Source organism: Streptomyces sp. NPDC059788 (assembly GCF_042732265.1).
Classification (GTDB): domain Bacteria; phylum Actinomycetota; class Actinomycetes; order Streptomycetales; family Streptomycetaceae; genus Streptomyces.
The window spans coordinates 55,515-112,142 of the sequence record NZ_JBHWHY010000030.1; the positions used below are offsets into that span (position 1 = coordinate 55,515).

48 protein-coding genes (2 of these 48 running past the window's edge) are annotated in these 56,628 nt (G+C 73.1%); 24 read left to right on the top strand and 24 right to left on the bottom strand.

Features of this window, described 5'->3' with window-relative positions; all coding sequences use genetic code 11:
• The 4 genes from ACFV57_RS25410 to ACFV57_RS25425 all read left to right on the top strand — a co-directional run.
• Positions 1 to 1,033, top strand: the 3' portion of a protein-coding gene (locus ACFV57_RS25410; RefSeq protein ID WP_385236641.1) for an MFS transporter. Its footprint begins 590 nt before the window's first position; only the last 1,033 of its 1,623 coding nucleotides appear in the window; its start codon lies beyond the left edge, outside the window; it ends in the stop codon at positions 1,031 to 1,033.
• A complete protein-coding gene (locus tag ACFV57_RS25415) occupies positions 1,030 to 1,752 on the top strand; it encodes a TetR/AcrR family transcriptional regulator (protein ID WP_385236644.1) in 723 nt (240 codons plus the stop codon). The genes ACFV57_RS25410 and ACFV57_RS25415 overlap by 4 nt, the downstream gene beginning before the upstream one ends.
• A gap of 259 nt (positions 1,753 to 2,011) precedes the next feature.
• Positions 2,012 to 3,019: an endonuclease/exonuclease/phosphatase family protein gene (locus ACFV57_RS25420; RefSeq protein ID WP_385236816.1), complete on the top strand. Its 1,008-nt coding sequence runs from the start codon at positions 2,012 to 2,014 to the stop codon at positions 3,017 to 3,019.
• A gap of 250 nt (positions 3,020 to 3,269) precedes the next feature.
• On the top strand, positions 3,270 to 4,490 hold the full coding sequence (locus ACFV57_RS25425) for an MFS transporter (protein WP_385236647.1): 1,221 nt from the start codon (positions 3,270 to 3,272) through the stop codon (positions 4,488 to 4,490).
• Between the two features lie 72 nt (positions 4,491 to 4,562).
• On the opposite strand, the gene ACFV57_RS25430 is transcribed toward ACFV57_RS25425, so the two are convergent.
• The 3 genes from ACFV57_RS25430 to ACFV57_RS25440 form a co-directional block, all read right to left on the bottom strand.
• The gene (locus ACFV57_RS25430; RefSeq protein ID WP_385236650.1) at positions 4,563 to 6,344 is read right to left on the bottom strand and encodes an NAD+ synthase; all 1,782 of its coding nucleotides are present in this window, start codon (positions 6,342 to 6,344) and stop codon (positions 4,563 to 4,565) included.
• A gap of 102 nt (positions 6,345 to 6,446) precedes the next feature.
• Positions 6,447 to 8,078, bottom strand: a complete 1,632-nt coding sequence (locus ACFV57_RS25435) for a multicopper oxidase family protein (RefSeq protein ID WP_385236653.1) — start codon at positions 8,076 to 8,078, stop codon at positions 6,447 to 6,449.
• A gap of 97 nt (positions 8,079 to 8,175) precedes the next feature.
• Positions 8,176 to 8,628, bottom strand: coding sequence for a hypothetical protein (locus tag ACFV57_RS25440; RefSeq protein WP_385236656.1), 453 nt, complete (start codon positions 8,626 to 8,628; stop codon positions 8,176 to 8,178).
• Between the two features lie 135 nt (positions 8,629 to 8,763).
• Here ACFV57_RS25440 and ACFV57_RS25445 point away from each other — a divergent pair, with 135 nt between their 5' ends.
• Positions 8,764 to 9,471 carry a DUF998 domain-containing protein gene (locus tag ACFV57_RS25445; protein ID WP_385236659.1) on the top strand — a complete coding sequence of 236 codons (708 nt, stop codon included), beginning with the start codon at positions 8,764 to 8,766 and terminating at the stop codon, positions 9,469 to 9,471.
• Positions 9,472 to 9,539: 68 nt separating this feature from the next.
• Complete coding sequence (locus ACFV57_RS25450; RefSeq protein WP_385236819.1) at positions 9,540 to 10,400, top strand: alpha/beta fold hydrolase; 861 nt, start codon at positions 9,540 to 9,542, stop codon at positions 10,398 to 10,400.
• Positions 10,401 to 10,436: 36 nt separating this feature from the next.
• Here ACFV57_RS25450 and ACFV57_RS25455 read toward each other — a convergent pair whose 3' ends face one another.
• On the bottom strand, positions 10,437 to 11,054 hold the full coding sequence (locus ACFV57_RS25455; protein WP_385236662.1) for a DsbA family protein: 618 nt from the start codon (positions 11,052 to 11,054) through the stop codon (positions 10,437 to 10,439).
• Between the two features lie 286 nt (positions 11,055 to 11,340).
• On the opposite strand from ACFV57_RS25455, the gene ACFV57_RS25460 reads away from it, so the two are divergent.
• Both ACFV57_RS25460 and ACFV57_RS25465 read left to right on the top strand, forming a co-directional pair.
• The gene (locus ACFV57_RS25460) at positions 11,341 to 12,702 is read left to right on the top strand and encodes a glutamine synthetase family protein (protein ID WP_030670291.1); all 1,362 of its coding nucleotides are present in this window, start codon (positions 11,341 to 11,343) and stop codon (positions 12,700 to 12,702) included.
• Positions 12,703 to 12,775: 73 nt separating this feature from the next.
• Entirely contained in the window at positions 12,776 to 15,811 is a 3,036-nt protein-coding gene (locus ACFV57_RS25465; RefSeq protein ID WP_385236665.1) for a bifunctional [glutamine synthetase] adenylyltransferase/[glutamine synthetase]-adenylyl-L-tyrosine phosphorylase, read from the top strand.
• A gap of 43 nt (positions 15,812 to 15,854) precedes the next feature.
• Here the strand turns inward: ACFV57_RS25465 and ACFV57_RS25470 are convergent, their stop codons facing one another.
• The 3 genes from ACFV57_RS25470 to ACFV57_RS25480 all read right to left on the bottom strand — a co-directional run bounded on the left by ACFV57_RS25470 (position 15,855) and on the right by ACFV57_RS25480 (position 19,650).
• Positions 15,855 to 16,691: a phosphatase PAP2 family protein gene (locus tag ACFV57_RS25470; RefSeq protein ID WP_385236668.1), complete on the bottom strand. Its 837-nt coding sequence runs from the start codon at positions 16,689 to 16,691 to the stop codon at positions 15,855 to 15,857.
• A gap of 166 nt (positions 16,692 to 16,857) precedes the next feature.
• On the bottom strand, positions 16,858 to 17,949 hold the full coding sequence (locus tag ACFV57_RS25475) for a LacI family DNA-binding transcriptional regulator (protein WP_385236671.1): 1,092 nt from the start codon (positions 17,947 to 17,949) through the stop codon (positions 16,858 to 16,860).
• Positions 17,950 to 18,042: 93 nt separating this feature from the next.
• Complete coding sequence (locus tag ACFV57_RS25480) at positions 18,043 to 19,650, bottom strand: glycoside hydrolase family 13 protein (RefSeq protein ID WP_385236674.1); 1,608 nt, start codon at positions 19,648 to 19,650, stop codon at positions 18,043 to 18,045.
• A 353-nt stretch (positions 19,651 to 20,003) separates the two neighbouring features.
• Between ACFV57_RS25480 and ACFV57_RS25485 the strand changes: the two genes are divergently transcribed.
• The 5 genes from ACFV57_RS25485 to ACFV57_RS25505 are packed head-to-tail and all read left to right on the top strand — an operon-like array spanning position 20,004 to position 25,887.
• Entirely contained in the window at positions 20,004 to 21,269 is a 1,266-nt protein-coding gene (locus tag ACFV57_RS25485; protein WP_385236677.1) for an extracellular solute-binding protein, read from the top strand.
• A 14-nt stretch (positions 21,270 to 21,283) separates the two neighbouring features.
• Positions 21,284 to 22,270 (top strand): carbohydrate ABC transporter permease, encoded by a 987-nt coding sequence (locus ACFV57_RS25490; protein ID WP_385236821.1) that lies wholly within the window; start codon positions 21,284 to 21,286, stop codon positions 22,268 to 22,270.
• An 8-nt stretch (positions 22,271 to 22,278) separates the two neighbouring features.
• Entirely contained in the window at positions 22,279 to 23,154 is an 876-nt protein-coding gene (locus ACFV57_RS25495; RefSeq protein WP_385236824.1) for a sugar ABC transporter permease, read from the top strand.
• A 1-nt stretch (position 23,155) separates the two neighbouring features.
• Positions 23,156 to 24,784: a glycoside hydrolase family 13 protein gene (locus ACFV57_RS25500; protein WP_385236680.1), complete on the top strand. Its 1,629-nt coding sequence runs from the start codon at positions 23,156 to 23,158 to the stop codon at positions 24,782 to 24,784.
• Positions 24,781 to 25,887, top strand: coding sequence for a LacI family DNA-binding transcriptional regulator (locus tag ACFV57_RS25505; protein ID WP_385236683.1), 1,107 nt, complete (start codon positions 24,781 to 24,783; stop codon positions 25,885 to 25,887). Before ACFV57_RS25500 ends, ACFV57_RS25505 begins: the two co-directional genes overlap by 4 nt.
• On the opposite strand, the gene ACFV57_RS25510 is transcribed toward ACFV57_RS25505, so the two are convergent.
• The 3 genes from ACFV57_RS25510 to ACFV57_RS25520 form a co-directional block, all read right to left on the bottom strand.
• On the bottom strand, positions 25,865 to 26,593 hold the full coding sequence (locus ACFV57_RS25510) for a class I SAM-dependent methyltransferase (RefSeq protein ID WP_385236686.1): 729 nt from the start codon (positions 26,591 to 26,593) through the stop codon (positions 25,865 to 25,867). The two genes, ACFV57_RS25505 and ACFV57_RS25510, sit on opposite strands and share 23 nt — an antisense overlap.
• A gap of 18 nt (positions 26,594 to 26,611) precedes the next feature.
• Complete coding sequence (locus tag ACFV57_RS25515; protein ID WP_385236689.1) at positions 26,612 to 27,169, bottom strand: EF-hand domain-containing protein; 558 nt, start codon at positions 27,167 to 27,169, stop codon at positions 26,612 to 26,614.
• Positions 27,170 to 27,305: 136 nt separating this feature from the next.
• Complete coding sequence (locus ACFV57_RS25520) at positions 27,306 to 27,776, bottom strand: hypothetical protein (protein ID WP_385236692.1); 471 nt, start codon at positions 27,774 to 27,776, stop codon at positions 27,306 to 27,308.
• A 182-nt stretch (positions 27,777 to 27,958) separates the two neighbouring features.
• Here ACFV57_RS25520 and ACFV57_RS25525 point away from each other — a divergent pair, with 182 nt between their 5' ends.
• Positions 27,959 to 29,368: an alpha-amylase family protein gene (locus tag ACFV57_RS25525; protein ID WP_385236695.1), complete on the top strand. Its 1,410-nt coding sequence runs from the start codon at positions 27,959 to 27,961 to the stop codon at positions 29,366 to 29,368.
• Between the two features lie 31 nt (positions 29,369 to 29,399).
• Positions 29,400 to 32,030, top strand: coding sequence for a pullulanase-type alpha-1,6-glucosidase (gene pulA / locus ACFV57_RS25530; RefSeq protein ID WP_385236698.1), 2,631 nt, complete (start codon positions 29,400 to 29,402; stop codon positions 32,028 to 32,030).
• Positions 32,031 to 32,378: 348 nt separating this feature from the next.
• On the opposite strand, the gene ACFV57_RS25535 is transcribed toward pulA, so the two are convergent.
• The 8 genes from ACFV57_RS25535 to ACFV57_RS25570 form a co-directional block, all read right to left on the bottom strand.
• On the bottom strand, positions 32,379 to 32,927 hold the full coding sequence (locus ACFV57_RS25535) for a GNAT family N-acetyltransferase (protein WP_385236700.1): 549 nt from the start codon (positions 32,925 to 32,927) through the stop codon (positions 32,379 to 32,381).
• Between the two features lie 43 nt (positions 32,928 to 32,970).
• Positions 32,971 to 33,687, bottom strand: a complete 717-nt coding sequence (locus ACFV57_RS25540; protein ID WP_385236702.1) for a TetR/AcrR family transcriptional regulator — start codon at positions 33,685 to 33,687, stop codon at positions 32,971 to 32,973.
• 67 nt (positions 33,688 to 33,754) lie between these two features.
• Positions 33,755 to 34,849 (bottom strand): PDR/VanB family oxidoreductase, encoded by a 1,095-nt coding sequence (locus ACFV57_RS25545; RefSeq protein WP_385236704.1) that lies wholly within the window; start codon positions 34,847 to 34,849, stop codon positions 33,755 to 33,757.
• Between the two features lies 1 nt (position 34,850).
• The gene (locus ACFV57_RS25550) at positions 34,851 to 35,795 is read right to left on the bottom strand and encodes a metal-dependent hydrolase (RefSeq protein ID WP_385236706.1); all 945 of its coding nucleotides are present in this window, start codon (positions 35,793 to 35,795) and stop codon (positions 34,851 to 34,853) included.
• 143 nt (positions 35,796 to 35,938) lie between these two features.
• On the bottom strand, positions 35,939 to 37,948 hold the full coding sequence (locus tag ACFV57_RS25555; RefSeq protein ID WP_385236709.1) for a hypothetical protein: 2,010 nt from the start codon (positions 37,946 to 37,948) through the stop codon (positions 35,939 to 35,941).
• A gap of 173 nt (positions 37,949 to 38,121) precedes the next feature.
• Positions 38,122 to 38,367, bottom strand: coding sequence for a DUF397 domain-containing protein (locus ACFV57_RS25560; protein ID WP_385236712.1), 246 nt, complete (start codon positions 38,365 to 38,367; stop codon positions 38,122 to 38,124).
• A 123-nt stretch (positions 38,368 to 38,490) separates the two neighbouring features.
• Positions 38,491 to 39,138 (bottom strand): LuxR C-terminal-related transcriptional regulator, encoded by a 648-nt coding sequence (locus ACFV57_RS25565; protein WP_385236715.1) that lies wholly within the window; start codon positions 39,136 to 39,138, stop codon positions 38,491 to 38,493.
• Positions 39,102 to 40,400 carry a sensor histidine kinase gene (locus ACFV57_RS25570; protein WP_385236718.1) on the bottom strand — a complete coding sequence of 433 codons (1,299 nt, stop codon included), beginning with the start codon at positions 40,398 to 40,400 and terminating at the stop codon, positions 39,102 to 39,104. Before ACFV57_RS25570 ends, ACFV57_RS25565 begins: the two co-directional genes overlap by 37 nt.
• A gap of 242 nt (positions 40,401 to 40,642) precedes the next feature.
• Between ACFV57_RS25570 and ACFV57_RS25575 the strand changes: the two genes are divergently transcribed.
• The gene (locus ACFV57_RS25575; protein ID WP_385236721.1) at positions 40,643 to 41,524 is read left to right on the top strand and encodes a GNAT family N-acetyltransferase; all 882 of its coding nucleotides are present in this window, start codon (positions 40,643 to 40,645) and stop codon (positions 41,522 to 41,524) included.
• Positions 41,521 to 42,471: a 1-acyl-sn-glycerol-3-phosphate acyltransferase gene (locus tag ACFV57_RS25580; protein WP_385236724.1), complete on the top strand. Its 951-nt coding sequence runs from the start codon at positions 41,521 to 41,523 to the stop codon at positions 42,469 to 42,471. Before ACFV57_RS25575 ends, ACFV57_RS25580 begins: the two co-directional genes overlap by 4 nt.
• A 54-nt stretch (positions 42,472 to 42,525) precedes the next feature.
• On the opposite strand, the gene ACFV57_RS25585 is transcribed toward ACFV57_RS25580, so the two are convergent.
• The 4 genes from ACFV57_RS25585 to ACFV57_RS25600 form a co-directional block, all read right to left on the bottom strand.
• Positions 42,526 to 43,128: a winged helix-turn-helix domain-containing protein gene (locus tag ACFV57_RS25585; protein ID WP_385236727.1), complete on the bottom strand. Its 603-nt coding sequence runs from the start codon at positions 43,126 to 43,128 to the stop codon at positions 42,526 to 42,528.
• Positions 43,129 to 43,371: 243 nt separating this feature from the next.
• Positions 43,372 to 44,016, bottom strand: a complete 645-nt coding sequence (locus ACFV57_RS25590; protein ID WP_385236730.1) for a rhomboid-like protein — start codon at positions 44,014 to 44,016, stop codon at positions 43,372 to 43,374.
• A gap of 57 nt (positions 44,017 to 44,073) precedes the next feature.
• The gene (locus ACFV57_RS25595) at positions 44,074 to 44,337 is read right to left on the bottom strand and encodes a carboxypeptidase-like regulatory domain-containing protein (protein ID WP_385236733.1); all 264 of its coding nucleotides are present in this window, start codon (positions 44,335 to 44,337) and stop codon (positions 44,074 to 44,076) included.
• A gap of 61 nt (positions 44,338 to 44,398) precedes the next feature.
• A complete protein-coding gene (locus ACFV57_RS25600) occupies positions 44,399 to 45,328 on the bottom strand; it encodes a trypsin-like serine peptidase (RefSeq protein WP_385236736.1) in 930 nt (309 codons plus the stop codon).
• A 469-nt stretch (positions 45,329 to 45,797) separates the two neighbouring features.
• On the opposite strand from ACFV57_RS25600, the gene ACFV57_RS25605 reads away from it, so the two are divergent.
• On the top strand, positions 45,798 to 46,718 hold the full coding sequence (locus ACFV57_RS25605) for a Gfo/Idh/MocA family protein (RefSeq protein WP_385236740.1): 921 nt from the start codon (positions 45,798 to 45,800) through the stop codon (positions 46,716 to 46,718).
• A gap of 24 nt (positions 46,719 to 46,742) precedes the next feature.
• Here the strand turns inward: ACFV57_RS25605 and ACFV57_RS25610 are convergent, their stop codons facing one another.
• Positions 46,743 to 47,216 (bottom strand): hypothetical protein, encoded by a 474-nt coding sequence (locus ACFV57_RS25610; RefSeq protein WP_385236743.1) that lies wholly within the window; start codon positions 47,214 to 47,216, stop codon positions 46,743 to 46,745.
• 438 nt (positions 47,217 to 47,654) lie between these two features.
• Here ACFV57_RS25610 and ACFV57_RS25615 point away from each other — a divergent pair, with 438 nt between their 5' ends.
• From ACFV57_RS25615 to ACFV57_RS25635, 5 genes are all read left to right on the top strand, one after another.
• Complete coding sequence (locus ACFV57_RS25615) at positions 47,655 to 49,196, top strand: AMP-binding protein (RefSeq protein WP_385236746.1); 1,542 nt, start codon at positions 47,655 to 47,657, stop codon at positions 49,194 to 49,196.
• A gap of 220 nt (positions 49,197 to 49,416) precedes the next feature.
• Positions 49,417 to 50,163, top strand: a complete 747-nt coding sequence (locus ACFV57_RS25620; RefSeq protein ID WP_385236749.1) for a response regulator — start codon at positions 49,417 to 49,419, stop codon at positions 50,161 to 50,163.
• A 38-nt stretch (positions 50,164 to 50,201) separates the two neighbouring features.
• Positions 50,202 to 52,115, top strand: a complete 1,914-nt coding sequence (locus ACFV57_RS25625; RefSeq protein ID WP_385236752.1) for a sensor histidine kinase — start codon at positions 50,202 to 50,204, stop codon at positions 52,113 to 52,115.
• Positions 52,112 to 52,729 (top strand): hypothetical protein, encoded by a 618-nt coding sequence (locus tag ACFV57_RS25630; RefSeq protein WP_385236755.1) that lies wholly within the window; start codon positions 52,112 to 52,114, stop codon positions 52,727 to 52,729. The genes ACFV57_RS25625 and ACFV57_RS25630 overlap by 4 nt, the downstream gene beginning before the upstream one ends.
• A 246-nt stretch (positions 52,730 to 52,975) precedes the next feature.
• Positions 52,976 to 53,299: a hypothetical protein gene (locus ACFV57_RS25635; RefSeq protein ID WP_385236758.1), complete on the top strand. Its 324-nt coding sequence runs from the start codon at positions 52,976 to 52,978 to the stop codon at positions 53,297 to 53,299.
• 218 nt (positions 53,300 to 53,517) lie between these two features.
• Here ACFV57_RS25635 and ACFV57_RS25640 read toward each other — a convergent pair whose 3' ends face one another.
• The gene (locus tag ACFV57_RS25640; RefSeq protein WP_385236761.1) at positions 53,518 to 55,791 is read right to left on the bottom strand and encodes a germacradienol/geosmin synthase; all 2,274 of its coding nucleotides are present in this window, start codon (positions 55,789 to 55,791) and stop codon (positions 53,518 to 53,520) included.
• Positions 55,792 to 56,041: 250 nt separating this feature from the next.
• Here ACFV57_RS25640 and ACFV57_RS25645 point away from each other — a divergent pair, with 250 nt between their 5' ends.
• Positions 56,042 to 56,628, top strand: the beginning of a protein-coding gene (locus ACFV57_RS25645) for a Shedu anti-phage system protein SduA domain-containing protein (protein WP_385236764.1). 625 nt of this gene lie beyond the right edge of the window; the window shows 587 of its 1,212 coding nt (coding positions 1-587); the start codon lies at positions 56,042 to 56,044; its stop codon lies beyond the right edge, outside the window.

Sequence of the window (56,628 nt, forward strand, 5' to 3'; positions counted from 1 at the left end):
CGCGCTGATCGCGATGATCGTGCTGGTGCCCGACTCGAAGGACCCCCGGCCGGGGAAGCTGGACCCGGTGGGCGTGCTGCTCTCCGTCGTCGGCCTGGTGCTGCTGGTGTACGGGATCATCAAGGGCGGCCAGCTCGCCGACTTCACCGACCCGCAGGTGCTCGGCACGGTCCTGGGCGGCCTGTTCGTCCTGGTCGTTTTCGTGCTGTACGAGAAGCGCACCGATCATCCGTCGATCGACATCAATCTTTTCCGCAAGCCCGCTTTCTCCGCCGCCGTGGGCGCCATCGCGCTGGTCTTCTTCGCGCTGATGGGCGTCACGTTCTTCATGGTCTTCTACATCCAGAGCGTGCGCGGCTACACGCCGCTCCAGGCGGGCCTGCTGATCCTGCCGCTGGCCGGCGCGCAGATGATCTTCGCGCCGCGGGCCCGGCTCGTCGTCGAGCGCTTCGGCTCGCGCGCCGTCTGCACGGTCGGCATGGTGCTGGTCGCCGCCACCCTGGCCGGCTTCCTGCTACTGGACACCGGCACCCCGATCTGGGTGCTGGAGGTGCTCTTCTTCGTCCAGGGCACCGGTATGGCGCACATCATGCCGCCGGTCACCGTCTCGGTCATGCAGTCGCTGCCGCGCGAGAAGGCGGGCTCCGGATCGGCCCTCAACAACACGTTCCGGCAGGTCGGCGGCACGCTCGGGGTCGCCGTACTGGGGTCGCTGCTGTCCACCGTCTACCGCGACGGCATCGACGGGACGCTGAACGCCGTACCCGGCCTCCCGGAGGGCGCCCGGCACGCGGCGGGCGAGTCCATCGAGGCGACGCTCGGCCTCGCCCGGCACCTGGGCCCGGCGGGGCAGGCGCTGGCCGACGAGGCGCACGCCGCGTTCATCCACGCGATGCACGTCACCGCGCTGGGCTCGGCCGCCGTCGCGGCGCTCGGCGCCGTGGTGGTCGCGGTCTTCCTGCCGGGCAGGACGGGGTCCGCTCCGCGCGGTACGGACCGTGCGGAGCGGAAACAGGCGGGAGCACGGTCATGAGCCGCACGGCGGATACGGGCGCGGCGGACACGGGCCTGGTGGATACGGACCGGGCGGATACGGCGGCGCCGGCCCCGGGCGCCGCCGTGCCGGTCACGGAAGTGGCCGGTGGTGCGCCGGGCGTCCGCGCCCCCGACCCGCGCCGCGGCCGCCCGCGCAGCGCCGCCGCCGACACCGCGATCGTCGAGGCCGTCCTGAGCATGATCGAGGACGGCGTCTCCATCGGCGAGATGTCGATGGAGCGCATCGCCCGCGAGGCCGGCGTCGGCAAGGCCACCGTCTACCGGCGCTGGCCGGGCAAGAGCGCCCTGATGCTGGACGTGATGCGCTCGCTGGACACCGACATCCCGCCGCCGGCCGGCGCCTCGGTGCGCGACGACCTCGTGGGCATCATCGAGTTCCTGCGCATCCGCGGCCTGGCCAAGCGCAACTCGGCGCTGCTGCGCACCGTGGTCACGCACGTCAAGGCGCAGCCCGCGCTCTGGCGGGAGTACCACGAGACGGTCCTCCAGGCCCGCCGCGAGGTACTGCTGTCCGTGCTGCGCCGCGGCATGGCGCGCGGCGAGATCCGTACGGACCGGGACATCGACCTGCTCGCCGACCTGTTCGTCGGCCCGGTGCTGTCCCGGGCCGTGCTGCACGAGTGGGCGGACCTGCCGGAGGGGCTGGCCGAGGAGATCGTGGACACGGTGCTGGACGGCGTACGACCGCGGGCCTGACCGCCGGACGCCGCCCGGCACCGGAAAGACATCGAACGACAAGCAGCCGCAAAAGATGACATCACCTGACCGCTCCATGACGGGACTATGCCCGTTCTGTCACAGCCCCCAGGGCGGCCCCCGGGCCAGGAACCCGGAGCCGTCAGCGTGCCGTCCTCACTTCTAAGAAAGCACATTACGGACCATCGCCTAGGGTCGGAGATCACAGGTGGGGCGTACGGAGCAAGGCAGTGAGGGCAGCGGCATGGCGCAGGCATACATGACGGAGTCGGGGCAGGGCCAGGACCCTGGGCGGACCGCCTCCCGAGCGCGGCGCCTGCGCGACTGGTGGCGCCCGGAGGGCATGTGGCGCCGGGGCATCGTGCTGGCGGTGCTGGCGCTCCTCATCGGCCTGTTGATGATCCTGCACGCGCATGTCCCCAACACCGTGGGCAACCTCGGCAGCCTGCTGGAGACGTTCCTGCCGTGGCTCGGCATGATCGGCGTCCCGGTGCTGCTGATCGCCGCCGTGCTGCGGCGTTCCACGACCGCGCTCGTCGCGCTGCTGCTGCCCGCCATCGTCTGGGTCAGCCTCTTCGGCGGGCAGGTCACGGACAAGAAGGGCACCGGCGGCAATCTGACCGTCGCCACCCACAACGTCGACGCCGACAACCCCGACCCGGCGGGCACGGCCAGGGACATCGTGAAGTCGGGCGCGGACGTGGTGGCCCTGGAGGAGCTGACCGGCGACGCGCTGCCCAAGTACAAGGAAGGGCTCGCCAAGGCGTACCCGTACCGCACGGTGCAGGGCACGGTCGGCCTGTGGAGCAAGTACCCGCTCTCCGACGCCGCGCCGGTCAACATCAAGATGGGCTGGACCCGCGCGCTGCGCGCCACCGTCAAGGCGCCCGACGGCCGGCAGGTCGCCTTCTACGTCGCGCACCTGCCGTCGGTCCGGGTCAAGCTCAACGCGGGCTTCACCGCCAACCAGCGCGACGACAGCGCGGCCGCCCTCGGCGAGGCGATCTCCCGCGAGCGGGTCCCGCAGGTCATCCTGCTCGGCGACCTCAACGGCACCATGAACGACCGCTCGCTGGCCCCGGTCACCTCCCAGATGCGCTCGGCCCAGGGCGCGGCGGGCGACGGCTTCGGCTTCAGCTGGCCGGCCGGCTTCCCGATGGCGCGGATCGACCAGATCATGATGAAGGGGATCGACCCGGTGTCCTCCTGGTCGCTGCCCCGGACCGGCAGTGACCACCTTCCGCTGGCCGCCTCGGTCAAGATCTGACAAAGCCCGGGCGGCTGTCACACCCCGGCGGAGCGGGCCCTGCCCGCTCCGCCGCGCGGTTGTGCCGGACCACTCGCCCCTCCTGCGTAACATTCCGTTCTCCTGTCGGAATGAATGGGCTGAGAGACTTTGTTCCGTAGAAGAACTTACGGACATCCAGCCGCGTACGCCGTACGGAACCCCCTGAGCCCCGGCGCACCGCTCCACCGCGCCCGGAAGGCCCGTACGCACCGTTTTCGAAAGGTCTCTCATGCCCCTGGCGCTGCTCGCGCTGGCCGTCTCCGCCTTCGGCATCGGCACCACCGAGTTCGTGATGATGGGCCTGCTGCCCAATGTCGCGGGCGACCTGGGTACGTCCGTGCCCACGGCCGGCTATCTCGTCTCCGCCTACGCGCTCGGCGTCGTCATCGGCGCCCCGCTGCTCACCGCGCTCGGCGCGCGCATCCCGCGCAAGCGGATGCTCCTGCTGCTCATGGCCGTCTTCACCGTCGGCAACCTGGCCTCGGCCCTGGCGCCCAGCTTCGGCCTGCTGATCGCGGGCCGGCTGCTCGCCGGTCTGCCGCACGGCGCGTTCTTCGGCGTCGGCGCGGTGGTCGCCGCCCGGCTGGTCAAGGAGGGCCGGCAGGCCCGCGCGGTGGCCACCATGTTCCTCGGCCTGACCGTCGCCAACATCGTCGGCGTGCCCGCCGCGACGCTGCTCGGCCAGCAGCTCGGCTGGCGCGCGACCTTCCTGGTCGTGGCCGCCATCGGCCTGGTCGCGATGGCCGCGCTGGCCCGCCTCGTACCGCACATGCCGCACGGGGAGCGCGGCGGCGTGGGCCGCGAGATCCGCGCCATGGGCAACCGGCAGGTGGTCCTCGGCCTGGTCACCGCGGTCTTCGGCTTCGCCGGCGTGTTCGCCGTCTACAGCTACCTCGCCTCGATGATGACCGAGGTCTCCGGCTTCGCCGAGGCGTCCGTCCCGCTGGTCCTGGCGCTCTTCGGCGCCGGTATGACGCTGGGCGCGCTGGCCGCGGGACCGCTGACCGACCGCGCGCTGCGGCCCACGCTGTACGGGGCGCTCGCCGCCCTCGCGGCGACCCTCGTGGTCTTCAATTACGCGGTGCACATCAAGTGGGCGGCGCTGGTCTGCGTCGTCGTCCTCGGCGCGGTCGGCTTCATGACCACCACGCCGCTGCAGATGCTGGTCATGAAGAAGGCGCAGCACGCGCCGACCCTGGCCTCGGCCTCCAACCACTCGGCGTTCAACCTGGCCAACGCGGGCGGCGCCTGGGTCGGCGGTGTGGCCATCGCGGCGGGCTGGGGCTGGACCTCCCCGGCGCTGGTCGGCGCGGTGCTGGCCGTCGTCGGCCTGGGCATCGCGGTCACCGCGGGCCTGCTGGACCGCGGCGGCTCCGCGTCCTCGCGCATCGTCGCGAGCAGCGCGGACGCGGACGAGGTGCCCGCGGAGCTGCCGGGCCGGGTGGGCTGACCCGGTGGCCGGGCCCGGCGCGGCACCGGGCCCGGGACGGCGCCGGGTCCGATACGGCCCCGGCCCCGTCCCTCAGACCGACTCCCGCCAGTGGTTGGTGACCGGCAGCCGCCGGTCCTTGCCGAAGCCCTTGGCGGAGATCTTCGTGCCCGGCGGGTACTGCCGCCGCTTGTACTCGGCCGCGTCCACCATCCGCAGCACCCGCACCACCAGCTCGTCCTCGTACCCCCGCGCGACGATCTGCTCGCGCCCCTGGTCGCGGTCGACGTACAGCTCCAGGATCGCGTCCAGGAGCCCGTAGTCGGGCAGCGAGTCGGTGTCCACCTGCCCCGGGCGCAGTTCGGCGCTCGGCGGCTTGGTGAGGGAGTTCTCCGGGATCGGCGGTGTACGTCCGTGATCGGCCGCCGACCGGTTGCGCCAGCGCGCGAGCCGGAAGACGTCGCTCTTGTACACGTCCTTGATCGGCCCGAAGCCGCCCACCGCGTCGCCGTACAGCGTCGAGTAGCCGCACGCCAGCTCGGACTTGTTGCCCGGCGCCAGCACGAGGTGGCCCTCCTGGTTGGAGAGCGCCATCAGCGTCGTCCCGCGCAGCCGGGCCTGGAGGTTCTCCTCGGCGACCCCGGTCAGCTCCAGCGACCCCAGGTACGCGTCGAACATCGGCGCGATCGGCACCGTCCGCAGCCGCAGCCCGGTCCGGCGGGCCAGCTCGGCCGCGTCCTCCTTGGAGTGCTCGGAGGAGTAGCGGGACGGCATCGAGACGCCGTACACGTGCTCCGCGCCCAGCGCGTCGCAGGCCAGCACCGCGACCAGCGCGGAGTCGATCCCGCCCGACAGCCCGAGCAGCACGCTGCGGAACCCGTTCTTGGCGGCGTACGCCCGCAGCCCCAGCACGAGCGCCCCGTAGACCTCCTCGTCGTCCTCCAGGCGGCGGGCCTGCCCGCCCGGCGCGCCCGGCACAGTCGTCCCGCCCGTCCCGCCCGGCGCGTCATCGGGCAGCGGGTCCGGCGTCAGGACGACGTGTTCGATCCGCAGCCCGTCGTCCACCACCCCGGACGGCGGCTCCGGCGCGGCGGCCGGCAGGTCCAGGTCCAGCACCACGCAGCACTCCTCGAACTGCGGCGCCCGCGCGAGCACTCCGCCGTCCCGGTCCACCACGATCGAGTCGCCGTCGAAGACCAGGTCGTCCTGCGCGCCGCACATCGCCAGGTACGCGGTCGTGCAGCCGGCCTCCCGGGCGCGCCGGCGGACCAGTTCCAGCCGGGTGTCGTCCTTGTTCCGCTCGTACGGCGAGGCGTTGACGGAGACCAGCAGCCCCGCCCCGGCCGACCGGGCGGCGGGCACCCGGCCGCCGTCCTGCCACAGGTCCTCGCAGATGGCGAGCGCCACGTCCACGCCGTGCACCCGCACGACGGGCAGTGTCCCGCCCGGCACGAAGTACCGGAACTCGTCGAAGACGCCGTAGTTGGGCAGGTGGTGCTTGGCGAAGGACAGCGCCACCGTGCCGCGGCAGAGCACGGCGGCGGCGTTCCGCGGGGCGCCGGCCGGCTGCCCGTACCGCGGTTCGGCCTCCTCGCAGCGGTCCAGATAGCCGACGACCACCGGGATGTCCCCGAGCCCCTCGTCGGCGAGCCGGGCGGCGAGCGCGTGCAGCGCGGCCCGGCTCGCCTCGACGAACGACGACCGCAGCGCCAGGTCCTCGACGGGATAGCCGGTCAGCACCATCTCGGGGAACGCGATCAGGTGCGCGCCCTGCCCGGCGGCGTGCCGGGTCCGGCGCACCATCGATTCGGCGTTGCCGGCGAGATCCCCGACGCAGCAGTCGATCTGGTTCAGAGCGAGACGAAGGCGTGGCACGCGGCCGAGCTTAGGTGCCCGGACGGCGCTGTACGAGGAGGAGGCGGCCGGGCCGCGCCGGGAGCCGGGCGGGGCCCGGACCGCGCCCCGCCCGCCCGCCGCCTACTTCTCGTAGCCGAGGACCGTCATCATCCCGGACTCCGCGTGGTAGACGTTGTGGCAGTGCAGCATCCACAGGCCGGGGTTGTCGGCGTCGAGGTCGACGTCCAGCCGGCGGCCGGGCAGCACGATCGCGGTGTCCTTGCGCGGGCCGTCGCCCGGCAGCGCGAAGGTGTGGCCGTGCAGGTGCATCGGGTGCCACATGGTGGTGTTGTTGCGGAACGACAGCCGTACGCGCTCTCCGGCACGCACCGGATAGCGCTGGTCCGGCGCGTACTTCCGGCCGTTGACGGCCCAGTCGTACTTCGCCATGGAGCCCGTCAGGTCGAACCGGACCGTGCGGTCCGGCTTGCGCGACGCCAGGCGTACGGACCCGTCGGCCTTGAGCCGGTCGGCCGTCAGCAGCCGCCCGTCCAGCTCGTCCGGCCGTACGGACGCCCCGGGCGCGGCGCCGCCGCCGGTGCGCAGTACGGCCAGCGCGGTCCGCTTCTTGCCCTCGGCGAGCGCGGTCAGCGGGAAGACGCCGTCCTTGACCGTGACGACGACGTCGTAGCGCTCGCCCATGCCGAGCAGCAGGGCGTCCGTCTCGGCGTGGGCGACGGGGTAGCCGTCGGTGTGCGTCACGGTCAGCGGGTGGCCGCCGAGCGCGACGCGGTAGGCGGTGTCGCCGCCCGCGTTGACGAAGCGGATGCGGACCCGGTCGCCGGGCCGGGCGCGGAAGGTCTGCGGGTCCTGCGGGGTGCGGCCGTTGACGAGGTGGTACGGGTAGTCCACGTCGCCCGCGTCGCCGCCCAGCAGCTCGCTGGTGGCGCCCATCAGCATGCGGGAGGGCCCGGCGGGGGACGGCGCCTTGCGGCCGCCCATGGTGTGCGCGGCCCCGTGCTCCATCCCGCCGTGGTCCATGCCGCCGGAGCCGGACCCGTGGTCCATTCCTCCCGAGCCGGACCCGTGGTCCATCCCGCCCATGCCCTTGGACAGTTCGGCCAGCACCGCGTCCGGCGTGCTGCCGTCCACCCCGTCGACCCAGTCGTCCAGGACGACGACCCACTCCTTGTCGTAGGAGAGGGGTTCCTTCGGGTCCTCGACGATCAGCGGCGCGTACAGGCCGCGGTCCTGCTGTACGCCCGAGTGCGGGTGGAACCAGTACGTGCCGGGGTGGCTGACGGCGAAGCGGTAGGTGAAGGAGCCGCCCGCCTTGACGGCGCGCTGGGTCAGGTCCGGCACGCCGTCCATGTCGTTGCGCAGGGCCAGGCCGTGCCAGTGCAGGGACGTGGCCTCGGGCAGGTGGTTGGCGAGGGCCAGTTCCAGTGTGTCGCCCGCGGTGACCCGGACCTCCTTGCCGGGCAGGCCGTCCCCGTACGCCCAGCTGGCGACCGTACGGCCGCCCAGGTCGAGCCGGGTGGCGGTGGCGGTCAGCGCGACCTTCCGTACGGGGCCGGAGCCGCGCTTCGCCTCGGCGGCGGTCACCTCCGGGCCGTCGGGGGAGACGTAACCGCCCGGTGTCCCGGCCGGGTTGCCCGCGTGGCCGCCCTTCGTGCCGTCCGTGCCGGAGCCCGACGAGCAGGCGGCGAGCAGACCGGTGCCGGCGGCGGCGATTCCCGCGCCGAGCACGGCGCGGCGAGTGTGGGTACGCATGGTGGAAAAACACCTCGTGGTGGTGGAAAACGGTTGCGGTGGGCGTGCGGGGGCCGGGCCGCGGACGCGCGCAGGCGTCGGCGGCCGGCCCGCGCTTCTACACGCGCAGGACCGAGAGCCGGGCGAGGTGTTTGTGCCGGGGGACCGGTGGCGGCACCGGCCACAGGTCGCGCAGCAGACGGGCCCGTACGGCGGCGAGGAGGCCGGCGGCCCGCCGGCCCAGCAGCCGCCCCGCACGGACCAGGACGAGTACGCACAGGGAGAGCACGGCCAGGCAGACCGCGCCGGGGTTCATGGCGTGATGGTCGTCGGCAGTGGAGGAGGAGTGCCGCGCTTGCCGCGGCTCCTGATGCGGCGCGTGCTGTGCGGAAGGGGCCGGACGAGCCTCGGCGGCTGTCCGGTGCGCCGCGGGCATCGGTCCCGAGCCGTGCCCGCCCACCGGGTGCCCGAGGGTGTGCATGCCGACGATGCCGACGATCAGCGCGGCGAACAGCAGCAGCCGGCCGCACCACGCGGCGGCCTTCCCCTGTCCTCGCACTCCGTACGGCATGTCGACGGTCCTCCCGGTACCCCTTCCAGCACCCTACCCCTACGGGGTATACCGCTCCTGGGTGCCCCGGTCCACGCCCGCTTTGCCTATCCTTGACCTTTCCAAGCGCCCTTGGCGTCCGTGCCGATCACCAGGATGTCCGTGCAGCCGAGCAAGAGCCGCCGTGCCGCCGCCCCCGTCCTCCTCCTGCTCGGCGCGGTGGCCTACACCGCGTGGGTCCTGGAGGTGGTCCTGTCCACCGGCCTCGACCCCGTACGGACCTATGTCAGCGAACTGGCCGCCGCCGACCAGCCGCTCGGCGGCCTCTTCCGCGCCACGGACCTGCTCGCCGGACTCCTGGTGCTGGCCGGCGCGGTGGCCGCGCTGCTGACACTGGAGCGGCGGCGCTGGGACACGGCCGGCTGGGCCGCGCTCGCGCTCTTCGGCGCCGCCACCGCCGTCGACTCCCGGCTGCCGCTGAGCTGCACGCCCACCAGCGACCCGGAGTGCGCGGCCCGCGAGACCGCCGGCCTGGTGCCCGCCACCCACACCGCGCACGCGATCAGCAGTTCGCTGGCCATGGTGGGCGCGCTGGCCGCGCTGGTCCTGCTGACCGTCGCCGCCCGCCGGTACGGCCGGTGGCCGCCGATGGGCCGCCTCGCGCCGTGGCTGACCCTCGCCGAACTCGCCGCCACCGCCTGGACGCTCACCTCCATCGCGGCCTTCACCGAGGGCCACGGCACCTGGGCGCTCGGCGTCGGCCAGCGCCTCCAGGTGCTGCTCGTCGCCCTGTACGTGGGGCTGCTCGCGTGGTGCGTCGGGCGAGCGGGCACCACTACGGGGAGGGAAGGGGAAACGGCATGAACGGGGACGGCGAGCGCAGGAGGACCAGGCACGGCACCGCCAGGAGGCCGGCCCCCGCGCCCGGCCGCATGCTGCGCGTCGACGGTGTGGTGCTGCACGTGCTGCGCGAGGGCGGCGGGCCGGTGTGCGTGCTCAGCGGCGGGCTGGGCATGGGGTGGTTCGACTGGGACGCGGTCGCGGCCCGGCTCGCCCCGTACCGCACGGTCGTCCGCTTCGACCGGCCCGGCCTGGGGCTGAGCGCGCCCGCGCCGGGGCCGCCCACCGCGGCGGGCGAGGCCGCCCGCATCGCGCACGTCCTGGACGCGCTCGGCCTGCCGGGGCCGTGCACCGTCGTCGGGCACAGCCTGGCCGCCTTCCACGCCGAGGCGTTCGCCCGGCTGTATCCGGACCGCGCCGACGGCATCGTCCTCGTCGACGGCAGCGTGGAGGAGGACCCGCGCCCGCTGCTGCCGCGCACCGTCCGTACGGCCTGGGCGGGCGGCCTGGCCTCGGTGCTCTCGGCCGCCGGGGTGCCGCGCGCCCTCGGCCCGGCCGCGCGCCGCCTGACCACCCGCGTCCAGACCGTGCGCGACCACCCGCGCGATCCCCGCGAGGCCGGCAGCTACCGCACCAGCCGGGTGCTGCGCGCCTGCGTCCTGGAGAACGCGACGTACGCCTACCAGGCCGCCGAGGTCGCCGCGCTGCGCCCGGACCACCCGCTGTGGGGCGTGCCGGTGACGGTCCTGGCGGCGTACGACGGCAGCGAGACGCAGCGCGAGCTGCGCTGGCTGGAGCGGCAGCGGGCGCTGGCCACGCAGCTCGGCGGCACCTTCGCCGTCGCCGCCCCGGCCGGGCACCTGGTGATGGCCGACGCGCCGGACGCGGTGGCCACGGCCGTCCTGTCGCTCACCGCGGACCCGGACCTGGAGGGCCCGCAGCGGGGGCGGTGAGGGCGCGCGGCCCGGGAGGCGGGGCGCCCCGGCCGTTCACGGCTTCGCCGTCCGGCGTGCCCTCAGCTCGAAGAACTGCGCTACGGACGCCGCGCCGACGAGCACGTCCCACAGGCGGTCGGCGTCCGCGCCGGTGGGTGTGGGCGCCACCACGGGCCCGAAGAAGCCGCGTTCGCCGCCGGGCGTGGTGAGCACCGTGACCGGCGAGCCCGCGTTCCTGCCGGAGAACTTCTGCGCCGCCTCGCGCGCCCGCGCCACCCGCCGGTCCAGCCCGGTGTCGTGCAGCGCGTCGGCGTAGGCCGCGCCGCCCGCGTCCGCCAGGGCCCGTTCGGCCGTCCGCGGTGACGGGTCGGCGTCGCCGTCGAAAACCGCCGCGCCGTACGCGGCGTAGACGGCGCCGGTCAGCGCGTCCCGGCCGTCGGCGTGCGCGGCCTCGGCCAGCCGCAGCAGGCAGCGGCTCCCGGCGACGGCCGGGCGTCGGTCGGCGGGCAGCTCGTCCGGCGGGGCCCCGTCGGTCAGGTCGAAGGCGCGGTAGTACAGGGGGATGTCCCGCCGTCCGGTGGCGTCCACGAGCCAGCGCGCGGTGCGCCAGGTCCAGGGGCACACGGGGTCGAAGTGGAACGTCACGGCCGTGACGTCGAAGTGGTCGCTCACGGGTTCTCCTCGGCCGTCGGTACGGGCTCGGGTGCGGGCACGGACCCGGACACCGGTACGGCCCGGGCCCCGGCAGAACAAAGCGGGATGATCCGGTCCGTTGCCTCCCGGAATACCGTCCGCCGCTCCCGGGCAAACGTCCCGGTGCCCCTTGCGGCCCGGCGGTTCTGATCTCGGCCAAGGGTGCGTAATGTGACGGTAACCCCCTCACGTGATACTGGTGTGCCACACCTCGTTGCCCGACGGGGGGTGGACAGGCCGATTGACCTGCAAGGATTGGTGAGCCATGGACAAGCAGCAGGAGTTTGTGCTCCGTACGCTGGAGGAGCGCGACATCCGCTTCGTACGACTGTGGTTCACCGACGTACTGGGGTTCCTGAAGTCCGTCGCCGTGGCCCCGGCGGAACTTGAGCAGGCCTTCGACGAGGGCATCGGCTTCGACGGCTCCGCGATCGAGGGCTTCGCGCGGGTGTACGAGTCCGACATGATCGCCAAGCCGGACCCGGGCACCTTCCAGATCCTGCCCTGGCGCGCCGAGGCCCCCGGCACCGCCCGGATGTTCTGCGACATCCTCATGCCGGACGGCTCCCCGTCCTACGCCGACCCGCGCTACGTCCTCAAGCGCATCCTGGCCAAGACCTCCGACCTCGGCTTCACCTTCTACACCCACCCCGAGATCGAGTTCTTCCTGCTCAAGGACAAGCCGGTGGACGGCACCCGGCCGAGCCCCGCGGACTCCTCCGGCTACTTCGACCACACCCCGCAGAACGTCGGCATGGACTTCCGCCGCCAGGCGATCACCATGCTCGAATCGATGGGCATCTCGGTCGAGTTCAGCCACCACGAGGGCGCGCCGGGCCAGCAGGAGATCGACCTGCGCTACGCGGACGCGCTGTCCACGGCCGACAACATCATGACCTTCCGGCTGGTGATGAAGCAGGTCGCGCTGGAGCAGGGCGTCCAGGCCACGTTCATGCCCAAGCCGTTCTCGGAGTACCCCGGTTCGGGGATGCACACCCACCTCTCGCTCTTCGAGGGCGACCGCAACGCCTTCCACGAGTCCGGCGCCGAATACCAGCTCTCCAAGGTCGGCCGCTCCTTCATCGCCGGCTTGCTGCGGCACGCGGGCGAGATCTCCGCCGTCACCAACCAGTGGGTCAACTCCTACAAGCGCATCTGGGGCGGCGCCAACCGCACCGCGGGCGCCGGCGGCGAGGCCCCCTCGTACATCTGCTGGGGCCACAACAACCGCTCCGCGCTCATCCGCGTCCCCATGTACAAGCCCGGCAAGATGGGCTCCACCCGGGTCGAGGTCCGCTCCATTGACTCCGGCGCCAACCCCTATCTGACGTACGCGGTGCTGCTCGCCGCCGGACTCAAGGGCATCGAGGAGGGTTACGAACTCCCGGCCGGCGCCGACGACGACGTATGGGCGCTGTCGGACTCCGAGCGCCGCGCCATGGGCATCGAGCCGCTGCCGCAGAACCTCGGCGAGGCCATCGACCTGATGGAGCGCAGCGAACTGGTCGCGGAGACCCTCGGCGAGCACGTCTTCGACTTCTTCCTGCGCAACAAGAAGCAGGAATGGGAGGAGTACCGCTCCGAGGTCACCGCGTTCGAACTGCGCAAGATGCTGCCGGTGCTGTGACCGGTGGCCCTCCTCGCGGGGCCCGACAGAACTTCGGCGGACTTCCGGAGAGCCTTCGAGAGGCGGCACGGCCATGGCACATCCCGCTCCGCAGGGACAGGGGCGGCGCAGCAGCGCCTTCACCCGGCTGCTGCGGTACGGCTTCACCGACCCGTCGGCGGCCGGGCGGCTCCTCCAGGCGCCCGAACTGGCCGCCGTACGGGACGACTCGGTGCTCCTGGAGGCGCTCGGCGCCACCGCCGACCCGGACCTGGCGCTGACCGCGCTGGTCCGGCTGACGGAGGCGCAGGACGAGGCCGAGCGGCAGAAGCTGCTGAGCACCCTGATCACCGCGAAGCCGCTGCGCGACCGGCTGCTGGGCGTGCTCGGCGCGTCCGAGGCGCTCGGCGACCACCTCGTACGGCACCCGCGCCACTGGCATTCGCTGGTCACGTACGAGGCGGCCGACCTGCACCCGGCCACGCCGGAGTTCGAGGCGGCGCTCGCCGAGGGCGTCTGGGGCGAGCCGGGCCGGCACCGGCCGCGGCCCGACGCGCTGCGCGCCGCCTACCGCCGGTGCCTGCTGGGCATCGCGGCCCGCGACGTGTGCGGCACGACCGACCTCGCCGAGACCGCGGCGGAACTCGCCGACCTGGCGACCGCGACGGTCCGCGCCGCGCTGGAGATCGCCTGCGAGGAGCAGCCCACCGACGCCGCCGCCTGCCGCCTCGCCGTCGTCGCGATGGGCAAGTGCGGCGGCCGGGAGCTGAACTACGTCTCGGACGTGGACGTCATCTTCGTCGCGGAGGCGCGCGACGGCACCGAGGAGGCCAAGGCGCTCCAGGCCGCGACGCGGCTGGCGGGCCGGATGATGCGGGTGTGCTCCGACGTCACCGCCGAGGGCACGATCTGGCCGGTGGACGCCAACCTGCGCCCCGAGGGCCGCAACGGCCCGCTCGTGCGCACCCTCAACAGCCACCTCGCCTACTACGAACGCTGGGCCAAGACCTGGGAGTTCCAGGCGCTGCTGAAGGCCCGGCCGATGGCGGGCGACGCGGAGCTGGGCAAGGAGTACGTGGCCGCGGTCACCCCTCTGGTCTGGCAGGTCTCCGAACGCGAGAACTTCGTCACCGACGTACGGCAGATGCGCCGCCGCGTCGTGGAGAACATCCCCGCCGCCCAGATCGACCGCGAACTGAAGCTGGGCCCCGGCGGGCTGCGCGACGTCGAATTCGCCGTCCAGCTGCTCCAGTTGGTGCACGGCCGCAGCGACGCGACGCTCCACAGCCCGGCCACGCTCGAAGCCCTCTCGGCGCTGGCCTCCGGCGGCTACGTGGGCCGCGAGGACGCCAGGGCGCTGGACGCCGCGTACTGCTTCCTGCGCACGCTGGAACACCGCATCCAGCTCTACAAGCTGCGCCGCACCCACCTGATGCCCGAGGACGAGCCCGACCTGCGGCGCCTCGCCCGTTCGATGGGCCTGCGCACCGAACCGGTCGAGACGCTCCGCAAGGAGTGGCGCTGGCACGCCCGTGAGGTGCGGCGGCTGCACGAGAAGCTGTTCTACCGTCCGCTGCTGGACGCCGTGGCCCACCTGGAGCCCGGCGGCACCCGGCTCTCCGCCAAGGCCGCCGGCCAGCGCCTCGAAGCGCTCGGCTACGCCGACCCGGTCGCGGCCCTGCGCCACCTCGAAGCGCTGGCGTCCGGCGTCACCCGCAAGGCCGCCATCCAGCGCACGCTGCTGCCCGTCCTGCTGGCCTGGTTCGCCGACTCCGCCGACCCGGACGCCGGGCTGCTGAACTTCCGCAAGGTCTCCGACGCCCTCGGCAAGACCCCCTGGTACCTGCGCCTGCTGCGCGACGAGGGCGCCGCGGCCGAGAACCTGGCCCGCGTCCTGTCGGCCGGCCGCTTCGCCCCCGACCTGCTGCTGCGCGCCCCCGAGGCGGTCGCGCTGCTCGGCGCGAAGGACGGGCTGCGGCCGCGCGGCCGTGCCGCGCTGGAGCAGGAGGTGCTGGCCGCCGTCGGCCGCGCGGAGGGCGCCGAACAGGCCGTCGCGGCGGCCCGCGGGGTCCGGCGCCGGGAACTGTTCCGTACGGCGGCGGCGGACCTGATCGGCGCGTACGGCACCGACGGCCACCCCGCCGAACAGGACCGCGGCCACGCCGCCGACGTGGTCGGCTCGGCCGTCTCCGACCTGACCGCCGCCACCATCGCGGGCGCGCTCCGCGCCGCCGTACGCGAGCAATGGGGCGACACCCTGCCCACCCGCTTCACCGTCATCGGCATGGGCCGCTTCGGCGGCCACGAACTGGGCTACGGCTCCGACGCCGACGTGCTGTTCGTGCACGAGCCGCGCGAGGGCGCCGACGAGCAGGAGGCCGCCAAGGCCGCGCACGCCGTCGCCAACGAGATGCGGCGCCTGCTCCAGCTCCCGTCGTCCGACCCGCCCCTGCCCATCGACGCCGACCTGCGCCCGGAGGGCAAGACCGGCCCGCTGGTGCGCACGCTCTCCTCCTACGCCGCCTACTACCGGCGCTGGTCGCTCGTCTGGGAGGCGCAGGCCCTGCTGCGCGCCGAGCCGGTCGCGGGGGACGCCGGCCTGGGGGAACGGTTCATCGAGCTGGTCGACCCGCTGCGGTATCCGGTGGAGGGCCTGGGCGAGGACGCCGTACGGGAGATCCGGCGGCTCAAGGCGCGCATGGAGACCGAGCGGGTGCCGCGCGGCGCCGATCCCACCACGCACACCAAGCTGGGGCGCGGCGGCCTGAGCGACGTGGAGTGGACCGTGCAGCTGCTCCAGATGCAGCACGCGTGGGCGGAGCCGGGGCTGCGTACGACCCGTACGCGCGCGGCGCTGGCCGCGGCCCGCGACGCCGGGCTGCTGGCCACGGAGGACGCGCAGATCCTCGACGAGGCGTGGGTGCTGGCGTCGCGGGTGCGCAACGCCACGATGCTGGTACGGGGCCGGCCCGGCGACACGTTCCCGTCCGACGCGCGGGAGCTGGCGGCGGTCGGCCGCTACCTCGGATACGAGGAGGGCCACGTCGGGGAGATGCTGGACGACTACCGGCGCACGACGCGCCGGGCGCGTGCGGTGGTGGAGGAGCTGTTCTACGGGGCGGCGGGCTGAGGCGGCGGGCCCGCGGGGCCGGCGGCCGGGCGGCCGGGCGGCCTCAGGCCACGGCCACCCGCCGCGGCAGCCGGTGCGGCAGCGCCGCGTACCAGGCGAAGGCCAGGCCGATCCCGAACGCGAGGCACAGGATGCCGCCCACCGCGTCGAGCCAGAAGTGGTTGGCGGTGGAGACGATGACCATCAGGGTCGTCGCCGGGTAGAGCAGGCCCAGCACCTTGGCCCACACCGGCTTGGCGATCAGCGCGATCATCACGCCGCACCACAGCGACCAGCCGATGTGCATCGACGGCATGGCCGCGTACTGGTTGGACATCGAGGCCAGGTTGCCGGACGCCATCGAGCCCCACGTGTGGTGGACGATGACGGTGTCGATGAAGCCGCCGCCGTTCATCAGGCGGGGCGGGGCCAGCGGGTAGAAGTAGTAGCCGACGAGGGCGACGCCCGTGGTGGCGAAGAGCGCGAGGCGGGCGGCCGCGTACCGGCCGGGGTGCCAGCGGTAGAGCCAGACCAGCACGCCGATGGTCAGTATGAAGTGGAGCGTGGCGTAGTAGTAGTTCATCGAGACGATGAGCCAGGTCACCGAGTCCACGGCGTGGTTGACGGTTTTCTCCACCGCTATGCCGAGGGTGTGCTCGGCCTGCCAGATCCAGTCCGCGTTCTTCAGCGCCTGGGCCTTCTGCTCGGGCACGGCGTTGCGGATCAGGGAGTAGACCCAGTAGCTGACCGCGATCAGCAGGATCTCGAACCAGAGCCGCGGGGAGCGGGGGGAGCGCAGGCGGGCCAGCCGGCCACCGGAGGCCACGCCCGGTGCGCGCTCCTCGGTGGGTGGCGGCACGGCCGTACGGCCGTCAAGAGTCTTCACATGCGCTTCACCCATAGGCAGACAGTCTGCCAGAAAGGGGTCGATGGCCGATCACCCTCTGGTCGGGTCCGGGCGGGGCCCGCGTAGCACCTTAGGGGGACGCGTGACCCCTGCCCAGGTGGGGGTCGGGTCTGTCTTACGTCAGGGGCGTACCGGCCCGTAACGGACGCCCGTGGATCTCTCAGGCGCGGCCGGGGTCCGTACCGGAGAGGCTGCCGTCCGTGTCGGAGGAGGCGGCCGGGGCGGGAATCCGGGCGGCCTTCGGCGCCGAAGCGGTTGAACCGCGAACGACCAGCTCGGGGTGGAAGACGAACTCGCTGTGCGGCGCCGGGGTGCCGCCGACCTCCTCCAGCAGCGCGCGCACCGCCGCCTGCCCCATCGCGGTGACCGGCTGCCGGATCGTGGTCAGCGGCGGGTCCGTGAAGGCGATCAGCGGGGAGTCGTCGAAGCCGACGACGGAGACGTCCCGGGGCACGTCCAGGCCCTGCTGCCGGGCGGCCCGGATCGCGCCCAGCGCCATCATGTCGCTGGCGCACACCACCGCCGTGCAGCCGCGGGCGATCAGCGCGGCGGCCGCGGCCTGCCCGCCCTCCAGGGTGTACAGGGAGTGCTGGACCAGCTCCTGGGCGGCGGCCCGGTCCAGCCCCAGCTGCTCGCCCATGCTGCGCAGAAAGCCCTCGATCTTGCGCTGGACGGGCACGAAACGCTTCGGCCCGAGGGCCAGCCCGATCCGCTCATGGCCCAGTGCCGCCAGATGGGTGACGGCGAGGCGGATCGCGGCCCGGTCGTCCGGTGAGACGAAGGGCGCCTGCACCTTGTCGGAGAAGCCGTTGATCAGGACGAAGGGCACCCCCTGGCCGCGCAGCTGCTCGTAGCGCCGCATGTCGGCGGAGGTGTCCGCGTGCAGTCCGGAGACGAAGATGATCCCGGCGACACCGCGGTCCACCAGCATCTCGGTCAGCTCGTCCTCGGTGGAGCCGCCCGGTGTCTGGGTGGCCAGCACCGGGGTGTAGCCCTGGCGGGTCAGCGCCTGGCCGATCACCTGCGCGAACGCCGGGAAGATCGGATTCTCCAGCTCCGGCGTTATCAGGCCGACCAGCCCGGCGCTGCGCTGCCGCAGCCGGACGGGACGCTCGTACCCGAGCACGTCGAGCGCGGCCAGCACGGACTGGCGGGTGGCGGCGGAGACACCGGGTTTTCCGTTGAGCACCCGGCTGACGGTGGCCTCGCTGACACCCGCCTGCGCTGCGATGTCGGCCAGCCGGGCGGTCATGGGTGGGACTGTACCGGTCGCCCCCCGGATTGCCCACGCTGCCCGCACCGCACGGCGGGCGGCGCGGGCGGTCCGGTCCGCCGGGGCCGTCCGTCAGAGCGCCCACCAGGTGCAGGAATCACCGGGCAGTACGGCGGTGGCGCCTGCGGCGGGGACCGTCGCGGAGGACAGCAGCACCCGTCCAGGGCGGGGGAGTTCGACGGCGCGGTCGAGGGTGTTGAGGGTGCACAGCAGGTCCGTACGCCCCGAGCGGCCGGTACGGGTGAAGGCGAGCAGCCCCTCGGGGGCGTCGGTCCAGGCCAGGTCCCCGTCGCCGAGGCCGGGGTGGGTGCGGCGCAGGGCGAGCGCCGCGCGGTACAGCTCCAGGGTGGAGGCCGGGTCGCCGGTCTGGGCCCGTACGGACAGGTCCTTCCAGGAGCGCGGCTGGGGGAGCCAGCTGCCGCCGGGCCCGAAGCCGTACGCGGCCGTCTCGCCGCACCAGGGCAGCGGCACCCGGCAGCCGTCGCGGTGCCCGTCCTGCCCGTCGCCGCGGAAGAACGCCGGGTCCTGGCGGACCTCGTCGGGCAGGTCGGTGACCTCGGGCAGGCCCAGTTCCTCGCCCTGGTAGAGGTAGGCCGAGCCGGGCAGCGCGAGCATCATGAGGGTGGCGGCGCGGGCGCGCCGCAGGCCGCCGAGCCGGGTGGCGTGCCGGACCACGTCGTGGTTGGACAGCACCCAGGAGGTGGTGGCGCCGACGGAGGAGGTCGCGGCGAGCGAGGCGTCGACGACCGCGCGCAGCGAGGCGGCGGACCAGTCGGCGGTCAGGAACTGGAAGTTGAAGGCCTGGTGGAGTTCGTCGGGCCGGACGTACAGGGCCAGGCGCTCGGGGCTGGGCGCCCAGGCCTCGGCGACGCCGATCCGCTCGCCCGGGTAGGAGTCCAGCAGGCGGCGCCAGGCTCGGTGGATCGCGTGGACACCGTCCTGGTCGAAGAAGGGCAGGACCTGGCTGCCGATGAGTTTGGCCTGCTCCTTGCGGCCGATGTCCGGCAGGCCCGGGGCCTTGACCATGCCGTGCGCGACATCGATGCGGAAGCCGTCCACCCCGAGGTCGAGCCAGAAACGCATGATGGACTCGAACTCGGCGTGCACGTCCGGGTCGTCCCAGTTCAGATCGGGCTGCTCCGGGGCGAACAGGTGCAGATACCAGTCGCCGCGCCCGGTACGGGTCCAGGCGGGCCCGCCGAAGACCGACTCCCAGTCGTTGGGCGGCAGCTGGCCGGACGCGCCCTTGCCGGGGCGGAAGATGTAGCGCCGCCGGGCCAGTTCCGGGTCCTGGAACCAGGGGTGCTGGTCGGAGGTGTGGTTGGGCACGATGTCGACGATCACCCGCAGGCCCAGCGCGTGCGCGGCCCGTACCAGGTCGTCGGCGTCCTCCAGGCTGCCGAACAGCGGGTCGACGCAGCGGTAGTCGGCGACGTCGTACCCGCCGTCGGCCTGCGGGGAGGCGTAGAAGGGGGTGAGCCAGACGGCGTCCACGCCCAGTTCCCGCAGATACGGCAGGCGTTCGCGGGCGCCGCGCAGGTCGCCGATGCCGTCACCGTCGCAGTCGGCGAAGGAGCGTACGTACACCTGGTAGATGACGGCGTCGCGCCACCAGCCCGGCCGGCCGCCGGGCTCTGCCGTCGCGCCGGCGGGGTCGGTCGAGGTCAGCTCCTGGGTCATCTGGCATCCCTGTCGAGAGTGGGGCGATTCGGGCAGAGCGTCCATGCATCGTCTTGCAGGGTCCAGGCATCGATCGGCGGACGGTCGTCTACGGGATCAACGCGCGGAGCACGGCGGGGTGACGGGCCCGTGGGCGCTCGGGCCCCTGGTGAGCGGCCTGCTGGGGCGCGGTGGGCGTGTCGTGCGCGGGCGCCGCCCCCTGCAACCCCTTCCAGCGACCTTGCAGAAATTTGCCGCAAGGTCTTTCGAATTCATTTCCGCGCTGTTACGTTCCTGTCCGCCATCACAGGCGTTCCGAACGGCCGAGCGAGGCGTTCCGGCGCCATCTCGGGCGTTCCCCCTAAGGAGTTCACATGCGGCGTGGCACAGTGGCCACCGCGCTGGTCGCGGGTCTGGCAATGGCGGCGACAGCGTGCGGTGGCGGCGGCGGAGGCGACCAGTCGAGCGGCGGCGAACTGTCGGGCACCGTGACCTTCTGGGACACCTCCAACGACGCCGAGAAGGCGACGTACAAGAAGCTGGCCGAGAGCTTCGAGAAGGAGCACCCCAAGGTCGACGTCAAGTACGTCAGCGTCCCGTTCGGCGACGCCAACGCCAAGTTCAAGAACGCCGCGGGCGGCGGGGCCGGCGCCCCCGACGTGATGCGCACCGAGGTCGCCTGGGTCGCCGACTTCGCCAACCTCGGCTACCTCGCCCCGCTGGACGGCACCCCGGCCCTGGACAACACCGGCGACTACCTTCCGCAGGCCCTCGGCAGCACGAAGTTCAAGGCCAAGACCTACGCCGCGCCGCAGGTCACCGACACCCTCGGCCTCTTCTACAACAAGCGGCTGCTCAAGGAGGCCGGCGTCGGGGTCCCGAAGACCTTCGCCGAGCTGACCGCGGCCGCCGAGCAGATCAAGGACAAGACCGGAGCGACCGCGCTGTACCTGCGCGGCGACGACCCGTACTGGTTCCTGCCGTACCTCTACGGCGAGGGCGGCGACCTGGTCGACGCCCGCGACAAGGTCGTCGAGATCGACGACGGCGCCGGGGTCAGGGCCTTCAAGGCCATCAAGGACCTGGTCGACTCCAAGGCCGCCGTCACCGACGCCACCGACGGCCAGGAGAACCAGCTCAAGGCCCTCAAGGACGGCAGCGTCGCGATGGCGGTCAGCGGCCCCTGGGACATCGAAGGCGTCCGCTCGGGCAAGGAGTTCAAGGACGGCAAGAACCTCGGCGTCGCGCCCGTACCCGGCGGCAGCGCCTCCCAGGGCTCCCCGCAGGGCGGCTGGAACCTCTCCGTCTACGCGGGCTCGAAGAACCTCCAGGCGTCCTACGCCTTCGTGAAGTACATGAGCTCGGCGAAGATCCAGCGGCAGACCACCGAGCAGCTCAGCCTGCTGCCCACCCGCAAGTCCGTCTACCAGGCCCCGTCCGTCAAGAACAACGAGATGGTCGGCTTCTTCGGGCCCGCCGTCGAAAAGGCCGTCCAGCGCCCGTGGATCGCCGAGGGCAACGCGCTCTTCGAGCCCATCAAGGTCCAGATGAACAAGGTCCTCACCGGCGCGAGCACCCCCGAGCAGGCCGCCAAGGCCGTCGGCGACAGCTACCGCAAGATCCTCAAGGACTACAAGTGACGGACACCGTACGGATGTCCCGCGGGCGGGGGACGGGGCGGGGGGAAGGGGGCGCTGTGGCCGGGGCTGTACCACCGGGGCGCCTGCGCAAGGCCGTTGGCACCCACTGGTACGCCTGGACCATGGTCGCCCCGGTGGTGCTCGTCATCGGCGTCATCATCGGCTACCCCCTGGTCCGCGGCCTGTACCTGTCGCTGACGGACGCCGACGAGGCGAACGTCGAACGCCACATCGGCATGAACCACATCCCGGCCACCTACGAGTTCACCGGCCTGGACAACTACACCGCGATCCTCGGCGACGGCGTCTTCTGGGGCCGGCTCGGCTGGACCGTCGTGTGGACCGTGGCCTGTGTCGGCCTCACCTTCGCCATCGGCCTGACCCTCGCCAACCTCCTCAACCGCCGACTGCGCGGCCGCACCTTCTACCGGCTGGCGCTGATCCTGCCCTGGGCCATCCCCGCCTTCGTCTCCGTCTTCACCTGGCGGCTCCTCTACAACGAGAAGAACGGCCTGCTGAACAAGCTGCTGGCGGGCGGCGGCATCGACGCGGTGCCGTGGCTGAACGACCCGACCTGGGCCAAGCTGTCGGTCATCGCCGTCAACGTGTGGCTGGGCGTACCGTTCATGCTCGTGGCGCTGCTCGGCGGCCTCCAGTCGATCCCCGGCGAGCTGTACGAGGCCGCGGAGATGGACGGCGCGGGGCCCTGGCAGCGGTTCCGCAACATCACCCTGCCCGGACTGCGCGGTGTGAGCAGCACCGTCATCCTGCTCTCCACCATCTGGACGTTCAACATGTTCCCGGTGATCTTCCTGCTCACCCGGGGCGGACCCGGCGACGCCACGGAGATCCTGGTGACCTACGCCTACCGGCTCTCCTTCGTCGACAGCCCGCGCGACTTCTCCGGCTCGGCCGCCTGGGGCGTGCTGATCCTGCTCCTGCTGTCCCTGATCGCCGTCGTCTACCGGCGGTCGCTGCGCAAGCAGGGAGAGGTGTGGTGACCACGACCATGAGCAAGACCGAGAGCACCCGGACAGGCACCCGGACGAGCACGCGTACGCGCAACAGGCGCGGCCCGCTGGCCTCCGTCGGGCTGCACGCGACCCTGCTGATCGCCGCCGCCGTCGCGGTCTTCCCGCCGCTGTGGCTGCTCGTCACCTCCTTCAAGCCGAAGAACGACGCCTTCTCCACCGAGCCGGTCACCAACTTCACCTTCGCCAACTACCGGCACGTGGTCGCCGACACCGAGTTCCTGACCTGGTTCGGCAACTCGGTGGTCGTCGTCGGCATCACCACCGTCGTCGGCGTCTTCATCGCGGCCACCACCGGCTATGCCGTCAGCCGCTTCCGGTTCCCCGGGATGCGCCCGCTGATGTGGCTGCTGCTGATCACGCAGATGTTCCCGGTCGCCGTGCTGATCGTGCCGCTGTACAACCTGCTGGCGGGCCTGGGCCTGCTCAACCAGCCGGCGGGTCTGGTCATCACCTACCTGACCATCGCCGTTCCCTTCTGCGCCTGGATGATGAAAGGCTTCTTCGACACCATCCCGGTGGAGATCGACGAAGCCGGGCGGGTGGACGGCCTCAACCCCTTCGGCACCTTCTGGCGCCTGGTCCTGCCGCTGGCCCGCCCCGGCCTGGCCGTCACCGGCTTCTACACCTTCGTCACGGCCTGGGCCGAGGTCGCGTACGCCTCCGCCTTCATGACCGGCGAGGAGAACCTGACCCTCGCCGGCGGCCTGCAGACCTTTGTCAACCAGTACCTCAACGACTGGGGCTCGATGACCGCCGCGGCCGTCATCATCGCGGTGCCCGCGGCCCTGGTCTTCGCCTTCGCCCAGCGCCACCTCGTCGCCGGCCTCACCTCCGGCACCACCAAGGGATGACATGACCCCCCAGCACCACGCCACCGGAGCGACCACCGACGCCGCGGGCCCGGCCGGGTCCGCAGCCACCCAGTGGTGGCGCGACGCGGTGATCTACCAGGTCTACCCGCGCAGCTTCGCCGACGGCAACGGCGACGGCATGGGCGACCTGCCCGGCATCCGCGCCCGCCTGCCCTATCTGAAGGACCTGGGCACCGACGCCGTCTGGCTCAGCCCCTTCTACTCCTCCCCGCAGGCCGACGCCGGCTACGACGTCGCCGACTACCGCGTCATCGACCCGGCCTTCGGCACCCTCGCCGACGCCGAGGCCGTCATCCGCGACGCCCACGGCCTGGACCTGCGCGTCATCGTCGACGTGGTCCCCAACCACTGCTCGGACCAGCACGCCTGGTTCCGGCAGGCGCTGGACGAGGGCCCCGGCTCGACGCTCCGCGACCGCTTCCACTTCCACAAGGGCCGTGGCGAGAACGGCGAACTCCCGCCCAACGACTGGGAGTCCGTCTTCGGCGGCCCCGCCTGGACCCGCGTCGCCGACGGCGAGTGGTACCTCCACCTGTTCGCCGCCGAGCAGCCCGACTTCAACTGGGACCACCCCGCCGTCCAGGACGAGTTCCGCTCCATCCTGCGCTTCTGGCTCGACCTCGGCGTGGACGGCTTCCGCATCGACGTCGCCCACGGCCTCGTCAAGGCCCCGGGCCTGCCCGACATGGGCCGCACCGACCAGCTCAAGCTGCTCGGCAACCAGGTCCTGCCGTTCTTCGACCAGGACGGCGTCCACGAGATCTACCGCTCCTGGCGCCGCGTCCTGGACGAGTACGCGGGCGACCGCATCGGCGTCGCCGAGGCCTGGACCCCCAGCACCGACCGCACCGCCCTGTACCTGCGCCCCGACGAGCTGCACCAGGCGTTCAACTTCCACTACCTCAACACCGGCTGGGACGCCGCCGCGCTCCGCACCGTCATCGACGCCTCCCTCGACGCGATGCGGCCGGTCGGTGCCCCCACCACCTGGGTGCTGTCCAACCACGACGTCGTACGGCACCGCACCCGCCTCGGCGGCGACGCGCGCCGGGCCCGCGCCGCGGCGCTGCTCATGCTCGCGCTGCCCGGCTCGGCGTACGTCTACCAGGGCGAGGAGCTGGGCCTGCCCGAGGTCACCGACCTGCCCGACGAGGTCCGCCAGGACCCGGCGTTCTTCCGCGGCGACGGCCAGGACGGCCTGCGCGACGGCTGCCGCGTGCCGATCCCGTGGTCCGGCGACACGGCCCCGTACGGCTTCGGGACCGGCGGCAGCTGGCTGCCGCAGCCGCCGGAGTGGGCGCGCCTGAGCGTCGCCGCGCAGACCGGCGACCCGGACTCCATGCTGGAGCTGTACCGTGCGGCCCTCACGCTGCGCCGCGCCCACCCCGGGCTCGGCGCGGGCGACGCGGTCGAATGGCTGGACGCGCCCGACGGCGTGCTGTCCTTCCGGCGCCCCGGCGGCTTCGTCTGCACGGTCAACACGACACCGGAACCCGTACGCGCCCCGGTCGGGCCGGCCTGGCGCCCGTTGCTGGCGTCGGCCGCGCTCCGCACCGTCGACGACGAACTCACCCTCCCGGCGGACACCGCCGTGTGGTGGGAAGCGTGACCGACCGGCCCGACGTGCCGCCGGCCGGGGGCAGCGGCCCCCGGCTGGCGCACATCGCCGCGCAGGCCCGGGTCAGCGAGGCGACGGTCAGCCGGGTGCTCAACGGGAAGGCGGGCGTGGCCCGGGGCACCCGGCAGCGGGTCCTGGCCGCCCTCGACTTACTCGGCGGCGAACGGCCCGTACGGCTGCGCCGTGCCAGCGCCGGACTGGTCGGCCTGATCGTCCCCGAGCTGACCAACCCGATCTTCCCGGCCTTCGCCCAGCTCATCGAACAGGCCCTGGCCGGCCACGGCTACACCCCGGTCCTGTGCACCCAGCTCCCCGGCGGGGCGACCGAGGACGAACTCGTCGAGCAGCTCGAAGCACGCGGCGTCACCGGCATCATCTTCCTCTCCGGCCTCCATTCCGACAGCACCACCGACCCCGCCCGCTACACCCGCCTCACCGAGCGCGGCGTCCCCTACGTCCTCATCAACGGCCACCACGAGGGCATCGCCGCCCCCTTCGTCTCCCCGGACGACCGGGCGGCGGCCCGCATGGCCGTACGCCACCTCGCCCAACTCGGCCACCGGGACATCGGCCTGGCGGTCGGCCCGGCCCGCTACGTCCCGTCGCGCCGCAAGGCCGAAGGCTTCACCGCGGCCCTCACGGAGGCGTTCGGCCCGCGGCAGCGAGAGGCCGGACACCACGTCCGCCACACCCTGTTCGGTGTCGAAGGCGGTCACGCGGCAGCCGTGTCCCTCCTGGACGCGGGCTGCACGGCGGTCGTCTGCGGCAGCGACCTGATGGCGCTCGGCGTCGTACGGGCGGCACGCCAGCGCGGCCTGGACGTACCCTCCCAGGTCTCCGTCGTCGGCTTCGACGACTCCCAGCTGATCGCCTTCACCGACCCCCCGCTGACGACCGTGCGCCAGCCGGTACGCGCGATGGCCTCGGCGGCCGTGGACGCGCTGATCGAGGAGATCCGCGCCCGCGCCGACGGCGACCGGCCGCCGGACCGGCACACGGAGTTCGTCTTCCAGCCGGAGCTGGTGGTACGCGGCTCGACGGCACGCCTGCCCGGTCGGGCGGACGCGAGGGTCAGCGGCCCAGGCGGCACGTGATGAGCGAAGCGTGCGGGCAGCGCAGGTACGCGGACCAGAACGCGGGGCCGTGTGCCCGCAGGCCGTCGGGCGACACCCGGAAGGCGTGCCAGGCGACGTCCGTGAAGCCGGCGTCCACCAGCGCGCTTTGCAGGGCGCACCGGCTCCAGTAGCGCGCCGAAATGGTGGCTTCGTACGGGCCGAAGCACAGCTCCAAGGTGATCCGGGAGGCGTCCGCGCGCGGCTCGTCCTCGTGCAGGCGCAGACCGTACGGCTCGTAGTACGCGGGATCGCCCGCGTAGTCCGGGTTGACGGGCAGTGTCACGAACAGGCCGCCGGGAGCCAGGGCGCGCGCGGCGACCGAGCACAGGTCGACCAGTTCGGGGTACGTCGTCGCGTACGGCAGCACGTACACGCCGAGCGCGACGTCGAAATCGCCGTCCGACGGCGGCTCGGTCGTGTACTGGATGCCGAGCGGCTCCCCGGCCTCGCGTTCCGCCGCGTGGGCGATCATGCCCGCGGAGATGTCGTACCCGACCACCCGGCCGGCGCCGGCCCGCCGGAGCGCCCGGCAGTACTGCCCGGTGCCGCACCCGATGTCCAGCACCGACCGTCCGGCCTGGCCGCCCAGCACCTCCAGCACCGTGTACGACTCCAGGTCCCGCCGCCAGGGCAGCTCGGCCATCTCCTCGTACATCCGGCCCAGCGCGTCGAACTGGCTGCTCATCCCGTCGTCCCGCGGCCGTCAGCCCGGCGCGAGCGGCGAGCCCAGCAGCCAGTTGCCGGGGGCCTGCGGGTCCGCGCTCAGGTAGAACTCCTCGATGGCCGTACGGAACTCCGCGTGGCTGATGGCGCCGTCGCCGTCGCGGTCCAGCCGCTGGAAGGCGGGGGCCGATTTCGCCGGTTCGATGTCGAGCGCCTCGTACATCCGTACGTACTCGTCGGCGGTGAGCACGCCGTTGCGGTCGGTGTCGAGGGTCCGCATGAGCGCGTCGACGATGGCGAGCACGACATGCTCGAAGTTCTTCGGCTCGGTGACGTGCGAGCGCATCAGGTCGATGAACGCGCGGCGCCCCACCCGCCCCTCGCCGTCCGCCCCGCCCGCGTCGAGCAGCACCTGCCACCACAGCCCGAACGCCTCGCGCAGCGCGGTGCGGTTCTCGTGGTCCCCGGGCCGGGCCACCGCCGTGAACAGCCCGGCCATCTGCTCGAAGTCCTCGCGGGTGAGCCAGCCGTCCTCGGTGCGGTCGATCCAGTCGAAGAGAATGCTGAACTTGCGCTCCAGGGCGTCATGTTCCGTCATCGGGTCCCACCGTCCTTCCGCGATGCGTCAGGGGCGCGTCCCATGTAACTGCCGCCGCGCGAAGCGGTCAACGACGGTTTTGGCCGGGTGGACCCCCGCGCCGGATGCCTGCGCGGGGCGGGTGCCGCGCCCGGCCTCACTTCTTGCCGAGGAACTCTTCCAGGACCGAGGTGGGGGCGTAGCGGGCCACGGCCGCGCAGGTGAAGCAGACGAAGATCCCGGCGTAGGAGAGGAAGGAGAAGTTTCCGACCAGGAGCAGGACGAATGCCAGTACGGTGAACGCGGCGGGAGCCAGCGTCCTGATGGGGCGCACGCGGTCCTCCCGCGCCTGCAGCTCCCCGGCGAGCTCCTGGTTGCGCCTTCGGCGCCGACGCTCCTGCTCCCTGCGCAGACCGGCTTCCCGCTCCGCCCGCTCCTGCGCTTCCAGACGCCGCTTCAGCTCCGTCATGGCGGCGTCCTGTTCGGGGCTCCGCCCCGGCGGTGTGTGCACATGGACATCGCCGTCGAAGGTGCCGGTCTGGATCACCAGGCCGTGGTTGACCTCGGCGTTGAACACATTCGTGACGGTCCGCTCGTCGATGTCCCGGCGCGGTGTGTCATCCCCCATACCACCGACGGTACCGGCGCCGCACCGGAAGCACCATCGGCTCCCGTGCGCCACTGGTGCCGCCGGTGCCGCCCGGAGCGGCTGCCGTAACCTCGCTGCAATCTCTTGCGCAAAGTCTTGCAACAATCAACCGCGGCGGATAGAACAACGGCTGAACACCTCCCACCCCCTCAGGAGGAGCCATGCCCACCACCCGCCGTCGCCGGTCCGCCCGCAGACCCGTGGCCGCCGCGCTCGCCCTTCTCTCCGGTGCGGCGGCGGCCCTCCTCGCCCCGCCGCCTCCGGCGTACGCGGCGCCGCCCGGGGCGAAGGACGTGGCCGCCGAACTCTTCGAGTGGCGTTACGCGTCGGTCGCCGAGGAGTGCGCGAACACCCTCGGCCCGGCCGGTTACGGCTATGTGGAGGTCTCGCCCGCCTCCGAGCACATCCAGGGCGCCCCGTGGTGGACCTCGTACCAGCCGGTCAGCTACAAGATCGCCGGGAGGCTCGGCGACCGGGCGGCCTTCAAGAAGATGGTGGACGCCTGCCACGCGGCGGGCGTCAAGGTCGTCGCGGACGCGGTGATCAACCACATGTCCGCCGGGTCGGGGACGGGCACCGGCGGATCGTCGTACACGAAGTACGACTACCCGGGGACCTACCAGCGCCAGGACATGGACGACTGCACCGGGCAGGTCACCGACTACCGCGACCGCCGGAACGTCCAGCACTGCGAACTGGTCGGGCTGGCCGACCTGGACACCGGCGAGCCGTACGTCCGGTCGCGGATCGCCGCGTACCTCGACGACCTGCTGTCGCTCGGCGTGGACGGATTCCGGATCGACGCGGCCAAGCACATACCGGCGGAGGATCTGGCCGCGGTCAAACGGCTGTTGAAGAAGCCGTCCGTCTACTGGAAACAGGAGGCCATATACGGGGAGGGCGAAGCCGTCTCCCCGACCGAGTACCTGGGCAACGGCGACGTACAGGAATTCCGTTACGGGCGCGACCTCAAGCGCGTGTTCCAGAACGAGAAGCTGGCCTACCTGAAGAACTTCGGAGAGGGCTGGGCCTATATGCCCTCCGGGCAGTCCGGTGTCTTCGTCGACAACTGGGACACCGAGCGCAACGGCTCGACCCTCAGCTACAAGAACGGCGCGGACTACACCCTCGCCAACGTCTACATGCTGGCCTGGCCGTACGGCGCCCCGGACGTGCATTCCGGTTACGAGTTCTCCGACGACGACGCGGGGCCGCCGAACGGCGGAGCGGTGCGCGCCTGTTGGCAGGACGGATGGAAATGCCAGCACAACTGGCCCGAGATCCGCGCCATGGTCGGCTTCCGCAACGCGACCCGCGGCGCGGCCGTCGGCGACTGGTGGGACAACGGCAACAACGCGATCGCCTTCGGGCGCGGCGACAAAGGCTACGCCGTGATCAACCACGAGAGCGGCGCGCTCAGCCGTACGTTCCGGACCTCGCTGCCCGCCGGCACGTACTGCGACGTACAGAGCCGGAAGCCGGTGACCGTGGACGGCGACGGGCGCTTCACCGCCACGCTCGCCCCGAACACGGCGCTGGCGCTGCACGTCGGCGCGCGCGGCTGCGGCTGACCACCCCCGAACGTCCTGAAGGAGTCCTTACGTGAGGCGCACCCTCCGCCGTACCGTCACAGCCGTGGCCATGGCCCTGTGCGCGGCGGTCCTGCCCGCCCCGCCCTCCGCGAACGCAGCACCGCCACCGGCTCCCGCCCAGGCGGCGGCGCAGTGGATCGACCGCGACACCGTGGTCTGGAAGGGGGCGCGGCACGCGCCCGCCGAGCTGGAGTTCGGGGCGCAGGGACAGCAGGGGCGGATACGGCTGACTCCCGGCAGCCTCACGCCCGCCGAACGAGCCGCGTACCCGCACCTGAAGGACTTCCCGGCCTTCGCCGTCGCCCCGCGCGACAGCGGACTGGCCCGCACCGCGCTGCGGGACCGGGTCGTGGCCGTGCAGCGGGACGCCGACGGGCGGCGCGTCAGCACCGGCGTACAGATCCCCGGCGTACTGGACGACCTGTACGGCCCGGCCGCCGCCGGCGCGCCGCTCGGCCCGGTCTTCCGGCACGGCCGCCCCACCCTCTCCGTCTGGGCGCCGACCGCCCGCACCGTCGCGCTCGAACTCGACGGCCGTACGGTCCCGATGCGGCGGGACGACGCGAGCGGCGTGTGGCAGGTACGGGGCGCGCGGGGCTGGGCGGGCAAGCCGTACCGGTACGTCGTGACCGTGTGGGCGCCCGCCGCCGGCCGCTTCGTCACGAACAAGGTCACCGACCCGTACGCGACCGCCCTGACCGCCGACTCCGCCCGCAGCCTCGTCGTCGACCTCGCCGACCCACGCCTCGCGCCGAAGGGCTGGACGAAGCTCAGGAAGCCGGCGGCCGTGCCGCTGAACCGGGCCCGCATCCAGGAGCTGCACATCCGGGACTTCTCCGTCGCGGACCGCACGTCCCGGCACCCCGGCCGGTACCTGGCCTTCACCGACCGCCGCTCGGCCGGAATGCGGCAGCTGAAGGCCCTCGCCGCCGCCGGAACGTCCTACGTCCACCTGCTGCCCGCCTTCGACATCGCGACCATCCCCGAGCGGCGCTCCGACCAGGCCCGGCCGGGCTGCGACCTGGCGGCGCTGCCCGCCGACTCCGAGCAGCAGCAGGAATGCGTCGGCAGGACCGCTGCCCGTGACGCCTACAACTGGGGTTACGACCCGTTCCACTACACCGTGCCGGAAGGCTCGTACGCCTCGGACCCGGATTCGCCGCGCGCGCGGACCGTCGAATTCCGCCGCATGGTGCAGGGGCTGAACGGAGCCGGGCTGCGCACCGTCATGGACGTCGTCTACAACCACACCGCCGCGAGCGGGCAGGACGCACGGTCCGTACTGGACCGCATCGTCCCCGGCTACTACCACCGGCTGCTGGACGACGGGGCCGTGGCCACCTCCACCTGCTGCGCGAACACCGCGCCCGAGCACACGATGATGGGCCGGCTCGTCGTCGACTCGATCGTCACCTGGGCCAGGCAGTACAAGGTCGACGGCTTCCGGTTCGACCTGATGGGGCACCACCCGAAGGCCAACATCCTGGCCGTGCGCAAGGCCCTCGACGCACTGACGCCCGCCGAGGACGGCGTGGACGGCAAGGCGATCGTCCTGTACGGGGAAGGCTGGAACTTCGGCGAGGTCGCGGACGACGCGCGCTTCGTGCAGGCCACCCAGCGGAACATGGCGGGCACCGGCATCGCCACCTTCAGCGACCGCGCGCGCGACGCCGTACGCGGCGGCGGGCCCTTCGACGCGGACCCGCGCGTCCAGGGCTTCGCCTCCGGCCTCTACACGGCCCCCAACCCCTCGCCCGCCAACGGCACTCCCGCCGAACAGCGCGCCAGGCTCCTCCACTACCAGGACCTCCTCAAGGTGGGGCTGACGGGCAACCTCGCCGACTACACCTTCACCGACACCTCCGGCCGCACGGTCAAGGGCTCGCAGGTCGACTACAACGGCGCGCCCGCCGGATACGCAGCCGCCCCCGGCGACGCCCTCGCGTACGCCGACGCCCACGACAACGAGACCCTGTACGACGCCCTCGCCTACAAGCTGCCGCAGGGCACGTCCGCCACCGACCGCGCCCGTATGCAGGTCGTGGCCATGGCCACCGCGGCCCTGTCCCAGGGCCCGGCCCTCTCCCAGGCGGGGAGCGACCTGCTCCGCTCCAAGTCCCTGGACCGCAACTCCTTCGAGAGCGGCGACTGGTTCAACGCCCTGCACTGGGACTGCCGCGACGGCAACGGCTTCGGGCGCGGCCTGCCGCCCGCCGCCGACAACAAGGACAAATGGCCGTACGCCCGGCCCCTGCTCGCCGACCCGGCCCTGCGCCCCGGCTGCGCGCAGATCACCGCGGCCTCCGCCGCCTACCGCGACCTGCTCCGCATCCACGCCACCGAACCGGCCTTCGGCCTGACCAGCACCGCCGCCGTACAGGCCGCGCTCTCCTTCCCGCTGTCGGGAACGGCCGAGACACCGGGCGTGGTGACCATGCGGCTGGGCAGGCTGGTCGTGGTCTTCAACGCGACGCCGCAGCGGCAGGTCCAGCGTGTTCCGGCGCTGGCCGGGCAGCGGTACGGCCTGCACCGCGTGCAGGCGCGCGGCGCGGACCGGGTGGTGCGGACGGCGACGTACGACCGGCGCACGGCGACGTTCGGCGTGCCGGCGCGCACGGTGGCGGTCTTCGCGGCGCGGTAGGCGGGCGGCGGCTGTCCGGGGCGGGCGCGTCCCACCGGCGCCAAGGCATCCGCTCCGCCGGATTGTGGGGCCGTCCATGGGCCGCCCTGCCCATGGACGGCCCGTCCGCCGATGGCGGCTCCGGGGCCCGGTTTCCCCCGTGGATCGTCCCCATGGTTCCCCCATCCGTCCGCCGGAGCGGACTCCATGGGCCCCCGTGATCCCGTGCCCTCAGGCCCCGGTGACACCACTGTGCGCCGCCCGGGAATTGTCCGAAAGCCCGGGAAGCGCCGGACAAAGGGCCGTACAACCTCTCCCGGTTGTGCGGCGACGCGGCGCGCGCCGGTGCCCTGCGCTGGATGTGCGCCCCTACCGCTCCTGCGCGCCGGTGTCCGCGCCCGGCGCGAACAGGCGCTTCTCCAGCAGTGTGACGGTGTACCTGCTGCCGTCCGAGCCTTCCTTCGCCCGCTGCTCCCCGACGGCCCGGTAGCCGGCGCTCTCGTAGTACGGCTGGAGGCGCGGGTTGCCCGACTTGCAGTCGAGGCGGCTCAGCGGACGTCCCGCCTCGGCGATCCGCTGCTCGGCACGGGCCAGCATCGCGCGGCCGGTGCCCGCCGGTGCCCGGTCGCGGTCGACCATCAGCCGGTGCAGATAGCCCGCGACGGGCGGCTGCGGGCCCCACGCGGGCAGGTCCTCCCACCACAGTTCCCACGCGCCGGCGATCTCCCCGCCCACCTCGGCGAACCACACCTCGTCCTGCTTGATCCGCAGCCGGAAGTGCTCCGCGTCCCGCTCGCCCGGCGTCCACTGGTCGATGCCCCGGTCCCGCATCCAGCGGGCGGCGCCGTCGTAGAGCGCGACGAGGGCGGCCACGTCGGCGTCGGTGTCCGCGGCGAGACGGAAGGTGATCATGTCCATGCGCGGATTGTGCCGCAGGGGCGGCGGAACGGACTCGTCCGTCTCACCGCGGCTGCGGCGCCAGGGCGACGAGCCGGGCCAGCAGTTCGCCGAACGGCCCGTCGGACGGCTCGCCGGCCAGGACGCGCCCCAGGACGGCGGCCGTCTCCTCGTCGTACGCGGCGCTCACCGCGGCCAGCGCCGCGAAGTCGTGCACCAGCTGGCGTTCCAGCTCGCCGCGCGGGATGGCGCGGCTGTCGAGCCAGATCAGCGCCGTCGTCTCGGCGAGCGATATCCAGGAGCGGACGACCAGTTCCATGCGCGGCGCGGGGCCGGTCACGCCGAGGTGGGCGAGGATCTGCTCGTACGCGGCCTGGCGCACCCCGTCGATCATCGCGCTCGTCCGGCCCGACCCGACGCCCTCCATGGCGCCGATGGACGGCCCGCCGCGCATCAGCGCGGAGAAGCCGGGCCCGTGCTCCTCGACAAAGTCGAAGAATCGTTCCATCACGCGCAGCAGACGCGCGCCGAGCGGGCCTTCGCGCGGCTCGACGAAGCGGGCCGCCAGTTCGTCGGCCGCCCGCCGCAGCGCCGCCTCGTACAGGCTCTGCTTGCCCGGGAAGTAGTGGTAGACCAGCGGCCGGGAGATCCCGGCCGCCTCGGCGATCTCGTCGATCGAGACCTCCTCCGGGGCCCGGTGGCTGAACAGGCCGAGCGCCACGGCGATCAGCTGCTCGCGTCGTTCCTCGACACCCATCCTGCGGCGCGCCCCGTTGGTCATGCGCACACCCTAACGACCGGGGACGCGCCACGGAATCGAGCGGCCGTGGACACCGGTCCCGGCGCCCTCAGAGGTCGAGGACCAGGCGCCCGCCCCGGGCCCGCGAGACGCAGATCAGCATGGAGTCGTCACGTTCGGCGTCGGTGAGCAGCTCGTCGCGGTGGTCCACCTCGCCGGACAGCACCCGCTGTTGACAGGTGCCGCAGAAGCCCTGCTCACAGGAGTACGGGAGGTCGGGCAGCGCCTGCTCGCGGATGGCACGCAGGGCACTGCCGTCCGCCGGGACGGTGACCGTGCGGCCGGTGCGCCGCAGCTCGACCTCGAACTCCGCGTTCTCCCCGGCGGGCAGGGCCGCGGCGGGCGCGAACCGCTCGGTGTACAGCGTCAGTCCGCGCGCCCCCTGCGGCAGCAGCCCGGCCACGGCGTCCATCAGCGGGTCCGGGCCGCAGCAGTAGACGGCGGCGTGCGGCGGGGCCCCGGCGAGCGCGCCCGCCAGGTCGGGCAGGCCGTCCGCGTCCTCGGCGACCACCGTCACCCGGTCCGACGCGGCCCCCGCCAGCTTCTCGATCTCCTCCAGGAACGGCATCGACGCGCGCGACCGCCCGCCGTACACCAGCCGCCAGGGCACCCCCTCGGACTCGGCCTGGCGCAGCATCGGCAGGATCGGCGTGATGCCGATACCGCCCGCGACGAACAGATACGCGTGGCACTCCTCCAGCCGGAAGCGGTTGCGCGGCCCGCGCACCTCGACGGCCGTGCCCTCGTGCAGCTGCTCGTGCACCTCCCGCGAGCCGCCCCGGCCGTCCTCGATCAGGCGCGTCGCGATCGTGTACGAGCCGGTGTCGGCGGGGTCGCCGCACAGGGAGTACTGCCGTACGGCACCCGAGGGCAGCACCACGTCCAGGTGGGCCCCGGGCTCCCAGGCCGGCAGGTTCTCGCCCTCCAGGCGCAGCCGTACGACGCCCTCGGCCTCCTCGGCACGCTCCACGACCAGCAGCCGCAGGGGGCCGGAGCGGTCCCGGCCCCGGCCGGAGACGGGATTCTCCAGGGCGGGCATCGGCCACAGCGGCGCGCGGCCGATACGCCGCCGCAGGGCACGCTGGACGACCAGCGCGGCACCGGCGGCGACCAGGACCGTACGTATCCGGGGGAGGGGCGGCATATCAGGCGGCTCCTGTCGGGTGGGCCTTCGTCGGGTGGGGCTCGGGAGCTTGGGCCTCGGCGGCGGTCGCGGCGGGGGACCCGGCGAGGTACGCGGCGGCCTGCTCGGTGCTGCCGTACCGCGAGGGGTGGTAGGTCCGGCTCAGGTACTGGGGGATGGAGCGGGCCATGTCGGCGGCGGTGGGCAGCACGCCCTGGCGCCCGCCCCGTACGAACTCCTGGAAGCTGGCCCGGCCGTCCGGGAGCGACGGGTCGTTCGCCATGAAGAAGCGGGTGCCGCGCTGCCAGAGGAAGACGAGCGCGCCGAAGGCGGTGGCCCAGGTGCGCACCCGCCGCCGGTAGCCGCCGTCCACGTGCATGAACAGGTCGAAGGCGACCGAGCGGTGCTCGACCTCCTCGGCGCCGTGCCAGCGCAGCAGGTCCAGCATCGTCGGATCGGCGCCCTTGGCGTCCAGCGCCTCCGCGTTGAGCACCCAGTCCCCGAGGAAGGCCGTGTAGTGCTCGATCGCGGCGATGATCGCGACGCGCTCCATCAGCCACCACTGGCGCGCCCGGCCCGGCGGCAGGGTCCGGTCGCCGAGCAGCTTCTCGAAGAGCCAGTCGACCTGCGCGGTGTACGGGGTCGGGTCCAGTCCGAGCCGCTTGAGGTGCGGCAGGACGTCGTCGTGCGCCTGGGAGTGCATCGCCTCCTGGCCGATGAACCCGATCACGTCCTCCCGCAGCCGCGCGTCCCTGATCTGCGGCAGCACCTGCTTGTAGACGTGCACGAACCAGCGTTCACCGGCGGGCAGCAGCAGGTGCAGCACGTTGATCGTGTGGGTGCTGTCCGGGTCGCCGGGAATCCAGTGCAGGGGAGTGTCCGCCCAGTCGAAGGCGACGTTGCGTGCCTTCAGCGGGGTGTGCTCGGACGCGACCGGCCGGGGCCGCAACGAGGCCGTATTAGACATGGCGTCAATGTACTGGCGGGTACGGGATCGGCAACAGCCCTCGGCAGGGAATTCCCGCGACGGACCTCCGTAGGCCGCGCCGCCCCGGCGCCCGGGGCCGTACCGCCTCGGCCCGTATCCGCCGTACTGCCTCGGCCCGCCCCCTACCGCAACCCCGTGACCCGCTCCCCGCTCCGCAGCCGCCCCGACAGCTCCGCCTCGGCACCCGCCGCGGCCGGTACGGCCAGCTGTGAGCCCGCCGCCCGGCCCGTGACGCCGCCGCCCGCGCCGATCTCCGTGAGCTGTGCGCTGCCCGCGGCCACCAGCCACCACTGCCCGCCGGCCGCCTTCCACAGCACCCCGGCCAGCGCCCACGGTTCGCGCGGACCGCATCCCGGGCCGCCCTCGGAGCGCGCCACCACGGTGCCCGGCGCGTACCGCTGTCCGGCCGGGGGCGGCGCCTGGACCTGCGCGAACGTGCGGCTGCCCGCGCCCCGCCAGGTCTCGGCACGCGTGCACACCCACGCCGCGGTGCCGCCCCCGGCGGGCAGCTGCTGCCGGGCGAACTCCCAGGAGTTGACCGTGCGTACGCCCTGGCCGCGCAGCCCGCCGAGATGGCACGCCGTACGCGCCCAGGCCGTGCCCGCCTGCGGCCCGTCCGGCTCGCCGGGCTGCGCCGGGGCGCCGGACGTCAGCCGGGCCGGGACCAGTTCGCCGAGGTCGGTGAAGAGGTGACCGTCCATCCGCAGGGCCTGCCACGTGGTGCAGGTCGTGGCCTGCGCGGGGGAGGGCGCGGGCGCGGTCGTGCCGTCCTCGCCGACGGGCAGCGGCTGGGCCGCGCCGCCGGGCTTCAGGAGGTCGGTCAGTTCGGCGTGCTCGATCCATGGGGCGGTCAGGTAACGGACGTTGCTGTCCGAGCGGTTCAGCACCAGCGCCGTGGCGGAGGTGCTGTCCGCACCGTCCGTACGGGCGAAGTCCAGCGCCGCGCCAGGGCCCCCACCCGGCGCACCGGAACCGTCCACCGGCTCCGCGTAGCGCACCACGCGCAGTCCGTCGTACAGGAGCACCACCGCAGCCCGGTCCGCCACACCCGCGTAGAGCAGCTGTGGCGGACCGGCCGCGGGGCCCTCGGCGGTGCCCGGAGTCGCCGAGACCCGCACGTCCGGGCCGGGCCTGGCCCACACGGCCAGCGCGCGCCGCAGGAGCGCCTGGTCGTGCGTGCGGTCTCCGCGGGCGGGCCACGCCGAGAAACCCCGCCGTGTCGCGTGCCGCCATGCTCCGGCGGCGGCCCGCGTCACCTTGGCGGGGTCCAGGGCGGCCTGCGCCGCCGCGTTCTCGGCGTACGGGGGAGCCGCGGCGCCATCGGGGCCCCAACCGCCGCCCGGCAGAGTCAGCAGCGCACCGCACACCAGCACCGCCGCCCCCGCCGCCAGCGCCGCGCGGCTGTGCCGGCGGCGCCGCAGGAGGTCGGTGGGCCGGGCCTGGAGGGAGCACGGATCGAACTCGGCGGATTCCAGCAGCGACCGGCTCCGGCTGCCCGCCGGTGGCGCCACCCCGGCCGCCGCGGCCAGCGCGCCCTGGGCGTCCTCGGCGTCGGCCGCTTCCAGGAGCGCCCGTACTTCCGTGTCGCCCAGGCCCTCCAGCGCGCGCAGCACGTACGCCGCGCGGGCCGGGGCGGGCAGGGCGGACAGCGTCCGGTCCAGGACGAGTTCGTCCGCGCCGCCGGACCGCGGGAACAGCCGCAGGCCCCAGACCTGCGGCAGCAGGGGCGGCAGCGGCGGTACGGGCATCTCGTGGCGCATCAACGGCAGTCGTACGCGCGGTCGTTCGGCGGCCAGGGCTGCGCGCAGGACCCGCAGTCGTACGAACGCGTAACCGGGGCTCGTGACGGGGTGGCCGGGGCGGCCGGAGTGGCGCTGGGGCGGCAGGGCGGGCAGTCGCGCGGACACGCCCCGGCGTGGCAGCGCGCGCTGGACGACCGAATGCGCTTTCAGAACACGCCGGTTGCGCCCCAGCGCCGACGGCAGCACCAGATAGGCGAGACGCGTCAGCCGCGGATAGTGCTCGACGAGGGCCGCCTCGGCCCGGTCGACGTCGACGAACGCGGCCGGGCTGTCACCGGCGCCGGGACGGAGGCCGGATGGGCGGGGGGCTGTTGCCTGCTGCTGCTCCACGTTCGGTGAAACGAGTGAATACTGCGATGGTCACCTCGTCCACGCGCGCCCTTCCGGCGCGACGGGCGCCGCCTCCACCCGGCCTCCAGCTTTGACGCTATGGGCGCCGCCCCCTACCACCAGTTCCGGTACGGCAGCTCCAACCCGCCCCGTACCGCAGCCGGTTGCGCGGTCTACTCCGGGAGGTGCTCGCGATCGAGGTCGAACTCCCCGTCCCGCGCGCCCAGGACGAACGCGCGCCACTCCGCTTCGGTGTACCGCAGCACCACGTCCGGCTCCTTGGAATTGCGCATGGCCACCGCGCCCTTCTCCAGGAAGGCGATTTCCACCGCCTCCTCGGACTCGCCCGGGGCGCGCTGCCAGGTGGCGTCGGAGATGTCGAGGGCGTAGAGCCACTCCTTCTCAGCTGCGGCACTCATTCGGTGAACTCCTCGCTCGCGGTCCGTACGGGTCTGCGTACGGACCGTCAGCGTACGCGGTGACCGGATGAGCTTCCAGAGGTGCCCCGAGGTGTGCTAACAGTCCGGGCGGGGCGGGCGGGCTCAGCCGCGGTCCAGGTAGGCCAGCACCGCCAGGACCCGCCGGTTGTCGTCGTCGGACGGCGGCAGCTCCAGCTTTCCGAAGATGTTGGAGGTGTGCTTGGCGACGGCACGCTCGGTGATGACCAGTTTGCCCGCGATGGCCGTGTTGGAGCGCCCCTCGGCCATCAGCTCCAGCACCTCGGTCTCGCGCGGCGTCAGCCGGGCCAGCGGCCGGTCGCGCGCCCGCCGGGACAGCAGCTGCGCGATCACCTGCGGGTCCATGGCCGTACCGCCCGCCGCCACCCGCCGTACCGCGTCGATGAACTGCTCGGCGTCGAAGACCCGGTCCTTGAGCAGGTAGCCGACGCCGCCGGTGCCGTCGGCCAGCAGCTCGCGCGCGTACAGCTGCTCCACGTGCTGGGAGAGGACGAGCACCGGCAGGCCGGGCCGGGCGCGGCGGGCGGCCAGCGCGCACTGCAGGCCCTCGTCCGTCAACGACGGCGGCAGCCGCACGTCGACCACCGCGACGTCGGGCTGCTCCTCTTCGAGCGCCCTCGCCAGATCGGGGCCGTTGTCGACGGCGGCGGCGATCTCGAAGTCGAACGCCTCCAGCATCCGTATCAGACCGTCCCTCAGGAGGAAGAGGTCTTCGGCGAGCACAACGCGCACGGGATCTCCAGCGTGACCAGGGTCGGGCCGCCCGCCGGGCTGCTGACGGCCAAGATGCCGTCGAATGTACCGAGTCTGCGTTCGAGACCGCGCAGACCGGAGTGCGTACCGGCCTGGCCGGGCACGTCCGCGCCGCCCGCGGGCGGCAGGACCGCCCCGCCCCGGCCGTCGTCGCCGACGGTGACGCGCAGCCGTCCGTCGGTGTAGTCCAGGTCCACCCACGCCCGCGCGGCGTCCGCGTGCTTCGCGGTGTTGGTCAGCAGCTCGCTCACGGAGAAGTACGCGGCCGACTCCACCGGCGCCTCCGGGCGGCCCGGCAGCCGTCCGGTCACCTCCACCGGCAGCGGCATCCGCAGGGCCAGCGCCCGCACGGCGTCGTCCAGCCCGCGTTCGGCCAGCACCGGCGGGTGGATGCCGCGTACCAGGTCGCGCAGCTCGGACAGGGCCTCCGCCGAGGACGTACGGGCGTGGGCGACCAGTTCCTTGGCCTTCGCCGGGTTGTGCTCGATCAGCGCCTCGATCGTGCCCAGGTCCATGCCCATGGCGACCAGCCGGGCCTGCGCGCCGTCGTGCAGGTCCCGCTCGATGCGGCGCAGCTCTGCGGCCGAGGCGTCCACCGCGTCGTGCCGGGTCTCGGTCAGCCGCGCCACGCGGGCGGTCAGCTCGGTCTTGGGCGGGGTGAGGAAGACCGCGGCGAGCCGGAAGTGCAGCGGCAGCAGCTTCGTGTTGAAGACGGAGGCGGCGAGGATCACGGTCCCCAGCACCGGCATGAGGGCCACCTGCACGGGGTCCGGGGCGAACAGGAACCCGTACACGTAGTCGTCGATCACGCCGTTCCAGACCAGCACCGCGATGACGAAGCCCTCGATGCCGTACGCGATCAGCAGCCCCGGCAGCAGTGCCGTGAGGAACCCCGCCGTCATGTCGACCAGCAGCCACAGCAGCTCCCGCCAGGTGGCCGGGTCGCGCAGCAGGTGCTGGGTGCGCTGCACCAGGCCGGGCAGGCCGTGTTGCCGTTCGGGCAGCGGACGGTAGGCGGCCGGCACCCGGATGCCCGCCCAGTCGTGCGCCCACGCCCGCCGCCGGTCCGCGAAGCGGCGGGTCAGCTGCACTGCGAACGGTGTGGTCAGCCACCCCAGCCCGATGGGCAGCAGGGCCAGCGAGACGGCCGTCAGCGAGAAGAGCAGGACCGAGCCCACGAGCGAGACGGCGGCGAGCCCGAGCCCGCGGGCTCCGGCAACCAGTGTTCGGCGGACCCTCATCCGTACGCTCCCTGTGCTTCATGCGCCCGGACGTCGGGCACGGGAACAGTCTGCCTGGTGGAGAAGACCAGGTCATGGGGTCCCGCCCCCCAAGGGGGGTGTAGCCGGCCCCACCGTCGCGGGCCGCGGTCCGGCGCACGCCGTCCCCCGCGGGCCCGGCGCCCCGGCCGTCCCCGCCTTCTCCCGTATCCGCGACCCCTGCCGGCCTCATCACGTCTCGACTCCTCCGGACGGAGAGCCCCATGAGCGTCCCCGCGACCGTGCCCGCCGCCACCGCCCCCACACCAGCCACCACCGCCACGCCTCCGGGCGGCGCACCCGGCCCCGCGCCGGTCCCCGCCCCGGGCGCCCCCGCCGCGTACACCACCTCGATCGCCGGCACGCCGGACCTGGTACGCGCCGCCCAGCGCCTGCGCCACCAGGTCTTCGGCGAGGAGATGGGCGCCACCCTGCACTCGCCCCTGGCGGGCCACGACATCGACCCCGTCGACGACCTCGCGGACCATCTGATCGTCACCGAGACCGCGACCGGCGACGTGGTCGGCACCTACCGGCTGCTGCCGCCGGGGCGCGGCGAGCGCCTCTACTCCGACGGCGAGTTCGACCTGACGGCGCTCGCCGCGCTGCGTCCCTCGCTCATCGAGGCGGGACGTTCCTGTGTCCACCCCGGCCACCGCAGCGGCGCCGTCATCAACCTCATGTGGGCCGCGCTGGCCCGCTACACCCTGCTGTCCGGGCACCGCTACCTGGCGGGCTGCGCCTCCGTACCGCTGGGGGACGGCGGCGTCGCCGCGGAGGCCGCCTGGGAGCTGGGCCGCACCCGGCACGCCGCGCCGCCGGAGCTGCGGGTCACGCCGCACCACCCGTGGCGGCCCGCGGGCCCGGGGCCGGACGCGCGGCCGAACCCGTCGCTGCTGCCCCCGCTGCTCCGCGGCTACCTGCGGATCGGCGCGTGGGTGTGCGGACCGCCCGCCCACGACCCGGAGTTCGACGTCGCCGACTTCTTCGTGGTGCTTGACATGGACCGCCTGAACGACCGCTACCGCCGCTTCTTCCTGGGCGACCAGCAGGCCGGACGGGACGCGCCGGAGCGCCGGGAGGCGTCCGCCGGGAGCCGGGCATGAGCACCTGGGAGGTACGGTCCGAGTGCACCGCGGACTGCGCGGCCCACGCCGCGCCACGCGTCCCGCTCACGGAGACCGCCCGGCGCTGCACCGCCTTCGCGCGGGCCGCGGGCCGCGCACTGCGGGACGGTGAGCGGATGGCCGAACCGGCGCGGCTGCGGGCGCACGCGCGGGCGGTGCTGGCCGCGATCGGCGTACGGCTCGTCGTCGAGACCGCGGCGGACACGGCGGGCCTGGCGGCACCGGCCGCGCGCCCGCCAGGCTCAACCGGCGCGGCCGTGCCCGGCCCCACGGGCGCGACCCCGACCGGGACCCCGGGGCGGGCCGCCGCGCCCCGCCCCGGCACCCTCGTCGTCGCCAACCACATCTCCTGGCTGGACATCCCCGCCCTGCTCGCCGTCGAGCCGGTGACCCTGCTCGCCAAGCGGGAGGTCGGCGACTGGCCGCTGGTCGGCACCCTCGCGCGCCGCGCCGGTACCCGCTTCATCGACCGCGAAAGCCCGCGCCAACTGCCCTCGGCCGTCGCGGATCTGGCGGACCTGCTGCGCTCAGGGCGCTCGGTGGCCGCCTTTCCGCAGGCCACCACCTGGTGCTCGGTGGCGCACGGCGCCTTCCGCCGGGCCACTTTCCAGGCGGCGCTGGACGCGGGCGCGCCCGTACGGCCGGTGACGGTCGCCTACGAGCAGCACGGGCTGCCCAGCACCGTCGCGGGCTTCCTGGGTGACGAGGAATTCCTGTCCTCCGTACGGCGGGTGGTCGGCGCGCGCGGACTGACGGTGCGGGTTACCGTGCATCCGCCGCTGCTCCCGGGGCCCGGCACCACCGACCGGCGCGCGCTGGCGGACCTGGCCCGCGCCGCCGTGACCGGCACCGGACGGGAGCCGGCCCGGCAGCACGCGCTCGGCCGCCGGCCCGGCCGCCCGGAGGGCCAACTGCTGGCCACGTAGCGGAGCCCCGGTACGTACCGGGTGCGAACCGGGCACGTACCGGGTGCGTGCCGGTCAGACGCCCGGTACGTACTTGTAGCCGACGCGCCGTACGGTCACGATCGACGACCGCAGGCCCGCGCCCAACTTGCGGCGCAGCCGGGCGACATGCACATCGACCGTACGGCCGTCGCCGACGTGCCCGTACCCCCACACCGTGGTGACGAGCTGGTCGCGGGTGTGCACCCGGTGCGGGTGCGCCACGAGGTGGGCGAGCAGCTCGAATTCGAGGTACGTCAGGTCCAGCGCGCGGCCGAGGACGTGCACGGTCCGCTGCTCGGGGTCGATGCGCACGGTCTCGTCGCCGGTCGTGGCCGCCGCGGCGGCCGGTTCCCCGGGCGGCGCGGACGGTGCGGCCGCGGCGGCCGGCACCTGCTCCGCCGGTACGAGCACCAGGTAGCCGACCATGGCCGGCTGCCCCGGGAGCGCGGGCAGGCTGTGCTGCGGCGCCGGGAGCCAGGTGGCGCCGGAGGTCAGCAGGTCGGCGACCGGTGGCAGTTCGTCGGGTGCCACGGCGCGCAGCCGCTGGCGCGGCCGGCCGGGCACGGCCGGGGCGGGGGAGGCGGCCGTCGCGGAGGCGGTGGCGGAAGGGGCGGGCAGGGTACGGACGTTCGTCATGATCGTCAGCTCTTTCGCGCAGAGGGGCGTCGGGGACGTCGTGCGCGCGGGCAGGGCTGGGGACGCGGTGGAAGGCGTCGGTGAGGCGTGTGCGGGCCCGCGCTCAGTGCGCGCGGCAACACAGACGGTCGAAGTGATGCCCCTGCCGGGACGGCCAGAAAGGCTTGAGGTCGCTGCGACCCGTCGCGGTGTCGGTAAGGCTGGCCATGCCCCCATTCAACCAGACGGCCGTTGATCTGTCCTTCACGTGGCCTGCGGATCGACGCGAACCGGACGGCGGAACGGGGCGGTCGCACGGCGCCGGAACGCGGCGCCCGCGCCCATGCCCAGCAGCAGCGCCGCCAGGTGCCCCACGTCCGTGAAGTCCCGCCGCCGGCGCAGCACCGGGTGCGCGCCCAGTGCCAGCAGCCCCACCGTGGCGGCGGCCCGCGCGCCACGGTGCGGTACGGAAACGGCGAGCGCGCCCAGCGTGGCGTAGAAGCCGTAACTCGCGCCGACGTCCACGGCCCGCTCGGTGTCGGGCGTCACGGCCTCGTGCGAGAGCGCGCGGGCCGCCCGCAGCCCGCCGTAGACGAGCACGCTGGCGCCGATGTGTCCGGCGGCGAACATCCCGGCCGCCCGCCGGGTGCCCCACGCCGCCTCGGCCGTGCCGAGTGCCGCGAGCAGCGCGATCCCGTACGGGACGGGCAGCGGGCCCTCGACGAACACGGCACTGGTCGCCAGCGTCCGCCAGCGGCCTGCCCGCAGGTTGTGGACGTTGGTGGAGTGCGCGCGCAGCAGCTCGGCGCGCTCCTGCGCGGGCAGCCGCGCGGTGGCGTACGCGCCGAGCTGGACGGCGCCGACGTACAGCGGGGTGAGCCAGGGAGCACAGGCGGAGCGCGCTTTCATGCCCTCCATCATCCCTGGCCGCACCCGGCACCGGCCGGGCCGGTGCCGGGACCGGGCTCAGGCGAGGCGGATCTCGACCGGATCGGCCGAACCGCCGCGTACCGTGACCGCTGACCCTGCGGTCCGCGGCGCGTCGTCCCCCTCCGACCGGCACTCGACGGTGTAGCTGCCGTCGGCGCCCGCGGACAGGGCGAAGCGCCCCTGGTCGTCCGTGAGCGCGGCCACGTCCGGGAAGGGCCCGGGCCCGGCGGCGAGGTACACCCGGGCGTCCGGGACGGGCCGGCCGTCCGTGTCCACCACCACTCCGGAGATCACCGCCATATCGGGCCCTTCGTCTCCTCGGGTCCTCATGCCGTACGGCGCCCGGCGCGGGCCCGTACGGTCATGCCTTCCACGACACGTAGTTGTTGTACACCGGCGTGGTGATCCGGGTGCCGGAGTTGGTGACGGCGCCGCCGTACGCGTGGATCGCGATGCCGTACCGGCCGCCGTTGTAGAAGTGGTAGACGGAGCTGCCGCTCTGGCCGCCCGCCGTGTCGATGTCGTAGTACACCTTGCGCGGGCCGACGGAGGCGACGCCGCGCGCGTCGTACCACTGCGTACCGGCCGGCTTGTCACCCGGATAGCCGGAGATGTTGCCGACGGTCTTGAGCAGGTCGGCGTCGGACCACACGCCGAAGCCGAACCATCCGGTGGTGTTGCCGAGGTTGGTGGGCAGGATGATCGCGCCGTAGTCGTAGTTCTCGTCGCCGTTGTTGGCCCAGCCGTTGACCGTGCGGAAGCTGGTGCTGGTGACGACGCCGTACGGGAGGGTGTTGCCGTTGCGGCCCGGCATCACGTTGATGCTCTTGACCCAGCCGTCGCGCCCGGCGACCCCGCTGTTCTTGATGTAGACCACGTGCCCCGCGGTGGCCAGGGTGTGCGGGCCGATGAACCAGCCCGTGCCGATCCAGCGGGAGTTGTCCGCCGCGGTGATCAGCAGCGAGCAGTGCACCCGCCACGGGTACACGGACGTGTCGGTGATCTGCACCCGGTCGTCCGGGCCGTGCACGGTCTCGGCGGCGACCGGGGGCGGGCCGAAGGACGCCTCGCCGATGTCCGGCAGCGCCGCGGTGGGCGGCTGCCAGAGCTGTTCCGGTGTGCCCTCGGGACGGGTGTAGCCGCGTACGTTCTCCAGGCCGTCGCCGGTGGGCCTGGCCGCGTCGCCCTGCGGCCCCTCGGACGGCGCCTGTACGGCCAACTCCTCGGCAGTGAAGACGACTTGCTGTTCCTCCGGCTCGTTGGAGACGGCGGTGTGGAACTCGATCGGCATTGCTGTTCACCGGGCCTCTCGGTTCTCGCGGTGCACAGTGGGAGTCCTCCTGTGGGAGTCCTCTCCTTGTACTGCGGTCCCCGGGGCCGGACAACGAAAGATGCGCCGAATTCTTGCGGATAGCCCTCTCCTACGTCATCTGTCCCGAACTGCCCCGACAACAGCACGAGACGGGCCGCGAACACGGGACACCCTGCCCACGGAGAACTTCCGCATGGAGAACGGGCACGGAGGGGGCTTGTGAGGTGCTGCGGGGGAGGAACGGACGTACACGGAAGAGACCGACCGCACGCGCCCTCACGCGCCCGCTCGTGCGCGCGGGCGCGTGAGGGCGGACGAGGCGCGGGGGCGCGGCGGGCGCGGGTACGCGTACGGGAGGAGGGGCGGGGCCCGGGTACGTGTGGCGGGAAGCGGCGTGCGGCGCGGGCGCTACTGGGGCGCCCTTGCGGCGCGGGGCACACTGGCGTCCATGACGACGACCTTGCGCATCGGACTCCTCGGCACCGGCCCCTGGGCGCAGCGCGTCCACGCCCCCGCCCTCGCCGCCCACCCCGGCGTCACGTTGACGGGCGTCTGGGGACGCCGCCCGGAAGCCGCCGCCGCGCTGGCCACGAGCCACGGCACCCGCCCGTACGCGACGCCCGAGGAACTGTTCGCCGACACCGACGCCCTCGCCATCGCGCTCCCGCCCGCCGTCCAGGCCGACCTCGCCGTACGGGCCGCCGAAGCCGGCCGCCACCTCCTCCTGGACAAGCCGGTCGCCACCACGGTCCCGGAAGCGCGCGCGGTGGCCGACGCCGCCGAGCGGGCGGGCGTCGCCTCCGTCGTGTTCTTCACCGCGCGCTTCGGCGACGCGGAGGGGGAGTGGGTCGACCGGGCCGCGGCCACCGGCGGCTGGTTCACCGCGCACGCCGACTGGCTCGGCTCGGTCTTCGCGGCCGACAGTGACAGCCCGTACGCGGCCTCGCCCTGGCGGCGGGAGAAGGGCGCCCTGTGGGACGTCGGCCCGCACGCCCTGTCGCTCCTGCTGCCCGTCCTCGGCGACGCCGAGCAGGTCACCGCCACCCGCGGCCCCGGCGACACCGTGCTGCTCACCCTCCGGCACACGGGCGGCGCGGCCAGCTCGGCGACGGTCAGCCTGACCGCGCCGCGGGTGGCCTCCGCGGTCTCCGTCACCCTGTACGGCACCTCGGGCACCACCTCGCTCCCGCGTCGCCAGGACGGCCCGGAGGTGGCTTACGCGCGCGCGGTGGACGCGCTGCTCGCCGCCGTACGCAGCGGCACACGGCACGCCTGCGACGCGCGGTTCGGGCTGCGGGTGACGGAGGTGCTGGCGGCGGCGGAGGCGTCGTTCGAAGGGCACGGGGAAGCGGGCGGAGCGGGCGTCTGACCGGCGGGGCGGGCGCCCCGCCCCTCACTTGATCAGGGCGTTCGCCACCGCGATCAACAGCCCGAGCGCGGCGTCGGCCACCCCGATCAGCACGGCCCCGCGCCTGCGGTAGCCCATCCGCAGCGCGGCGGCCACGCCCCAGCCGAACAGCAGCGTGGCGTTGAGCGTCAGCCCGGCCGCCGTGGTGGGGCCCTCCGGCCAGTTCCAGCCGCCCGCGGCCAGCAGCAGCGCCACGGTGGGCAGCGAGGCGACGACGAGCGGCCACTCGTCCATCAGCCGGTGCCAGAGCGCGTACCAGCGGTGGCCGGCGGTGTGGCCGCGGTGGGTGGACATGTGGTGGGCGTAGCCGTGCGCGAGCGCCGCGGTCACGGCCGTGACCAGCACCCACAGCGCGTCGTACACGGGCGTGAACGGCGTTCCCGCGCTCTGCAGGGCGGCCAGCAGCGCACTGGCGAGCACCGTTCCGTACACGCCCCCGAACAGCACGTTGGAACCCATGGGCAGCTCCTCTCCGGGGATACGGCAATGGCGGCGGTACGGCAATGGCGGAGTCACGGCAGCGACGGTGCTACGGCGATGACGGTGCTACGGCAGTTCCGTCGGGACGGCGGTGACGTCGTAACGGAATGGCACGACGAGCAGTCCACGTTAATCGGCGGTCCCGTCCTTTTCCTCACCGTAAGGGCGGAGAAAGAAATGGCCGAAGGTATGACAACGCGTGGCGACATCGCCTTTCCGCACGCCTGCCGCACGGCAGGAACCACGCGGAAGGAACCACGGGACCGGCTTATACCTTCCCGGGTATCGCTACATGCCGAAACTGGTCTTGGAAGGCATCGGGAATCCCGCCTAACGTCGTGACCGCGCCCTTCGCGCTCCCCACGCCCGCACTCCGCGCCGCACGTCTGTGCGCCGTACGACAAGGAGGCGCAGCTCATGACAGCGTTCACGAGTTACGTCGAAAGCATTCTCCAGGAACTGGCGGACCACCCCGGACGCCGGGTGCTGACCACCTCCGAGGGGCGGGACATCACCGCCGCCGACTTCCACGACAGCGTCCACCGCACCGCGGCGGAACTGGCCGACCGCGGAATCGGACGCGGCCGGACGGTCGCGATGCTGACCGGCAACCGGCCGGAGGCGCTGTCCGCCCGGTACGCGGTCAACCTGCTCGGCGCCCGGATCGTGCTGCTGTACGAGGGGCAGGCCCCGGAAACCCAGGCACGCGTCGTGGAGAGCGCGGAAACCGTCCTGCTCCTCGTCGGTCCGGAATCGGCCAAACCCGCCGCGGAACTCCTCTCGCACCTGGACGGCGTCGCGCCGGACGTCCTGACGCTGGGCCCCGGCGGCAGCGGCCTGGACGCCGAGGATCTGACCGCCGCTGCCGCCGCCCGCCCGTCGGGCCGTACGGTCGAGAGCGCGGCCCGTGCCGACGACGACTGGTGCATCCGCTACACGGGCGGCACGACCGGTGTCCCCAAGGGCATCCAGATGGCGCACGGCCCGTACGCGAAGGCGGTGGCCTACCGCTTCGCCTCGGCCGGCGACCCGGCCCGCCTGCTCGTCTGCACCTCACTCGCCCATCTGGCCGGACAGCTGTCCGACATGACGCTGGTCGCGGGCGGCAGCGTCGTCCTCCAGGACGGATTCGAGCCCGGCGCGGTCCTCGCCGCGGTCGCCCGCGAACGCATCACCCACATGTGGCTGCTCCCGCCCCTCCTCTACCAACTGCTCGACCACCCCGACCTCGCCACCGCCGACCTCACCAGCCTCACCCGCATCACCTACGGCGGCTGCCCGGCTTCCCCGTCCCGGCTGCGGCAGGGCCTCGACCTGCTCGGCCCGGTCCTCTACGGCTGGTACGGGCAGTCCGAGGCCCTGCTGCTCACCGAGATGAACCCGGCCGAGCACGACATCACCGGGCAGGGCGGGCAGATCACCGTCGGACGGCCCGTACCCGGCGTGGCCGTCGAGATCCGTGACGAGCAGGGCCGCAGCCTCCCGCCGGACACCAGCGGCGAGGTGTACGTCCGCTCCGAGGGCATGATGACCGGCTACTGGAAGAAGCCGGAACTGACCGCACAGGTCATCCGCGACGGCTGGGTGCGCACCGGCGACATCGGCTACCTGGACGGCGCCGGCTACCTCTACCTGATGGACCGGGTCAAGGACATGGTCATCGTGGTGGGCGGCCACGTCTACCCGGGCGAGCTGGAGGACCTGCTGCACACCCACCCGGACGTCGCGCACTGCGCGGTCTTCGGGGTGCGCACCGCCGACGAGGTGGAGGAGGTGCACTGCGCCGTCGTCCCCGCCCCGGGGCGCACGGTCGACCCCGGGCAGATCACCGACTTCGTGGTGGCGCACAAGGGGACGATGTACGCGCCGCGCGGCGTGCACCAGGTGGACAGCATCCCGCTCACCTCGGTGGGCAAGCCGGACAAGAAGCGGCTCAAGGCGGAGTTGGTGGGGCGGTAGGAGGAGCGGGGCGGGAGGGCGCGGGGCGTCGGGCGCGAGGCGCCGGCGGATGCCGGCCGACGCGGGAGGGCCGGGCCCACCGCTCCGCCGACGCCGTCATCAATTCCTCACACAATGCGAGACACGGCGTCACGAACAGCGCGCACCATGGTCAGCTCCCGCCCCCGCCGTACGCTTTCGACGAGCGTCCGCCCGGCCACCGTTCGGAGACCACCGCCTGATGACCCGTGTGCTGCTGATCGAGGACGACCCCGCCGTACGCAAAGGCGTTCACCTCGCGCTGCGCCGCCGCGGCCACGAGGTCGAGGCGGCGGCCAGCGGCGAGACCGGGCTCCTCGCGCTGGAACGCTTCCGCCCGGACCTCGTGCTGCTCGACCTGATGCTGCCCGGCATGAGCGGCCTGGAGGTGTGCCGCCGCATCCGCGAGACACAGCAGATCCCGATCATCATCCTGTCCGCGCGCGGCGACGACATCGACATGGTGGTGGGCCTGGAGGCGGGCGCGGACGACTACGTGGTCAAGCCCGCCGGGGGCGAGGTGCTCCAGGCACGGATGCGGGCGGTGCTGCGGCGGGTGGTGGGGGAGCGGCACGGGGAGGGCGGCAACGCGTCCTCGCCCGGTTCTCCCTACGGGCCTTCGCCCGGGTCCGCGCCCGGGCCCGCCTCCCGGGTGTCGTTCGGCGCGCTGACCATCGACCGCGCGGCGCTCCTGGTCACCAAGAACGGCCAGGACGTCGTGCTGGCCCCCTCCGAACTGAAGCTGCTGCTCTTCCTGTCCGATTCACCGGGCCAGGTCTTCAGCCGCCAGCAACTCCTCGAACAGGTCTGGGAGCACAGCTTCTACGGGGACGTACGGCTGGTGGACGCGTGCGTGATGCGGCTGCGCTCCAAGGTCGAGGACGATTCGCGCGCGCCGGTGTACGTGCAGACGGTACGGGGGTTCGGCTACCGGTTCGGACCCCTGTGAGCGCGCGGTCCCGCACCCGGCCCTCCTCGGAAGGGACCGTGCCTCCCTCGGGAGGGGCCGAGTCGGCTCCGGCAGGGGCCACGTCGGCTCGGGCAGGGACCGCGTCGGGGCGGGGCCGGGAGCGGCTGGCCGCCGCGTACACCAGGCTGCGCGGGCTGCGTACCCGCCTCGTCGTCGGCTTCCTCGTGGTCTCCGCGCTCAGCGCGCTGATCACCGCGACGCTCACCTTCCGGCAGGCCCGTACCGCCATACTGGCCCGCACACAGAACACCGCCGTGCACGACCTGCGCGTCCAGATGGAGTCCCTGGGCCCCGACCTGCCGTTCCCGCCCCGGCGCGAGGACCTGCAAAACCTCGTCACCCAGCTCGACCGGGCGGGCGGCTCCCGCGACTGGCGCACCTACGCGCAGTACGAGGACGCGCCGGTCGTCCCCGGGCCGTGGGGCGGGAGCGGCGGCGCGCCGGGAGGCGGGGGCGGCGGGCAGGCGGGGCGGGGGAGCGGCGAAGCGCCGGGGCGCGAGGACGGCAGTGCGCCGGGGAGCGGCGGGCAGGCGGGGCGCGAGGGTGGTGATGCGCCGGGGCGCGAGCGCGGCGGCGCGGTCACTGACGGGCTGCGCGCGGCCGTACGCGCCCACCACGCACCCATCTTCCAGCGCGTCGACCGGGGCGGGCAGCCGTGGCTGGCGATCGGCATGCCGGTGGACTTCACCGATCCGGCGGCCAAGGGGTACGGGTCCGGCGCAGGAGCCGCAACCCCAGCCCCCTCAACAACCTCTCCGTCCTCTTCCCCCTCCCCGACCACCTCCCCATCTTCTTCCTCCCGCGAGAACAAGCCCTCCGGCCTCATCGTCTACGCCGAGTTCGCCCTCGACAACGAGCAGGCCGACATCGCCGCCCTGGTCACCGCCGCCCAGGCCGGCGCACTGCCCGCGCTCGCGCTCGCCGTCGTCCCCGCCCTGTTCGCCGCCCGCCGCGTCCTGCGGCCGGTCCGCCGCCTGCGGGAGGCGGCCGAACGCATCACCTCCGGCGAACTGGACACCCGCTCCCCGGTGACCGGCCGCGACGAACTCGCCGACCTCACCGTCACCTTCAACGAGATGGCCCGCGCCCTGGAGAAGGACGACGCCGAACTGCGCCGCATGGAGGCCAACGCCCGGCGCTTCGCCGCCGACGTCTCGCACGAACTGCGCACCCCGCTGGCCGCCATGGCCGCCGTCACCGAGGTCCTGGACGAGGACGCGGCGCGACTCGACCCCGACACCGCCGACGCGGTGCGTCTCATCAGCGACGAGACCGCCAAACTCGCCCGCATGGTGGAGGACCTGATAGAGGTCTCGCGCTTCGACGCGGGCGCCGCCGACCTGCACCTCGACGAGATCGACGTCGCCGTCGCCCTGCGCAAGACCCTCCAGCTGCGCGGCTGGCAGGACCAGGTCGAGACCGCGCTGCCCGAGGGCCTGCGGGCCCGCTTCGATCCGCGCCGTATCGACGTCGTCGTGGCCAACCTGGTCGGCAACGCGCTGCGGCACGGCGGCGTGCCGGTGCGGCTGACGGCGTACGCGACGACGGGACGCCTGCGTATCGACGTGGCCGACCAGGGCCCCGGCATCGACCCGCAGGCCCTCCCGCACGTCTTCGACCGCTTCTTCAAGGCCGACGCAGCCCGGGCCCGTTCCAGCGGCAGCGGTCTGGGACTGGCCATCGCCATGGAGAACGTACGGCTGCACGGCGGCACCCTGCGCGCGGCCAACGCCCCGGGCGGGGGGACGGTGTTCACGGTCGAACTCCCGATTGATCCGCTGACGGGACCGGGGCCGGGGCCGGGACCGGGGCCGGAACCGGGACCAGGACCGGGGCCGGACGCCACCGACCCCACCACCGGCCCCAGCTCCCACCCCACCACCGTCCCCGCCTCCCACCCCACCGCTCCCGCACCCGAGGACCGCCCATGAGGCCCCCGGCCCGACCGACCCAGACCACCACCTCCAAGGCGACCACCCCGCCCCCCGTCCCCCATCTGGCCGCTCTCCTGACCGCCCTCCTCCTCCCTCTCCTCCTCACCGGCTGCGGTATCGCCCCCACCGGCTACGTACAGGCAGGCGCCCCCGCGCAGGGCATCCGGCAGCCGGGCACCACCACCTACACCGCCCGCATCTTCTTCCTCTCGCCCCTCGGCATTCACGCGGCGGTTCGCCCGGCCGACGGACCGGTGGGACCACAGGAGGCCCTGGACCTGCTGCTCAAGGGGCCCACCGCGGCGGAGCGGGCGCGCGGGCTGGTCAGCGTGGTGCCGCCGATGTCCGGCCGGCTCACCGCCGTCCCCGCGAACGGCGCGGTGAGCGTCTTCCTCCCGACGCCGGTGGCACGGATGGAGGCCGCGGCGGTCCACCAGATCGCGTGCACGGCCGCGAACTCCGCCCTCCCCGGTGGCCGCCCGGCCACTCAGGTCGATGTCCGGATCTACGAGCCGGAGAGCCGGGGCGCCCCCTGGACGGTGCACTGCTCCAGCAACGGCATCGCCCTACCGGTCACCGGTCCGGAACCCACCCGCACTCCTGGCCCGTAGCCTTCCCGCACCCCGGCCGCGCCGTCTCACGGGCCCCCGGACCCACCCCCGGACGCCCGGCCGCCCGGACCCGTCCCCACCCCCGACGGCTCCGCCGCCCCTGGCCGTGTGGCTGCTGTTGCACGACAGCCCCCACCCCACGCAAGTACTCCCTGACCAGGCGGCTTTGTCAGTGGTCCGCACTAAAATCGGAGGCAGAAAGGGAGCAGTCCAGGACTGCTGATCCGCTGACCCAGGAGGTTGCCGATGGCCGTAGTCGCACTGCCCACGAACGCCGCCGTTCCGAAGACGACCACATACGCAAGGGCCGCCGCGCGCCGGGTGGTCCGCCACACGCCGATGGTCAAGAAGCCGCTGCCCGCCGGACTCCCGCGCGAGTGGTACGAGGCCCACAACCGCCGCCTGAAGGCCATGCGCCTCGCGATAGCCCTGCTCGACGGCGGTGTCTACACCCCGGAGCGGGCTCGTAACCGCACGATCCGCACGACCGCGGCCCGTATCGGAGTGCGCCCGCCCTCCAATACGACCTGCCGCCTGGTCCGCTCCCTGATCACTGAGAACGCCCGCTGACCCGGCAGGCGCCGCGCCGCCGCCTGCGCGGGAACACGGGCAACGACTCCAACCGACCCTGACCGCAGCCCAGCCGCCGCACTCCTGACCTGACCGGCCCCTCCTGGCCTACCCGGGAGGGGCCACCAGTCATACCCGAAACCGCGGGGCCGCCGAAATGCCGCTGCGGATACGCCCGATCGCGACAGGTACGCGGGCCCAGGCAGATGCCGGCCCCCTCACGCCGCGCCGGCCGCCCGCAGCGCGACCCGGGCCGCCGAAGTCCCCAGCCCGGTGGGCCGGCCGCTCCACGCCCCGGACGTGGCCCCGGCCCCGGTCCCCGCCGACGCGTCCGCGCACCCCTTGTGGCGCCGCAGATCCTCCTCCCGGTACCGCCGGCACTCCCGGTGCCAGGTGAGTATCCCGGACATCCAGTTCTCCAGCTCCTTCACATATCCGTCCAGCAAGGCCCGCGCCTCACCGGACAACTCGAAGTCGTCGTAGAGCACCGGAAGTTCATTCGCCGCCACATGCTGGAACTCCCGCATGCGCGACGTCATGAGATCGTGGACGATCGCGAGCGCCGTCGGATAGTCACAGTCGAAGAAGTTCTGCACCACGAGAACCCCGTTGTGCACCTCGCCCTCGTACTCGATCTCCTTCTGGTACGAGAACACGTCGTTCAGCAGGGTCGCGTAGTCGGTGGCGGCGTTTTCCAGCGAACGCATCGGACCACTGCGGTAGATCTCCTCCGGCACCCGCCGCCCGTGCCCGATACGGCTCAGGCTCATCGTCATGTCGGAGCCGAACGTCGCCCGCCGCATCTCGATGTAATCCACCGGATCGGGCACGTGGTGCAGCGCCTGGTTCTCCAGCTCCCAGATCCACCCGGCCGTCATCACCTCGACGGAATTCCGGAACGTCCGCCGTGCCGCGGCGTCCATCGACTCCGTCGTACGACGCCACAGATCCGCCAGCCCGCGTTCCATCGCATTGGCCGGCTCCGGTGCGACCGCGCCCTCCTCCACGGGCATGCACTCGGAAAGCCGCGCATTGCACGCCTTGGCCCCGGCCACGTCCCGTACCGTCCCGAAAACCGCGGGATAGTAGTCGTCTCCGTACGTCCCCCAGGTCAGCCACTGCGACCCCAGGTCCAGTTCCTCCGGCGTCGCCTCGGGATGCAGCCCGGCGGCGCACAACGGGAAGTCGTAGTCCGCGACCTTCTCGGCGCTCCAGATGCCCGACAGCGGCACCCCCGCCTCCGGCCGCAACAGCCCCATTTCCCGCGCCCACTCCACCGTATTCACCCGGGCCCCGTCCAGGTGCGGACACAGCGTCGTCTTGAACGGCATGGAGAAGTCGGGCAGCTGTGAAGGCCCCACCTTCTGGAACGGCACATGCGTGAAGTTACGCACCCGCTTGGCGCCCACGACCGCCGCGGCCCGCCGCGCATCCGCTCCCGAGGTCCCCAGCCCCCCGAACGCGAAAGGCGACCAATTCGCCTGCTCCGCCGCCTTCCCGCCCCCGTTCATATACCGACTGGACCTCATGTGCCATTCGTGCCCACCCGACTGCCAGTCCTGCAACCCCTTGGCATAGGCGAGCACATCCGCGCACTCCTGCGGACTCATCCCCTGCTCCGCGAACAGCACCGGAAGTTCGGTCAACACGGTGTTCTCGAACTGCTGCACCCGCGAAGTGATCAGATCATTGACGGCGTCCGCCGCCTCCTGAGTCGTGCACCCGAGGAAGTTCTCCAGCACCAGCACCCCATTGCTGAGCTCCCCCTCCTCCTCGGTCTCCCGCTGATACGAAAACACGTCGTTCCTCAAGTGCACCGCGTCCGAGAACGTGTCCTTCAGCACCCGCAACGGCCGCGCCCCGGCAACCGCCGCCGGCACCTCGGCCGCCGCCGCGAACTCCACCAGCCCCGCCGACCAGGGCGCGCCACCGACCTTCCGGCGCATCTCGATGTATTCGACGGGATTGGGCAGCCGCCCGGCATTGATATTCGAAAGCTCCCACAACGACTCGTTCAGCAGATGCTCGGTGTTCTCCCGGAACCGCGCCCGCCACGCCCCCGACATCGACGGCACCGTCCGAGCCCACAGATCAGCCAGCCCGGCCTCCACCGGATTCACCGGCTCCGGCACCGGCGTATCCAGCTCCATCGGCATGAACAGCGGCAGCCGGTCCAGATACGCCTTACCGCCCACCCGGTCCTGCGTCCGTTTGAACGCCTCCAGGAAATGGTCGTCGAAGAAGAACACCCACACGTACCAGTCCGTCACCAGCGACAGCACATCCGCCGAGCAGTCCGGATGCGTATACGCGCACAACAACGCGTAATCATGCGCATCCAGATCCCGCTCCTCCCAGATCCCCGACCCCTCCAGCATCCCCATCCCACGCGCCCACTCCTTGGAGTGCCCCCGGGCCTCCTCCACATGAGCGTTCAACCGAGCCGGATACGGCAGATAGAACCCCGGCAATTCAAACGGCTGCTCCGCCACGACCTGCCCTCTCCTAGTCCGTCAAACCGTCCAGCCGGAGCCGCTTCCCCCGCCCCACGCCTCCAGCGGCCACAGCACTACCCACCCGACCCACCGGCTATCCACCGTCTTGACATATCGCAAGTACGTGTGAATCAGGCCCCGCGAGGCGCCCCACCCCTCCGCCGAACGCTCCCGGCCCTCGGCGCCCTGCCGTCGAACCCCAGCCTCTGACCGGGCCGTTGTCAGTGCCACCGCTCACCATGCCCGTATGACCGTCAGATCCGACTTCGCCCTGGAGCTCCGGCTGAAGCGCACACGCGAAGAGGCGTCCGACCAGGACGTTACGGACGCCGTGGACGCGGCGCTCCACCACATGTCGAGCGGCACCGGCCGCAGCAGAAGGGGTGGCCGCCCCCTCACCGACCTGTTGTCAACTGCCCGCGCCACAGCCGCAGCCAAGGAGGAGTGGCACGTGGTCCGCCTCCTCCAGGACTCCCTGGACTACGCCGAAGGAAGAATCCTCAAGCCGGAGTTCGAGGAGAGGTACCGTCTGTTCCAGGACGGGGCGCGCGATGAAATCACCCGCGACCACCTTTCACGGACGCTTTGGGCCTCCCACGACTTCGTCCGGCGCGTAGGTCGCAAGTTTCTCGTCGAGCACCCGGAAGCCGGCGCCGAGGACCTTCTCGCGCACGTCGAGATGATGGGCCGCGAGGCATGGTGGCTCGACGCGCCGGCGGACCGCCCGGGGCGCTACCGCATCCTGCGCGGGCGTGCCGAGATCGCCCTCTTGATGGAGCGGATCATGCGCGACCGAATAGACGTGGAAGACGCCGAAGAAGCAGCGCACCGGAT

Bases quoted from the DNA above. Each gene is read 5' to 3' on its own strand.
- ACFV57_RS25415 (WP_385236644.1), top strand. From the start codon at position 1,030: ATGAGCCGCACGGCGGATACGGGCGCGGCGGACACGGGCCTGGTGGAT.
- ACFV57_RS25420 (WP_385236816.1), top strand. From the start codon at position 2,012: ATGACGGAGTCGGGGCAGGGCCAGGACCCTGGGCGGACCGCCTCCCGA.
- ACFV57_RS25425 (WP_385236647.1), top strand. From the start codon at position 3,270: ATGCCCCTGGCGCTGCTCGCGCTGGCCGTCTCCGCCTTCGGCATCGGC.
- ACFV57_RS25435 (WP_385236653.1), bottom strand. From the start codon at position 8,078: ATGCGTACCCACACTCGCCGCGCCGTGCTCGGCGCGGGAATCGCCGCC.
- ACFV57_RS25440 (WP_385236656.1), bottom strand. From the start codon at position 8,628: ATGCCGTACGGAGTGCGAGGACAGGGGAAGGCCGCCGCGTGGTGCGGC.
- ACFV57_RS25445 (WP_385236659.1), top strand. From the start codon at position 8,764: ATGTCCGTGCAGCCGAGCAAGAGCCGCCGTGCCGCCGCCCCCGTCCTC.
- ACFV57_RS25450 (WP_385236819.1), top strand. From the start codon at position 9,540: ATGCTGCGCGTCGACGGTGTGGTGCTGCACGTGCTGCGCGAGGGCGGC.
- ACFV57_RS25460 (WP_030670291.1), top strand. From the start codon at position 11,341: ATGGACAAGCAGCAGGAGTTTGTGCTCCGTACGCTGGAGGAGCGCGAC.
- ACFV57_RS25465 (WP_385236665.1), top strand. From the start codon at position 12,776: ATGGCACATCCCGCTCCGCAGGGACAGGGGCGGCGCAGCAGCGCCTTC.
- ACFV57_RS25470 (WP_385236668.1), bottom strand. From the start codon at position 16,691: ATGGGTGAAGCGCATGTGAAGACTCTTGACGGCCGTACGGCCGTGCCG.
- ACFV57_RS25475 (WP_385236671.1), bottom strand. From the start codon at position 17,949: ATGACCGCCCGGCTGGCCGACATCGCAGCGCAGGCGGGTGTCAGCGAG.
- ACFV57_RS25480 (WP_385236674.1), bottom strand. From the start codon at position 19,650: ATGACCCAGGAGCTGACCTCGACCGACCCCGCCGGCGCGACGGCAGAG.
- ACFV57_RS25485 (WP_385236677.1), top strand. From the start codon at position 20,004: ATGCGGCGTGGCACAGTGGCCACCGCGCTGGTCGCGGGTCTGGCAATG.
- ACFV57_RS25490 (WP_385236821.1), top strand. From the start codon at position 21,284: ATGTCCCGCGGGCGGGGGACGGGGCGGGGGGAAGGGGGCGCTGTGGCC.
- ACFV57_RS25495 (WP_385236824.1), top strand. From the start codon at position 22,279: ATGAGCAAGACCGAGAGCACCCGGACAGGCACCCGGACGAGCACGCGT.
- ACFV57_RS25500 (WP_385236680.1), top strand. From the start codon at position 23,156: ATGACCCCCCAGCACCACGCCACCGGAGCGACCACCGACGCCGCGGGC.
- ACFV57_RS25510 (WP_385236686.1), bottom strand. From the start codon at position 26,593: ATGAGCAGCCAGTTCGACGCGCTGGGCCGGATGTACGAGGAGATGGCC.
- ACFV57_RS25515 (WP_385236689.1), bottom strand. From the start codon at position 27,169: ATGACGGAACATGACGCCCTGGAGCGCAAGTTCAGCATTCTCTTCGAC.
- ACFV57_RS25520 (WP_385236692.1), bottom strand. From the start codon at position 27,776: ATGGGGGATGACACACCGCGCCGGGACATCGACGAGCGGACCGTCACG.
- ACFV57_RS25525 (WP_385236695.1), top strand. From the start codon at position 27,959: ATGCCCACCACCCGCCGTCGCCGGTCCGCCCGCAGACCCGTGGCCGCC.
- ACFV57_RS25535 (WP_385236700.1), bottom strand. From the start codon at position 32,927: ATGGACATGATCACCTTCCGTCTCGCCGCGGACACCGACGCCGACGTG.
- ACFV57_RS25540 (WP_385236702.1), bottom strand. From the start codon at position 33,687: ATGACCAACGGGGCGCGCCGCAGGATGGGTGTCGAGGAACGACGCGAG.
- ACFV57_RS25545 (WP_385236704.1), bottom strand. From the start codon at position 34,849: ATGCCGCCCCTCCCCCGGATACGTACGGTCCTGGTCGCCGCCGGTGCC.
- ACFV57_RS25550 (WP_385236706.1), bottom strand. From the start codon at position 35,795: ATGTCTAATACGGCCTCGTTGCGGCCCCGGCCGGTCGCGTCCGAGCAC.
- ACFV57_RS25560 (WP_385236712.1), bottom strand. From the start codon at position 38,367: ATGAGTGCCGCAGCTGAGAAGGAGTGGCTCTACGCCCTCGACATCTCC.
- ACFV57_RS25570 (WP_385236718.1), bottom strand. From the start codon at position 40,400: ATGAGGGTCCGCCGAACACTGGTTGCCGGAGCCCGCGGGCTCGGGCTC.
- ACFV57_RS25575 (WP_385236721.1), top strand. From the start codon at position 40,643: ATGAGCGTCCCCGCGACCGTGCCCGCCGCCACCGCCCCCACACCAGCC.
- ACFV57_RS25580 (WP_385236724.1), top strand. From the start codon at position 41,521: ATGAGCACCTGGGAGGTACGGTCCGAGTGCACCGCGGACTGCGCGGCC.
- ACFV57_RS25585 (WP_385236727.1), bottom strand. From the start codon at position 43,128: ATGACGAACGTCCGTACCCTGCCCGCCCCTTCCGCCACCGCCTCCGCG.
- ACFV57_RS25590 (WP_385236730.1), bottom strand. From the start codon at position 44,016: ATGAAAGCGCGCTCCGCCTGTGCTCCCTGGCTCACCCCGCTGTACGTC.
- ACFV57_RS25595 (WP_385236733.1), bottom strand. From the start codon at position 44,337: ATGGCGGTGATCTCCGGAGTGGTGGTGGACACGGACGGCCGGCCCGTC.
- ACFV57_RS25600 (WP_385236736.1), bottom strand. From the start codon at position 45,328: ATGCCGATCGAGTTCCACACCGCCGTCTCCAACGAGCCGGAGGAACAG.
- ACFV57_RS25605 (WP_385236740.1), top strand. From the start codon at position 45,798: ATGACGACGACCTTGCGCATCGGACTCCTCGGCACCGGCCCCTGGGCG.
- ACFV57_RS25610 (WP_385236743.1), bottom strand. From the start codon at position 47,216: ATGGGTTCCAACGTGCTGTTCGGGGGCGTGTACGGAACGGTGCTCGCC.
- ACFV57_RS25615 (WP_385236746.1), top strand. From the start codon at position 47,655: ATGACAGCGTTCACGAGTTACGTCGAAAGCATTCTCCAGGAACTGGCG.
- ACFV57_RS25620 (WP_385236749.1), top strand. From the start codon at position 49,417: ATGACCCGTGTGCTGCTGATCGAGGACGACCCCGCCGTACGCAAAGGC.
- ACFV57_RS25630 (WP_385236755.1), top strand. From the start codon at position 52,112: ATGAGGCCCCCGGCCCGACCGACCCAGACCACCACCTCCAAGGCGACC.
- ACFV57_RS25635 (WP_385236758.1), top strand. From the start codon at position 52,976: ATGGCCGTAGTCGCACTGCCCACGAACGCCGCCGTTCCGAAGACGACC.